The organism is Leucobacter fengyongliangi, from assembly GCF_050971685.1.
Lineage (GTDB): Bacteria > Actinomycetota > Actinomycetes > Actinomycetales > Microbacteriaceae > Leucobacter.
Window position 1 is genome coordinate 169,622 of the sequence record NZ_JBPCEU010000001.1, and the last position, 56,224, is coordinate 225,845.

At 64.1% G+C, this 56,224-nt stretch carries 54 protein-coding genes and 2 tRNA genes (1 of these 56 only partly in view); 24 read left to right on the forward strand and 32 right to left on the reverse strand.

Annotation, left to right across the window (positions count from 1 at the left end; genetic code table 11):
* The first annotated feature begins 179 nt into the window (after nt 1-179).
* The 11 genes from dnaA (at nt 180) to ACR0R4_RS00815 (ending at nt 11,977) form a co-directional block, all read left to right on the forward strand.
* Nucleotides 180-1,556, forward strand: coding sequence for a chromosomal replication initiator protein DnaA (gene dnaA / locus ACR0R4_RS00765; protein ID WP_433645416.1), 1,377 nt, complete (start codon nt 180-182; stop codon nt 1,554-1,556).
* Nucleotides 1,557-1,968: 412 nt separating this feature from the next.
* Nucleotides 1,969-3,111 carry a DNA polymerase III subunit beta gene (gene dnaN, locus ACR0R4_RS00770; RefSeq protein WP_433645418.1) on the forward strand — a complete coding sequence of 381 codons (1,143 nt, stop codon included), beginning with the start codon at nt 1,969-1,971 and terminating at the stop codon, nt 3,109-3,111.
* A 9-nt stretch (nt 3,112-3,120) separates the two neighbouring features.
* Nucleotides 3,121-4,350, forward strand: a complete 1,230-nt coding sequence (recF, locus tag ACR0R4_RS00775) for a DNA replication/repair protein RecF (protein WP_433645419.1) — start codon at nt 3,121-3,123, stop codon at nt 4,348-4,350.
* Nucleotides 4,334-4,822 carry a DciA family protein gene (locus tag ACR0R4_RS00780; RefSeq protein WP_433645420.1) on the forward strand — a complete coding sequence of 163 codons (489 nt, stop codon included), beginning with the start codon at nt 4,334-4,336 and terminating at the stop codon, nt 4,820-4,822. Before recF ends, ACR0R4_RS00780 begins: the two co-directional genes overlap by 17 nt.
* A gap of 255 nt (nt 4,823-5,077) precedes the next feature.
* Nucleotides 5,078-7,072, forward strand: coding sequence for a DNA topoisomerase (ATP-hydrolyzing) subunit B (gene gyrB / locus ACR0R4_RS00785; protein ID WP_433645421.1), 1,995 nt, complete (start codon nt 5,078-5,080; stop codon nt 7,070-7,072).
* 22 nt (nt 7,073-7,094) lie between these two features.
* Nucleotides 7,095-9,653 carry a DNA gyrase subunit A gene (gene gyrA / locus ACR0R4_RS00790; RefSeq protein WP_433645637.1) on the forward strand — a complete coding sequence of 853 codons (2,559 nt, stop codon included), beginning with the start codon at nt 7,095-7,097 and terminating at the stop codon, nt 9,651-9,653.
* On the forward strand, nt 9,646-10,053 hold the full coding sequence (locus tag ACR0R4_RS00795; RefSeq protein WP_433645422.1) for a DUF3566 domain-containing protein: 408 nt from the start codon (nt 9,646-9,648) through the stop codon (nt 10,051-10,053). The genes gyrA and ACR0R4_RS00795 overlap by 8 nt, the downstream gene beginning before the upstream one ends.
* Nucleotides 10,054-10,150: 97 nt before the next feature.
* Nucleotides 10,151-10,224, forward strand: a tRNA-Ile gene (locus tag ACR0R4_RS00800).
* A 32-nt stretch (nt 10,225-10,256) separates the two neighbouring features.
* A tRNA-Ala gene (locus ACR0R4_RS00805) sits at nt 10,257-10,329 on the forward strand.
* A gap of 98 nt (nt 10,330-10,427) precedes the next feature.
* Nucleotides 10,428-11,459: an alpha/beta hydrolase gene (locus tag ACR0R4_RS00810; RefSeq protein WP_433645423.1), complete on the forward strand. Its 1,032-nt coding sequence runs from the start codon at nt 10,428-10,430 to the stop codon at nt 11,457-11,459.
* A gap of 41 nt (nt 11,460-11,500) precedes the next feature.
* Nucleotides 11,501-11,977, forward strand: coding sequence for an NUDIX hydrolase (locus ACR0R4_RS00815; protein WP_433645424.1), 477 nt, complete (start codon nt 11,501-11,503; stop codon nt 11,975-11,977).
* A 95-nt stretch (nt 11,978-12,072) separates the two neighbouring features.
* Here the strand turns inward: ACR0R4_RS00815 and ACR0R4_RS00820 are convergent, their stop codons facing one another.
* Entirely contained in the window at nt 12,073-12,576 is a 504-nt protein-coding gene (locus tag ACR0R4_RS00820) for a DNA/RNA helicase (protein ID WP_433645425.1), read from the reverse strand.
* A 153-nt stretch (nt 12,577-12,729) separates the two neighbouring features.
* On the opposite strand from ACR0R4_RS00820, the gene ACR0R4_RS00825 reads away from it, so the two are divergent.
* A complete protein-coding gene (locus ACR0R4_RS00825; RefSeq protein WP_433645426.1) occupies nt 12,730-13,239 on the forward strand; it encodes a peptidylprolyl isomerase in 510 nt (169 codons plus the stop codon).
* A gap of 229 nt (nt 13,240-13,468) precedes the next feature.
* The gene (locus ACR0R4_RS00830) at nt 13,469-14,173 is read left to right on the forward strand and encodes a rhomboid family intramembrane serine protease (RefSeq protein ID WP_433645427.1); all 705 of its coding nucleotides are present in this window, start codon (nt 13,469-13,471) and stop codon (nt 14,171-14,173) included.
* 68 nt (nt 14,174-14,241) lie between these two features.
* Here the strand turns inward: ACR0R4_RS00830 and ACR0R4_RS00835 are convergent, their stop codons facing one another.
* Nucleotides 14,242-14,517 carry a cell division protein CrgA gene (locus ACR0R4_RS00835; protein ID WP_433645428.1) on the reverse strand — a complete coding sequence of 92 codons (276 nt, stop codon included), beginning with the start codon at nt 14,515-14,517 and terminating at the stop codon, nt 14,242-14,244.
* Between the two features lie 60 nt (nt 14,518-14,577).
* Here ACR0R4_RS00835 and ACR0R4_RS00840 point away from each other — a divergent pair, with 60 nt between their 5' ends.
* Both ACR0R4_RS00840 and ACR0R4_RS00845 read left to right on the forward strand, forming a co-directional pair.
* Nucleotides 14,578-15,375 carry a class E sortase gene (locus ACR0R4_RS00840; protein WP_433645429.1) on the forward strand — a complete coding sequence of 266 codons (798 nt, stop codon included), beginning with the start codon at nt 14,578-14,580 and terminating at the stop codon, nt 15,373-15,375.
* A 154-nt stretch (nt 15,376-15,529) separates the two neighbouring features.
* Nucleotides 15,530-16,177: an anthranilate synthase component II gene (locus ACR0R4_RS00845; RefSeq protein ID WP_433645430.1), complete on the forward strand. Its 648-nt coding sequence runs from the start codon at nt 15,530-15,532 to the stop codon at nt 16,175-16,177.
* Here ACR0R4_RS00845 and pknB read toward each other — a convergent pair.
* From pknB to ACR0R4_RS00880, 7 genes are all read right to left on the reverse strand, one after another.
* Nucleotides 16,174-17,871, reverse strand: a complete 1,698-nt coding sequence (gene pknB / locus ACR0R4_RS00850; protein WP_433645431.1) for a Stk1 family PASTA domain-containing Ser/Thr kinase — start codon at nt 17,869-17,871, stop codon at nt 16,174-16,176. The two genes, ACR0R4_RS00845 and pknB, sit on opposite strands and share 4 nt — an antisense overlap.
* A 90-nt stretch (nt 17,872-17,961) precedes the next feature.
* Nucleotides 17,962-19,698 (reverse strand): serine/threonine-protein kinase, encoded by a 1,737-nt coding sequence (locus ACR0R4_RS00855; protein WP_433645432.1) that lies wholly within the window; start codon nt 19,696-19,698, stop codon nt 17,962-17,964.
* The gene (locus tag ACR0R4_RS00860; protein ID WP_433645433.1) at nt 19,695-21,176 is read right to left on the reverse strand and encodes a peptidoglycan D,D-transpeptidase FtsI family protein; all 1,482 of its coding nucleotides are present in this window, start codon (nt 21,174-21,176) and stop codon (nt 19,695-19,697) included. Before ACR0R4_RS00860 ends, ACR0R4_RS00855 begins: the two co-directional genes overlap by 4 nt.
* Entirely contained in the window at nt 21,173-22,561 is a 1,389-nt protein-coding gene (locus ACR0R4_RS00865) for an FtsW/RodA/SpoVE family cell cycle protein (protein ID WP_433645434.1), read from the reverse strand. Before ACR0R4_RS00865 ends, ACR0R4_RS00860 begins: the two co-directional genes overlap by 4 nt.
* The gene (locus tag ACR0R4_RS00870) at nt 22,558-23,847 is read right to left on the reverse strand and encodes a PP2C family protein-serine/threonine phosphatase (protein ID WP_433645435.1); all 1,290 of its coding nucleotides are present in this window, start codon (nt 23,845-23,847) and stop codon (nt 22,558-22,560) included. The genes ACR0R4_RS00865 and ACR0R4_RS00870 overlap by 4 nt, the downstream gene beginning before the upstream one ends.
* A gap of 2 nt (nt 23,848-23,849) precedes the next feature.
* The gene (locus ACR0R4_RS00875; protein WP_433645436.1) at nt 23,850-24,404 is read right to left on the reverse strand and encodes an FHA domain-containing protein FhaB/FipA; all 555 of its coding nucleotides are present in this window, start codon (nt 24,402-24,404) and stop codon (nt 23,850-23,852) included.
* Complete coding sequence (locus tag ACR0R4_RS00880) at nt 24,401-25,195, reverse strand: FHA domain-containing protein (RefSeq protein WP_433645437.1); 795 nt, start codon at nt 25,193-25,195, stop codon at nt 24,401-24,403. Before ACR0R4_RS00880 ends, ACR0R4_RS00875 begins: the two co-directional genes overlap by 4 nt.
* Before the next feature lie 186 nt (nt 25,196-25,381).
* Here ACR0R4_RS00880 and ACR0R4_RS00885 point away from each other — a divergent pair, with 186 nt between their 5' ends.
* Together ACR0R4_RS00885 and ACR0R4_RS00890 are read left to right on the forward strand one after the other, a co-directional pair.
* Nucleotides 25,382-26,215, forward strand: coding sequence for an alpha/beta fold hydrolase (locus ACR0R4_RS00885; protein WP_433645438.1), 834 nt, complete (start codon nt 25,382-25,384; stop codon nt 26,213-26,215).
* Complete coding sequence (locus ACR0R4_RS00890; RefSeq protein ID WP_433645439.1) at nt 26,215-27,648, forward strand: sensor domain-containing protein; 1,434 nt, start codon at nt 26,215-26,217, stop codon at nt 27,646-27,648. Before ACR0R4_RS00885 ends, ACR0R4_RS00890 begins: the two co-directional genes overlap by 1 nt.
* Here ACR0R4_RS00890 and ACR0R4_RS00895 read toward each other — a convergent pair.
* The 3 genes from ACR0R4_RS00895 to ACR0R4_RS00905 all read right to left on the reverse strand — a co-directional run bounded on the left by ACR0R4_RS00895 (nt 27,645) and on the right by ACR0R4_RS00905 (nt 31,120).
* On the reverse strand, nt 27,645-28,106 hold the full coding sequence (locus ACR0R4_RS00895) for a DUF3817 domain-containing protein (RefSeq protein ID WP_433645440.1): 462 nt from the start codon (nt 28,104-28,106) through the stop codon (nt 27,645-27,647). The two genes, ACR0R4_RS00890 and ACR0R4_RS00895, sit on opposite strands and share 4 nt — an antisense overlap.
* Before the next feature lie 126 nt (nt 28,107-28,232).
* Complete coding sequence (locus ACR0R4_RS00900; RefSeq protein WP_433645441.1) at nt 28,233-29,084, reverse strand: SDR family NAD(P)-dependent oxidoreductase; 852 nt, start codon at nt 29,082-29,084, stop codon at nt 28,233-28,235.
* Nucleotides 29,081-31,120, reverse strand: coding sequence for a diguanylate cyclase domain-containing protein (locus ACR0R4_RS00905; RefSeq protein ID WP_433645442.1), 2,040 nt, complete (start codon nt 31,118-31,120; stop codon nt 29,081-29,083). The genes ACR0R4_RS00900 and ACR0R4_RS00905 overlap by 4 nt, the downstream gene beginning before the upstream one ends.
* A gap of 198 nt (nt 31,121-31,318) precedes the next feature.
* Here ACR0R4_RS00905 and ACR0R4_RS00910 point away from each other — a divergent pair, with 198 nt between their 5' ends.
* Nucleotides 31,319-32,899, forward strand: coding sequence for a sigma-70 family RNA polymerase sigma factor (locus ACR0R4_RS00910; protein WP_433645443.1), 1,581 nt, complete (start codon nt 31,319-31,321; stop codon nt 32,897-32,899).
* Nucleotides 32,900-33,147: 248 nt separating this feature from the next.
* Nucleotides 33,148-34,062 (forward strand): UbiA family prenyltransferase, encoded by a 915-nt coding sequence (locus tag ACR0R4_RS00915; RefSeq protein WP_433645444.1) that lies wholly within the window; start codon nt 33,148-33,150, stop codon nt 34,060-34,062.
* Here ACR0R4_RS00915 and ACR0R4_RS00920 read toward each other — a convergent pair.
* The 3 genes from ACR0R4_RS00920 to ACR0R4_RS00930 are packed head-to-tail and all read right to left on the reverse strand — an operon-like array spanning nt 34,040 to nt 37,208.
* Nucleotides 34,040-35,344: an FAD-dependent oxidoreductase gene (locus ACR0R4_RS00920; protein ID WP_433645445.1), complete on the reverse strand. Its 1,305-nt coding sequence runs from the start codon at nt 35,342-35,344 to the stop codon at nt 34,040-34,042. The genes ACR0R4_RS00915 and ACR0R4_RS00920 overlap by 23 nt on opposite strands.
* Entirely contained in the window at nt 35,341-36,108 is a 768-nt protein-coding gene (locus tag ACR0R4_RS00925) for a methyltransferase domain-containing protein (protein ID WP_433645446.1), read from the reverse strand. Before ACR0R4_RS00925 ends, ACR0R4_RS00920 begins: the two co-directional genes overlap by 4 nt.
* Entirely contained in the window at nt 36,105-37,208 is a 1,104-nt protein-coding gene (locus ACR0R4_RS00930; RefSeq protein ID WP_433645447.1) for a type III polyketide synthase, read from the reverse strand. Before ACR0R4_RS00930 ends, ACR0R4_RS00925 begins: the two co-directional genes overlap by 4 nt.
* A 33-nt stretch (nt 37,209-37,241) precedes the next feature.
* Between ACR0R4_RS00930 and ACR0R4_RS00935 the strand changes: the two genes are divergently transcribed.
* Nucleotides 37,242-38,756 (forward strand): SDR family NAD(P)-dependent oxidoreductase, encoded by a 1,515-nt coding sequence (locus ACR0R4_RS00935; RefSeq protein WP_433645448.1) that lies wholly within the window; start codon nt 37,242-37,244, stop codon nt 38,754-38,756.
* Nucleotides 38,757-38,804: 48 nt separating this feature from the next.
* On the opposite strand, the gene ACR0R4_RS00940 is transcribed toward ACR0R4_RS00935, so the two are convergent.
* The 5 genes from ACR0R4_RS00940 to ACR0R4_RS00960 form a co-directional block, all read right to left on the reverse strand.
* Nucleotides 38,805-39,944 (reverse strand): N(5)-(carboxyethyl)ornithine synthase, encoded by a 1,140-nt coding sequence (locus ACR0R4_RS00940; protein ID WP_433645450.1) that lies wholly within the window; start codon nt 39,942-39,944, stop codon nt 38,805-38,807.
* Nucleotides 39,945-40,078: 134 nt separating this feature from the next.
* Nucleotides 40,079-41,239 carry an acyl-CoA dehydrogenase family protein gene (locus ACR0R4_RS00945; protein ID WP_433645451.1) on the reverse strand — a complete coding sequence of 387 codons (1,161 nt, stop codon included), beginning with the start codon at nt 41,237-41,239 and terminating at the stop codon, nt 40,079-40,081.
* Nucleotides 41,236-42,072 (reverse strand): ABC transporter permease, encoded by an 837-nt coding sequence (locus tag ACR0R4_RS00950; protein ID WP_433645452.1) that lies wholly within the window; start codon nt 42,070-42,072, stop codon nt 41,236-41,238. Before ACR0R4_RS00950 ends, ACR0R4_RS00945 begins: the two co-directional genes overlap by 4 nt.
* Nucleotides 42,069-44,042 carry an ABC transporter substrate-binding protein gene (locus ACR0R4_RS00955; RefSeq protein ID WP_433645453.1) on the reverse strand — a complete coding sequence of 658 codons (1,974 nt, stop codon included), beginning with the start codon at nt 44,040-44,042 and terminating at the stop codon, nt 42,069-42,071. Before ACR0R4_RS00955 ends, ACR0R4_RS00950 begins: the two co-directional genes overlap by 4 nt.
* A gap of 116 nt (nt 44,043-44,158) precedes the next feature.
* A complete protein-coding gene (locus ACR0R4_RS00960) occupies nt 44,159-44,728 on the reverse strand; it encodes a TetR/AcrR family transcriptional regulator (RefSeq protein WP_433645454.1) in 570 nt (189 codons plus the stop codon).
* 124 nt (nt 44,729-44,852) lie between these two features.
* On the opposite strand from ACR0R4_RS00960, the gene ACR0R4_RS00965 reads away from it, so the two are divergent.
* Together ACR0R4_RS00965 and tatA are read left to right on the forward strand one after the other, a co-directional pair.
* A complete protein-coding gene (locus ACR0R4_RS00965; protein WP_433645455.1) occupies nt 44,853-45,374 on the forward strand; it encodes a DUF4242 domain-containing protein in 522 nt (173 codons plus the stop codon).
* Between the two features lie 124 nt (nt 45,375-45,498).
* Entirely contained in the window at nt 45,499-45,705 is a 207-nt protein-coding gene (tatA, locus tag ACR0R4_RS00970) for a twin-arginine translocase TatA/TatE family subunit (protein ID WP_433645456.1), read from the forward strand.
* Here tatA and ACR0R4_RS00975 read toward each other — a convergent pair.
* From ACR0R4_RS00975 to ACR0R4_RS01005, 7 genes are all read right to left on the reverse strand, one after another.
* The gene (locus ACR0R4_RS00975) at nt 45,702-45,923 is read right to left on the reverse strand and encodes a ferredoxin (protein WP_433645457.1); all 222 of its coding nucleotides are present in this window, start codon (nt 45,921-45,923) and stop codon (nt 45,702-45,704) included. The genes tatA and ACR0R4_RS00975 overlap by 4 nt on opposite strands.
* Before the next feature lie 8 nt (nt 45,924-45,931).
* Nucleotides 45,932-47,125, reverse strand: a complete 1,194-nt coding sequence (locus ACR0R4_RS00980) for an NADH-ubiquinone oxidoreductase-F iron-sulfur binding region domain-containing protein (protein ID WP_433645458.1) — start codon at nt 47,123-47,125, stop codon at nt 45,932-45,934.
* A 2-nt stretch (nt 47,126-47,127) separates the two neighbouring features.
* Complete coding sequence (locus ACR0R4_RS00985) at nt 47,128-47,682, reverse strand: ferric reductase-like transmembrane domain-containing protein (protein WP_433645459.1); 555 nt, start codon at nt 47,680-47,682, stop codon at nt 47,128-47,130.
* The gene (locus ACR0R4_RS00990) at nt 47,675-48,574 is read right to left on the reverse strand and encodes an FAD:protein FMN transferase (protein ID WP_433645460.1); all 900 of its coding nucleotides are present in this window, start codon (nt 48,572-48,574) and stop codon (nt 47,675-47,677) included. Before ACR0R4_RS00990 ends, ACR0R4_RS00985 begins: the two co-directional genes overlap by 8 nt.
* 1 nt (nt 48,575) lies before the next feature.
* Nucleotides 48,576-49,016 (reverse strand): hypothetical protein, encoded by a 441-nt coding sequence (locus ACR0R4_RS00995; RefSeq protein ID WP_433645461.1) that lies wholly within the window; start codon nt 49,014-49,016, stop codon nt 48,576-48,578.
* A 107-nt stretch (nt 49,017-49,123) separates the two neighbouring features.
* Nucleotides 49,124-50,311, reverse strand: a complete 1,188-nt coding sequence (locus ACR0R4_RS01000) for a sensor histidine kinase (RefSeq protein WP_433645462.1) — start codon at nt 50,309-50,311, stop codon at nt 49,124-49,126.
* Entirely contained in the window at nt 50,308-50,991 is a 684-nt protein-coding gene (locus ACR0R4_RS01005; protein ID WP_433645463.1) for a response regulator transcription factor, read from the reverse strand. Before ACR0R4_RS01005 ends, ACR0R4_RS01000 begins: the two co-directional genes overlap by 4 nt.
* Nucleotides 50,992-51,057: 66 nt before the next feature.
* On the opposite strand from ACR0R4_RS01005, the gene lipB reads away from it, so the two are divergent.
* Together lipB and lipA are read left to right on the forward strand one after the other, a co-directional pair.
* The gene (gene lipB, locus ACR0R4_RS01010; RefSeq protein ID WP_433645464.1) at nt 51,058-51,705 is read left to right on the forward strand and encodes a lipoyl(octanoyl) transferase LipB; all 648 of its coding nucleotides are present in this window, start codon (nt 51,058-51,060) and stop codon (nt 51,703-51,705) included.
* On the forward strand, nt 51,702-52,691 hold the full coding sequence (gene lipA, locus ACR0R4_RS01015; protein ID WP_433645465.1) for a lipoyl synthase: 990 nt from the start codon (nt 51,702-51,704) through the stop codon (nt 52,689-52,691). Before lipB ends, lipA begins: the two co-directional genes overlap by 4 nt.
* Nucleotides 52,692-52,702: 11 nt before the next feature.
* Here lipA and ACR0R4_RS01020 read toward each other — a convergent pair whose 3' ends face one another.
* The 5 genes from ACR0R4_RS01020 to ACR0R4_RS01040 all read right to left on the reverse strand — a co-directional run.
* Nucleotides 52,703-53,251 (reverse strand): MogA/MoaB family molybdenum cofactor biosynthesis protein, encoded by a 549-nt coding sequence (locus ACR0R4_RS01020; RefSeq protein WP_433645466.1) that lies wholly within the window; start codon nt 53,249-53,251, stop codon nt 52,703-52,705.
* Nucleotides 53,248-53,730 (reverse strand): cyclic pyranopterin monophosphate synthase MoaC, encoded by a 483-nt coding sequence (gene moaC, locus ACR0R4_RS01025; protein ID WP_433645467.1) that lies wholly within the window; start codon nt 53,728-53,730, stop codon nt 53,248-53,250. The genes ACR0R4_RS01020 and moaC overlap by 4 nt, the downstream gene beginning before the upstream one ends.
* On the reverse strand, nt 53,723-55,000 hold the full coding sequence (locus ACR0R4_RS01030; RefSeq protein WP_433645468.1) for a molybdopterin molybdotransferase MoeA: 1,278 nt from the start codon (nt 54,998-55,000) through the stop codon (nt 53,723-53,725). The genes moaC and ACR0R4_RS01030 overlap by 8 nt, the downstream gene beginning before the upstream one ends.
* Nucleotides 55,001-55,002: 2 nt before the next feature.
* Nucleotides 55,003-55,254 carry a MoaD/ThiS family protein gene (locus tag ACR0R4_RS01035; RefSeq protein WP_433645469.1) on the reverse strand — a complete coding sequence of 84 codons (252 nt, stop codon included), beginning with the start codon at nt 55,252-55,254 and terminating at the stop codon, nt 55,003-55,005.
* Nucleotides 55,255-55,344: 90 nt separating this feature from the next.
* Nucleotides 55,345-56,224: the 3' portion of a type II toxin-antitoxin system HipA family toxin gene (locus ACR0R4_RS01040; RefSeq protein ID WP_433645470.1), read on the reverse strand. The gene runs 425 nt beyond the window's last position; only the last 880 of its 1,305 coding nucleotides appear in the window; the start codon falls outside the window, past its right edge; it ends in the stop codon at nt 55,345-55,347.

Below are 56,224 nucleotides of genomic sequence, written 5' to 3' on the forward strand. Positions count from 1 at the left end.
TGACTAACGTGGGCGCAGGTGTCAATAGCGAACCGTTTCCCGCATGATTACGCCTTTTTACCCCGTCACCCTGTGGATGGAATTGGGGAATCTACTGTTGGTTAGTCGGAAGAATTTCGGAAGTACACGTGACTGAAGATGACGTACAACGCGTCTGGGCGCAAATCACCCATGCGGTAATGAGCGACCCACAGGTGGGCCCTGCTGTCGGCGCACAACTTGCGCTCGCGGTGCCCCGCGGCATCAGCGCAGGCACCCTATTTCTCGCGGTTCAGCATGAATTCACTCTCAAGCTCCTCGAGAATCGGTTACGTCCCTCGATCATGCAGGCGGTCTCCGCTATCTCAGATGCAGCTGAGATTGAAAGTTTCGTCGTTATCGTTGACATCGATGCACAGCCGGCTATCGACCCCGAGCCGGAAGAAAGCCCTGCTTGGCAGAATCACCTCACGGTTCCCCCGTCTGTCGAACATGTGCGTCCGGTGGAGGAACCGCGCCCTCGCCATGGGCAACATGATCTGGCTGATAGTCGACTCAACGAGAAGTACCGTTTTGATTCGTTTGTGATCGGGCAATCGAATCGCTTTGCCCACGCTGCCGCCGTCGCCGTTGCGGAGGCGCCCGCCCGGGCATATAACCCGTTGTTTATCTACGGCGATTCTGGCCTTGGAAAAACCCACCTTCTTCACGCAATTGGTCACTACGCGAGGGAACTTTTTCCCGAAATTCGGGTTCGGTATGTGAGCTCCGAAGATTTTACGAACGATTTCATCAATTCGATTGCAAATAACCAGGGTGCGGCCTTCCACGCGCGATATCGCAGCGTAGATATCCTTCTGGTCGATGACATTCAGTTTCTTGAGGGAAAAGCCGAGACCCAGGAAGCCTTCTTTCATACGTTCAACACCCTTCACGATCACAGCAAGCAAGTTGTCATTACGAGTGATGTGCCGCCGAAGCAGCTTCGCGGCTTCGAGGATCGCATGCGATCCAGATTTGAGTGGGGTTTGCTCACCGATATTCAGGTGCCCGATCTCGAGACGCGTATTGCGATCCTCCGAAAGAAGGCGAAGCGAGAGAATCTCGAGATCGATCACGACATTCTGGAGTTCATTGCCTCAAAGTTCACATCGAACATTCGCGAACTTGAGGGAACCCTCATTCGAGTGACGGCTTTTGCCAGTCTGAACCAACAACGTGTTGATATGCCCCTGGTCCAGACAGTGCTGAAGGATCTCATCACCTTAGATGAGGACAATGAGGTACAGCCGACCGACATCATCAGCCACACTGCTGAATACTTTGATCTTGCCCTCGACGAGCTATACGGCCCATCCCGGGCCCAGCAAATAGCCACTGCCCGACAAATCGCGATGTATCTGTGCAGAGAACTTACTCCGCTCTCTCTTCCTAAGATCGGCCAGCTCTTCGGAGGGCGAGATCACACCACCGTGATGTACGCGCACCGGAAGATCACACAGCTTATTGCCGAACGACGATCCATCTTTAACCAGGTGACCGAACTGACTACCCGCATCAAACAGGCATCTCGATAGGTCCATCCACCTCACAGTTATCCACAAGGGGGAAAGAAGTTGTGAATAATTGGGGACAACTTTCGGTAATCTGTGCGGAAGTCGATCACCACTGTGGAAAGTCGTTTCCCCTCTGACTCCCGCAGGATTGCGCGGATCACACGCTATCCACCCTCTCCGTACAACTCACACGCCTGTAGTTCCCAGTCGCCTGCGACGATCGGGCGAGTTATCCACAGTTTCCACAGTCCCTATTACTATTAACTATCTATTCATCATTCATTGGGCGTTCCATCACGTTGTGGATAGCCCCCGCCAGGTGCCCGCTAGGACCTTTCACTGACTACGCGAGCCAGGAGTGTGCAAAGATTGTCGGGCGACCCTCGATGCTCGAGGATCTGGTTGCAGACTCAGAACTGTGCAAGGAGCTGGCATGCGTTTCACCGTCAATCGTGACGTGTTTAGTGAGGCCGTTTCATTTGCCGTCAAGCTACTTCCCCAGAGGCCGACACAGCCTCTGCTCAGCGGTGTGCTGCTGGAGGCCTCGAGCGATGAAATTACCCTGTCAGCGTTCGATTATGAGACCTCTGCTCGAACGACGGTCATTGCCGACACAGGTGAACCTGGACGCGCACTCGTTTCCGGCCGACTTCTCGGCGAAATCGCACAGCGGCTGCCGCACTCGGATGTTGAGATCTCGCTGATTGACACAAGAATCCAGGTCCGTTGCGGGGCCTCCTCGTTCAGTCTGCCCGCAATGCCCGTAGAAGAATATCCCCAGGTACCGAGAGTTGACTCGGTTTCGGGTTCAGTTCCGGCCGACGTCTTTGCCGAGGCAATCGCTCAGGTTTCCCTCGCCGCATCGAAAGACGATGTCACCCCGGTAATCACCGGCGTTCAGTTCGAGATTGCCGAAAATGCACTCACCCTCACCGCAACCGATCGCTATCGTGTCGCTACACGGCGGATCGATTGGCAGCCTCTCGGCGGAGACCCAACGCTCACCGCACTTGTGCCGGCCAAGGTCGTCATCGAGGTTGGGAAGATGTTCGGCGGCGACGGCACAGTCGAGGTCGCTATTGTGAAGGACTCGGACCGTGAGTTAGTTGCCTTCACCGGAGGCAACAAGACGGTGACCTCGCTCTTGATCAAAGGAAACTATCCTCCCGTCGGGCGTCTGTTTCCCGAAAGTATTGAGAACTATGCGGTTGTCAATACAGCCGAGCTCGTTGAGGCGGTCGGACGCGTGGGCTTGGTGCTCGAGCGAGAAGCGGCGCTTCGGTTTTCCTTCGTCGAGGGGCAAGTGACACTCGAAGCCGCAGGAACAGAGACGGCTCAAGCGGTCGAGACTGTGGACGCTCATCTTGTTGGTGATGAGATGGTGGTTTCGCTGAAGCCTCAGTTCCTGCTCGATGGGCTGCGCTCAACCCATGCCGAATTTGCTCGAATTGGCTTCACGCGCACAGACAACGCAAGTAAGCCGGGTCCGGTACTTATCACGAGCCAGCGAAGTAAAGACGAACTCGACGAGCAGAGCTTCCGCTACCTCCTGCAGCCCAACCTTCTCCTCCGTTAGGAGTTCAAGATGCGGGTGACGCATCTCTCGTTGAGTGACTTTCGCAACTATCGATCAGCCGAGGTGGGCTTCGCGCCCGGAGTCAATCTGATTGTCGGTGAGAACGGCCAAGGGAAGACAAATCTGGTTGAGGCGATCGCGTATTTCTCGTCGTTGAGTTCCCATCGCGTCAGTAGCGACAGTGCCCTGATCAGAGCCGGAGCGGATTCCGCGGTTGCTCGGATGCGAATCGCAGTCTTGGAGCGAGAGGCGCTCCTGGAGATTCAACTGAATCGCGGCCAACCGAATCGGGCGCAAGTTAATCGTAATCCTAGTAAGCCTCGGGAGCTGACCCGTTGGTTTTCCGCCGTCGTTTTCGCGCCCGAGGATCTCAGTTTGGTGCGGGGAGAGCCAGCGATTCGAAGGAAGTTTCTCGATGAGGCACTCGTGGCGCGTCATCCGCGACTCGCTGGCATTCTCGCGGATTATGATCGCGTAGTGAAACAACGGAGCTCACTCCTGAAATCGGCCAGACTGACCGGCAAGAAGGATGCCGTAGCCGAGACTCTCGGCGTTTGGGACGACCAGCTGATTGAGCTGGGTTCTCGAATCATGCATGCCAGGCAGCAGCTGGTGCACGAGTTGCTCCCCCATTTAGTGTCTAGCTATCAGGCGCTGGTGCTGTCGGATCATTCGCCTCACCTTGTATTGGTGGAGTCTGCTGGACAGGTGAAAACGAGCGGTAGTGTTTCACGTGAAACATCCCAGACTCCGCCTGAACCACCAGTGCGGGATGATCTCTATGTTTCACGTGAAACAATTGCCCAGCAGTTCGCCGAGGCGCTCGCGGGAGTTCATCGATTCGAACTAGAGCGGGGCGTCACATTAATCGGCCCGCATCGAGACGATCTCCATCTCGCACTCAATGGCCTGCCAGTCCGTGGGTACGCAAGCCATGGTGAGTCTTGGTCGTTTGCGCTCTCGATGCGCCTGGCACTCGCCGCACTACTTCGCGCAGAATCTCCAGTCGGAGATCCGGTAATTGTTCTTGACGATGTCTTTGCGGAATTAGATGCTCACCGAAGGTCGCGACTGATGAACGCCGTAGGAGACTTTGAGCAGGTCTTAGTGACAGCCGCGGTTGAGGGGGACCTCCCGACTGGCACTACCGGACGGAGAATACACATTGCGTCAGGGCAAGTGACCGACGTTGTGGAGGGAGAACTCGGGGAGGGGAAATCCGGTGGGCGGCAGCACTGACACAGGGTTCGCGAGCAATGCATACCTTAGGGCGAAGGCCCACTGGAAGGGCCTACCGCTCAGGAAAAGGGTTGGCTCTGGGAATGTAGTTTCGGGAAGCGTCCCGTTCGGACGAGGACGGGACCCGCAACCTTTGGGTCAGATACTTACCGGCACCGCGCAGGATCTCGGATGGAAACTTGAACTCGAGCAAGCCCGTCTTATTGCTGAATGGCCGGTCCTCATTGGCGAGTCGACCGCCGAACACACCGAGATCACTGAATTGAGAGACGGAACGTTGGTGGTGCAGTGCGACTCCACGGCGTGGGCCACGGAACTCCGGAGACTTCGAGGCGAAATTCTCACCCGAGTCCTGGACGAATACCCAAACGCGGAAATACGAGAGATCAAGTTCTTGGCACCCGGCGCGCCGAGCTGGAGACATGGAAGACGTACGGTCTCCGGACGGGGTCCGCGAGACACCTATGGCTAGGGGGAGAAGAGTGCTACTTTATGGAGCAATTCTTCCGTTCTGATTCACACGAATTTTTCTCGAACAGGGCTTCTGGGAAGGGGAAAGCGGAACGGAACCACTCGCACCCGAGAACCCGGGGTTGATCCCGTGCGAAGAACGGCCCTGAATCGCCCCGAAAGGCCCGTCTCGCGACTGCGCATTGATAGGCTAGTGTCCGAAAGTACCCGGCGCGAAATACCACCCTGAAACGCGGGTAGAGGGAACCATCACAGTATGACTTCAGAACAGGCCACGGCCGAACAAGAATACGGTGCCGGAGATATCCAGGTACTTGAAGGTCTCGAAGCGGTGCGCAAGCGCCCCGGAATGTACATCGGATCGACAGGCCCGCGCGGACTGCACCACCTGGTATACGAGATCGTGGACAACTCGGTGGATGAGGCACTGGCTGGCCACTGTGACACAATTCACGTCACGATTCTCGAAGATGGTGGAGTGAGGGTTGTTGACAACGGGCGAGGCATTCCCGTTGATATGCATCCGACCGAGGGTCGGTCCACTGTCGAGGTCGTTCTCACGGTGCTCCACGCTGGGGGAAAGTTCGGCGGAAGCGGCTATGCCGTCTCTGGGGGACTCCACGGCGTGGGCTCTTCTGTGGTGAACGCTCTTTCTTCTCGATTTGAGGTACAGGTTCGACGTCAAGGTTTCACGTGGAACATGTCATTCACAGATAGTGTTCCCAATGCTCCACTCGCTAAGGGCGAGGCGAATGATCAGAGCGGAACCACAATCACATTCTGGCCAAGCGCCGAGATATTCGAAACTGTCGAATTTGACTACACCACGCTCCGGACCCGCTTTCAGCAGATGGCGTTCCTTAATAAGGGGCTGCGGATCACGCTCACCGACCTGCGCCCGCAAGAGCCGACCGAGAACGAGCACGGTGAATTGATCGTTCCCGAGGCTCCTCGAGACGAATTTCAGTATGAACGTGGCATCGAAGATTACGTTCGACACCTCAATGCCGCCAAGCGAGCTGACCTTGTGCACGAAGAGATCATCTCTTTCGAATCAGAAGACACAGTGCGTCGGATTTCCGCAGAAGTCGCGATGCAGTGGACAACGTCCTACACAGAGAGCGTTCACACCTACGCAAACACCATCAATACGCACGAAGGTGGCACCCATGAGGAGGGTTTTCGCGCAGCGCTGACCACACTGGTCAATCGCTATGCGCGAGAGAAGAACTTCTTGCGAGACAAGGATGAGAATCTCTCCGGTGAGGATGTGCGCGAGGGCCTCACAGCAGTACTTTCGGTGAAACTTGGTGAACCGCAGTTCGAGGGGCAGACGAAGACAAAGCTCGGCAACACTGAGGCGAAAGCTTTCGTTCAGAAAGTCGTAGGCGACCAACTCGGGGACTGGTTTGAGCGTAACCCCGGTGCTGCGAAGGACATCATCCGAAAGTCGATTCAGGCTGCGACTGCACGGCTCGCCGCACGAAAGGCCAGAGAAACGGCCCGGCGCAAGGGTTTGCTTGAGTCTGGGGGAATGCCGGGGAAGCTCTCGGACTGTGCAAGCAAGGATCCTACGCTTTCCGAAATCTTCATTGTTGAGGGCGATTCCGCCGGGGGCTCCGCAAAGACCGGACGCAACCCGGAGACGCAGGCGATATTGCCGCTTCGCGGAAAGATCCTGAACGTTGAGAAGGCGCGACTAGACCGGGCACTTGGTAACGCCGAAGTCCAGGCAATGATTACCGCATTCGGTGCGGGTATCGGGGAAGACTTTGATCCGGGCAAGGCCAGATATCACAAGATCGTCTTGATGGCCGATGCAGATGTCGACGGTCAACACATCACGACACTGCTGCTCACGCTGTTGTTCCGGTACATGAGGCCGCTGATTGATATGGGGTACGTCTATTTGGCCCAGCCACCGCTCTATCGCATCAAGTGGACAAATGCGGAGCACGAGTATGTTTTCAGTGATTCGGAACGTGACGCGAGACTCTCTTTCGGGGCCGAGGCGGGAAAGCGACTCGGGAAAGAGAGCGGCGTGCAGCGTTACAAGGGTCTCGGTGAAATGAATTATGAGGAGTTGTGGGAGACCACAATGAACCCAGAGACACGAACACTGCTGCAAGTCACCATGGACGACGCAGCAGCGGCAGATGAAATCTTCTCCACGCTCATGGGAGAAGACGTGGAATCACGCCGGAACTTCATCCAACAGAACGCGAAGGACGTGCGCTTCCTTGACATCTGAGAACCAGACTCCAGAACGCGAGATCCCAGAGACGAGTGCCGAAGAGGCTCAGCGAATCCACGGCAGAATCGACCAGGTCGATCTTCAGCTGGAAATGCAGCGATCGTACCTCGATTATGCAATGAGCGTCATCGTCGGGCGTGCTCTTCCCGACGTGCGAGACGGCCTCAAGCCCGTGCACCGTCGTGTGATTTACACCATGTATGACGGCGGTTACCGGCCCGACAAGGCGTTCTCGAAGTGCACGCGCGTCATTGGCGATGTCATGGGTCAGTTCCATCCACACGGCGACACCGCCGTGTATGACTCGCTTGTCAGGCTGGTACAGCCGTGGGCGATGCGCTATCCGCTGGCGCTCGGGCAGGGCAACTTTGGGTCACCAGGCAATGATGGGGCGGCTGCCCACCGATACACAGAAACGAAGATGTCTCCGCTCGCCATGGAGATGGTGCGCGACATCGACGAAGACACTGTCGATTTTCAGGACAATTACGATGGTCGCACGCGTGAACCGACCGTCCTCACCGCTCGCTTTCCGAATCTTCTGGTGAACGGCTCGGTTGGCATCGCGGTCGGCATGGCGACAAATATCCCACCACACAACCTCCGTGAGGTCGCAGACGCGGCGAAGTGGCACCTGGAGCATCCTGAGGCAACTCGGGAGGAACTCCTTGAGGCGCTCATGGAACGTGTAAAGGGACCTGATTTTCCCACTGGTGCGCAGATTCTGGGAAGCAAAGGGATCCGGGAAGCGTATCAAACCGGACGTGGTTCGATCACCATGCGTGCCGTGGTGAGCATTGAGGAGTTGCGTGGGCGCAATTGCCTCGTTGTGACAGAACTGCCGTACCAAGTCAACCCGGACAACCTGGCGGTGAAGATCGCTGACTTGGTGAAAGACGGGAAGATACAGGGCATCGCCGACATTCGAGACGAATCGAGTGGACGTACCGGCCAGCGCTTGGTAATCGTGCTGAAGCGGGATGCAATCGCAAAGGTGGTGCTGAACAATCTCTACAAGCACACGCAGCTGCAGGAAAACTTTGGCGCAAACATGCTCGCGATTGTCGACGGAGTGCCCCGTACTCTCGCGTTCGACGGCTTCATTACTGCGTGGGCGAGGCATCAGGTCGAGGTCATCGTGCGCCGGACCGAGTTCCGGCTGCGCAAGGCCGAAGCCGAAGCTCACATCCAGCGCGGCTACCTGAAGGCCCTGGATGCCCTCGATGAGGTGATCGCACTGATTCGTCGATCCTCAACAGTCGAAGCTGCCCGCGAGGGTTTGATGGAACTGCTGGGTGTCGACCAGATACAGGCTGACGCGATTCTCGGACTGCAGCTGCGACGACTCGCCGCACTGGAGAGGCAGAAGATTCTCGATCTTGCCGCCAAGCTTGAGCTTCAAATCGCCGAATTCCAGGGAATTCTTGCCTCCTCGTCCGCGCAGCGGCAGATTGTGGTTGAAGAGCTCGATGAACTGGTGCACAAGTTCGGAGACGATCGCCGAACCACCATTTTGCACGGCTTCGATGGCGACATGTCGATGGAAGACCTTATCCCCGAGGAGGAGATGGTGGTCACCATCACTCGAGGTGGGTATGTGAAGCGCACGCGAATCGACAATTACCGGTCACAGCATCGCGGAGGGAAGGGTGTCAAGGGCGCGCAACTTCGCGCCGATGACATAGTCGAACACTTCTTTGTCACCACGACCCACCATTGGCTCTTGTTCTTCACCAACACCGGGCGAGTGTATCGGGCGAAGACCTACGAGATTCCAGAGGGAGGTCGTGACGCAAAGGGTCAACACCTCGCGAACTTGCTCGCGCTCGGACCTGACGAACTTGTCACTCAAGTACTCGCATTGCGGAGCTTTGATGACGGGGGATACCTGGTACTCGCCACCCGCGATGGTCTCGTGAAGAAGACCGCACTGACGGAGTACGATACCAATCGCACGGGTGGAATCATTGCTATCAAGCTCAGAGAGGGCGATGAGCTCGTCTCGGCGCTGATCGCAACCGCTGACGATGACGTTCTCCTGATCTCCCGACAGGGAATGTCGGTACGTTTTACCGCTTCAGATCAGGCGCTTCGACCCATGGGGCGTTCGACGAGCGGAGTTCGCGGGATGAACTTCCGTGAGGGAGATGCGCTTCTCACCGCCTCAACAATTACCGAGGGTGGCTACGTATTTGTGGTGACCGAGGGCGGCTATGCGAAACGCACGGCGGTTGACGAGTATCGGGTACAGCAGCGGGGTGGCTACGGCATTAAGGTGGCCAAGCTCGATGAAAACCGAGGTGATCTCGTCGGTGGGTTTATCGTTGATGAGAGCGACGAAGTGCTCGTCGTACTCGCGACCGGCAAGGTGGTTCGTTCGAATGTCGCAGAGGTGCCGGCGAAGGGGCGGAACACAATGGGGGTCGTGTTTGCGCGATTCCCAGAGGGTGACCGTATCATTGGCATCGCGCGTAATGCGGAGCGTGGCCTCGACGAGGCTCCGGTCGAAGACGCTGAAACACCTGCCGAAGCGGCAATTACTGGGCCGGAAGAACCTAAGGAAGACGTGAATGAGTAACACTGTCGCCGACAAGCTGGCCAAGAAGACGAGAAAGAAGGCACCGGCGAAGCAGGTTCGCCTGAAGCTCGTGTACGTCGACTTCTGGTCTGCAGTGAAGTTCTCTTTTCTCGTGTCGTTGAGCCTCGCAATCGTGGGCGTCGTCGCCATCATTCTGGTCTACACGGTGCTCGTCTCCACCGGGGTGTTGAGCCAACTCGACTCACTCTTCATGGACATCGTGGGTGATCAAAACAGTCTGCTTGCGTTCTTTGGGTTTGCGCAGGTATTTGGTTTCGCGATCGTCGTCGGGATCTTGAATGTCATTGTTGGCACGGCGCTCGGTGCCGTCGCTTCGGTGATTTACAACCTCTTGGTCCGTGTCATCGGCGGCTTTCAACTCGGATTTACGAGCAATTAGGTGTCGTCCTCGCGCAAATTTCGTGTGCGAGGATACGTCCAAGGAGTGCCCGATTTCAGATTTCCGCTGGTTTCCGGTAGAGTCAGTTCTTGGTCACGGGGCTATAGCTCAGGCGGTTAGAGCGCTTCACTGATAATGAAGAGGTCCCAGGTTCAAGTCCTGGTAGCCCCACCGATGTTGTCGTGAGATAGCATTGAACCCGCGGGTCCTTAGCTCAGTTGGTAGAGCGCCTGCTTTGCAAGCAGGATGTCGGGAGTTCGATTCTCCCAGGATCCACAACACGGAAGCCCACCAGATTATCTGGTGGGCTTCTTCCATTTTGTATAACGACCAGGCGCCTCCGAAGGCGGCATCAGGTTCTCTAGACTGGCTGCATGAGCGGATGGCGCGCAGATGTACTGGGTGAGGGTTTCGAATTCTTGCGACTTGATCTCGGTGAGGACGCTGAAGGCCCCGTGGAGGCGACACTCGTCCGATCCATCCCTCGACCACGGAACTTCTGGGAGCGGGCACTGAGGGCTCCCCAGCCACTGAGTGACGTTGACGTGCTCTATGTGCACGGTTGGTCTGACTATTTCTTCCAGCGCGGCCTGGCTGAATTCTGGACAGCCCGGGGAGCGAGATTCTTCGCGCTTGACCTGAGGAAATGCGGACGTAGCCTGCGTGAGGGCCAGACGCCTGGCTACGTGGAAGACCTCGCTGACTACGACCTGGAGATTGCGCTCGCCCTCGAGGAAATGGGGCACCGGCTGGCACCCGACGCTCGGAGCACGTCCGACCGTCGGCTGGTGCTTCTCGGCCACTCCACGGGGGGGCTCACACTGAGTCTGTGGGCGGATCGGCACCGTGGGATTGCCGACGCACTGATCCTGAACAGCCCGTGGCTGGAACTTCAGCTCAGTGGCGCGGTGCGAAAGGCGGTGACCCCGGTGATGAACTTCCGTGCTTCGTTGAATCCGAGGGAGCTCGCCTTGCCACAGCTCGATTTGGGGTTCTACAAGCGCGCACAGCGCATGGTCGCGGATCCGCGTGAGCAGGCCGATGTAAACCCACTGTGGCGGCCCGAGATCTCTCTCCCGGTCTTGGTCGGATGGTTCCGCGCCATCCTCGATGGTCATGCGCGAGTCGCTGCAGGCCTCCAGATCGATGTTCCAGTGTGTGTGTTGCTGTCTGCACGATCCCAGTTCGGGATGACCTGGCGGGACGAGATGTTGCGTTCGGACACTGTGCTTGATGTTGACCTCATTGCGCGTGCAGCTGTGAAGCTTGGCGATTCGGTGACCATCGAGCGCCTGGACGGCGCGCTTCACGATGTGTTTCTGTCGGAACCGCTCGCCAGGCGGGAGGCCTACGCCCGACTGTCGCGATGGGTGATCGGCTGGAGCGCGGCCTACGCCCCATCCTGAGTGCGGCGCAACAGTGGACCCTGGCAGGCTAGGCTCGGGGTATGGATCTACGGGTGGCCGCCTACGCAGTGGTGGAGAGGCGCGGGAGAATCCTGCTCACCCACTGGCGTCGCGGACACTTACATGGGTGGACTCTCCCGGGCGGCGGGATCGACCCCGGCGAGGATCCAAGAGACGCGGTCGTGCGCGAAGTGCTCGAAGAAACCGGTCTCGAAGCTCGCGTGGGGAAGCTCCTGGGTGTCGACTCGCGGGTGATGGTGCGTGAAGAAGTACCCGAGGGTACCGCGCCCGAGCTTCACACCATTCGGATCGTCTATCGCGCCTCGGTAAAGGAAGGTCCACTCCGCCACGAGATCGATGGATCTTCTGACGAGGCGCGATGGGTAGCCATACGCGAGATTCGCTCGTTGCGGACCCTATCGCTCGTGCAAACAGGGATTCGTATGGCGGGGATAGATCAACGCGGCCGCGCGAAGACGGGCGGACAACGACGAACCGCCAAGAACCCACCCAAGTAGTCACACTGATTCGCGTGCCTCAAGCACGCAAGGTCGTCAACACACAAATGCGGGGGCGACCACAGCCACCCCCGCATTGCACCTCGAACTGCGAGCTACAGTTCACCCTCCGGGGCAACCCAGAGCTCATCATCGCTTCGGAATGCTTGCCACAGTGCGTAGCCAACTCCTGCAGCCGCGACGACCCCAAGACCGAGTGCGATCACGCCGCCAACTCGACGATTCTTTGAGGGCTTTAGCAATCCACGTTGCTCACCAAAGGTGCGGAGCTGCCCAGCCGCGTCAGGGTTCTCCATCTGCTCAAGTGTGCGGATGGTGTTCGCCAAAGCCGTGGCCACGATGGGTGCCGCGACCCGCCGTACGCGGTCTGCTGCACGGTGGGCAGCGACCACCCCACGGTCAATGGTGGGGCGAACGCCTTCGATGGCATCGTTAACTCGGGGAGTTACATATTCGCCTCCGAGGTTCTTCGCCTGACGTCCGGCCTCCTGGAGTACGGATCCTGCGTGACCAAGAACAATGCGCTGTTGATCAAGCAATTCCTCGGCTTGGGAACGCAGACGCTTGAGTTCGCGACGACGCTTACGTGAGAGTGACATGGAAACCTCCGTTGCCTGTGCGGGCTTTCTATCAAAACTACACTGACAGCGACCGAGATGGGCGGCCCAGTGTGTGGAATTCACAGGGGAAAGCTAGCGAACAGCCGATGAACCGTGCCTCACCGTCAGTGGGGAGCACGTAAACTTGCATCCATGACTGTACACACCGCTGTTGCGACCATCCATACTAACCACGGCGACATCGTGCTGAACCTCTTTGGCGATCATGCCCCCAAGACGGTGAAGAACTTTGTTGAGCTGGCCCAAAAAGGCTTCTATGACGGGGTGATCTTCCACCGCATCATCGAGGACTTCATGATTCAGGGTGGTGACCCCACCGGCACGGGCACCGGCGGGCCGGGGTACGTGTTTGACGACGAGATCCACCCAGAGCTCGCCTTCACCCAGAAGTACCAGCTCGCGATGGCGAACGCCGGTAAGCGACCCGACCTCACAGGCCGTCTTGCCGGGACGAACGGTTCGCAGTTCTTCATCACCACGACCGCCCCCGGTTGGCTGACTGGCAAGCACACCATCTTCGGCGAGGTTGCCGATGATGCCTCGAAGGCTGTGGTTGACGCGATCGCCGCAGTGCCCGTTGGCCCGATGGATCGCCCGAACGAAGATGTCGTGATGACCGGCGTTGAGATTACCGAGGTCTAAGCAGGTGTCGAGAGATGCATCCGGGCCGCAGTTCGGCGAACGGGCCGAGTTCGGCCCGGATGACATCTGCTTCAGGCACCCTGATCGACACAGCTTCACCCTGTGCCAGCGATGCGGGCGCACGATATGCCCCGATTGTCAGCACGTTTCTGCAGTCGGCGTGCTCTGCACCGATTGCGTGAAGCAAACCCGGCCCAGTGTCGCGCAACGAGCGCAGCGATCAACGCGCGTGACGGCGCGGAAGTTGGCCGCACCCGGCACTCCGGTCATCACTTACAGCATTATGGTGCTGTGTGGTCTCGTGTTCGCAGCACAGGTGCTGAGTGCGAATTTTGGCGACAATGAAGTCACCCGCACGCTGTGGTACGCACCGCTTTACTCAATGCCGCAACTCTTCGAGCCGTGGAGGATGCTCACGGCGATGTTCACGCACTCCACGGGGTTCGTGTTTCACATACTTTTCAACATGCTCGCGCTTTGGCTATTTGGTCGGAACCTCGAGCAGATGATCGGTCGGGGCGCGTTCCTCCTGTTGTATCTCTTTTCTGGCCTCGGTGGATCACTCGGGGTCATGCTCTGGGCGTATGTCGACGTGCAATCGCTGCAGGTCGCGACGGTCGGTGCCTCGGGCGCGATCTTCGGCCTCCTGGCTGCGACGCTCGTCGCCTATAAGGCCGCCCGCGTGAACGTGACATCTCTTGCCGTGTTGATCGCCATCAACTTCGCGATCGGCCTACTTCCGGGTGCCTCAATATCATGGCAGGCGCATCTCGGTGGGATGATCGTCGGGGCACTGACGATGTGGGTATTGCTCTCAACTCGCGGCCCGAGACGCAAGGGCACCCGGGTGGCCTCGCTGCTCGCCGTTGCGGCCGTGCTCTGCGTGTTGTCGGGGCTGTTCCTGGTGGTGCCGCCGATCACAGTCGGCTGGTAGTTATCCACAGATCTATCCCCACCTGGGGAGAATTACACCCGTGTGATTCCCCTGGAGGAGTCAGCAGACTACTTCCACCATGGAGTCATGAGGAAGCCGACCAGCACCAGTCCAAAACCGACAAAGATATTCGCCTGTCCGAAAGCGGGAATCGGCAACTGCACGGTTGAGCTCGTGATGTAGTAGAGCACGATCCACACGAGACCCAGCAACATGAAGCCAAACATCACCGGCTTGAACCACACCGGGTTTGGAATGTCACTGGAGTTCACCGATGCCTGGTCGGAGCGGTTCTCTACCGCCTTCGACTTACGCTTATTCACATTTTTACCCGCAGCTGCCATACGGACGAGTCTACCTGGAGCTTCTCCCCGCCTCACAGCCGGGAGAAATAGAATGTGGGCATGTCCCACGCATCCGAGCACCGCGACGCCGCACACGACGGCGGGGCGAGTCGAGTGCGGCGCCGTCGTGGCAGACTCAGCCCGTTGACCGTTATTGGGGAGATTCTCTTTGTCAGCGGGCTTGCCGTAGCCGGATACCTGGTGTGGCAACCCTGGCAAACTGGCGTCGTGGTCACAGAGAAGCAGGCTGAACTCTCGGCGATTGACTCTGCTGCCTGGGCAGCTGCCGCAGACGAACAACCCACCGCGTGGACCGGCGAGACGGCGGTGACGGAAAGGGTTGCCCCAGCCGAGGTCTTCGGTGTGCTGTACGTGCCCGCGTTTGGTGCAAGTTACGCGAATCGTATGGCAGAGACAACCGACTGGTGGACGGTGCTGAACCTCGACGAAAAGGGGATCGGGCGCTACGAGACAACCCAGATGCCGGGCGAGCCAGGAAACTTCGCGGTTGCCGGCCATCGGTCAGGGCCACTGATCAATTCCTTCAAAGAGATCATGAATCTCCGGGTCGGTGATCCACTGTATGTTCAGACCGCTCAGGGTTGGTATACCTACACATTCCGGTCATTCGAGTATGTGTGGCCAAACGAGGTCGACGTGCTGAACCCGTTCCCAAGGTTGACTGGTACTCCCGGTGTGGATCAGATCCTGACACTCACCACCTGCCATCCCAAGGATGCGGGGGATGCCGAGCGTGCGATTGCGTATGCGGTGCTCGAGAGCTTTCAGCCACTGAGTGTCGGCCCTCCCGCCGAACTTAGTGCGGTGAATCCGAATCTCGGAGGGATGGTGAGCTGATGTTTTCACTGATTTGGAGATTTTTCCCGGGCCCTGCGTGGATCAGATTGATAGTGATTCTCGCGGTGCTCGCTGCAGTGGTCTACACTTTGATCGCTTTCGTGTACCCCTACGTTGCGACCCTTCTGGTGACTCAAGAAACGACGGTGGAGTGATGACTCGGATTCTGGTAATCGACAACTACGACAGCTTTGTTTACACGCTCAACGGGTACCTGCAGCAACTCGGTGCTGAGACCCAGGTGATTCGAAACGATGATGTGAGTATCGGTGAGCTTGAGAAGCTGGTGGCAGAGGTTGACGGGGTGCTCATATCCCCGGGGCCAGGAACCCCGGCAGACGCGGGTATCTCCATTCCCATGGTTGACATTGCCCTCCGCACCGGCGTGCCTGTGTTGGGTGTGTGCCTCGGGCACCAGGCCATCGCCGAGGCTCTAGGCGCTACGGTCACCCATGCCGACGAACTGATGCACGGAAAGGTTTCTCATGTGCATCACACGGGGGATTCCTTCTTCGACGGGGTTGCGTCCGATTTTGCGGCGACGCGCTACCACTCACTCGCGGTGGTGCGGGGCACCGTGCCCCAAGATCTTGTGGTCACAGCGGAAACACAGGGGGGGATCGTGATGGCACTCCGTCATCGCGAGTTGCCCATCTACGGCGTGCAGTACCATCCTGAGTCGGTACTCACCGAGGGCGGGTATCAGCAACTCGCAAACTGGCTCGGGGTGTGCGGCGCGGTCAACGCCGCTCAGATTGCCGCGACGCTGTCACCGCTCCTCAGCACCAGCTCGAACGACTAGCCCGAGCAGTATTGAATCTCAATTGCAGAGCCCTGCGGTTGCTGCCCAACGATTGACTGCTGCACCACCGGCACTCCGGCCTGCTGCAGGCAGCCTGGGTTTGGCTTCACGCTGGTGACCAGGTTCAGCCCCTCAAGCATTGCGGTCGCGGCCTGAATCGACTGTCCAGTGACATCGGGCACGATGACCATTCCGCTGGAAACCGTCACGTCAACGGCTCGACCGCGTGGAAGCGCGCTTCCGGGTTCGGGGCTCACCGCGAGGACACGGTCGCCCGGCTGGTCCGAGTTGTCTTGGGTGGTCACCATACCCACGGTCAGACCGAGCCCCTCGAGGGCAGCGGTGTAGTCGGCGAGACTCATTCCGCCGATCTCGGGCACTTCGGGCGACTCCGGGCCGGTGGAAATGTAGACCCGGATGGTCGTGTTCGTCGTCACACGCTCCCCAGCGGCGGGATCGGTGCGGATCACGTGATCCGCGGGGATCTCCTCGTCGGGGAGTTCCGTCGGCACCGGAACCAGGCCCAGTTCCATCAGCGCGTCAAACGCAGCGTCTCGATCGACGCTGATGAGTTCGGGAACCTCACGTGTGTTACTCGGGGTAAAGGTCTTCGGGGCAAGCGCAGCTAACCAGAACACCACGGCGGCGACGACAGCGACAACAGTCAGGATGGCCACCCAGACCCACATCACCGGGGGCCGACTCTGTGACCGGGCGGTGCTGCCGCCCTCGGAGAGGCGTCGCAGCGCCAGGTCGGATTCCGAAGTCTCCTCACCACCGGTGAAGAGCACCGGAGCTTGCTCGTCTCCCGATCCCAGCCGTGGCATGATCCCGTCTCGGGCGAGGCGAAGTGCGTCTCTGAACTCGGAGGCGGTTTGAAAGCGCCGAGCGCGGTCCTTCGCCAGGGAGTGGAGAATCACCCGATCAAGCTCGGGCGAGACCTGCGGATCGCGTTCGCTCGGAGTCTGGGGCCGTTCACTAACGTGTTGGTAGGCGACCGCTACCGCGGTTTCACCGCGGAAGGGCACGTCACCGGTAAGCAGCTCGTAAAGGAGAATCCCTGTGGAGTAGAGATCGGTTCGCGTATCGACCGTCTCGCCCTTCGCTTGTTCGGGAGAGAAATAGGCCGCGGTGCCGAGAATGGCGGTGGTCTGCTGGACCGTCGAAGACGTTTCGGAGACCGCGCGCGCGATCCCGAAATCCATCACCTTCACCTGACCGGTTCGGGTGATCATGATGTTCGCAGGCTTGATGTCGCGGTGCACGATGCCGGCCCGGTGAGAATACTCCAACGCGGTGAGTACCGACTCGACGACTCTGCATGCCTCAGTCGGCGACAGCCGATCCACTGATGTCAGTTCACGCAGGTTCTGGCCGTCAATGAACTCCATAACGATGAAGGGGAGTCGCTGTGGCCCATCGGATGTCTGAATCAAATCGTCACCCGCGTCGAGCACACGGACCACGCTCGGGTGCGCCAGGCGCGAGGCCGACTGTGCCTCTTGCCGAAAGCGCAGCCGAAACGCCTCATCGCCCGCGAGGTTCGCGCGCATGATCTTGATCGCAACCTGTCGACCGAGTTTGGTGTCAGTGCCGCGGTACACCGTTGCCATTCCACCCTGGCCGATGAACTCGCCGATGGCGTACCGGCCCGCGAGTATGCGCTGCTGGCTGGCCTGAGGGGTCTCAGTCATCGGTCACCTCTCTCGCGATCGTCGCACTGGCTTCTAGTTTAGGGCGGGTGGGTTGTGGCTGAGCACGCGTGGGGCCAGAGGCCTTGGTGCCTATTCGGCTGGTGCTGGGTCGGGGGCAGGGGTGGCAGCAGTGACCACCATCGTGACCGGATCCGACGCTGGCGAGGTGCGGGTGACGGAAGAACCGTTTCCACATGTCACCGTGTAGGTGACGCTCATCTGACCGTCGGGCTGTGGCGGCGGAATCTTGTTTGCGGTCACCGTCACGCTGGGGCTCGGCACCGATCCCGGAGCCGTTCCGTCTCCGGTGACCGTCACGTTGTATGCCTGGATGGTGAGTCCGGTCGGGCATGCGGGCACATCCCAGCTGACGGTCGCCGTGCCGCCGGATTCCACGGTCTGACTGCTGGTGCGCGGGGCCGCGGGCTTCGCGACATCGCCGAAGGGCACCGTGAAGGTCAGCATGATGGGCTGGTCGAGCTTGACGCGGGCCCCCGTGGGATTGACGTCGGTGACGATGTTGACCTGGTCGTCGGGACCCGGGCTTCCGGGCTGAGAACTGACGTTGATGAATCCCAGACCCCGCAGGTAACCGATCGCTTCCTCGACGTTCGTGCCGACGATGGCGGAAGCCTCGACCGCGGCAGTCTCTGCGGCGGTCGTCGTGGGCTTCTTCGTGGTGGTCGGTGTTGTGGTTTGCGTGGTGGTGGGCTCGTCATTGCCAGAATTGTTCGCCGAGAAAAGCGCGAACGCGGTTCCCGCGCCAATGAGCACGAGGAGGATGAGCAAAGTGATCAGCGGCCAGGTCCAGGGGCTTCGCTTCTTCTGCGGATCCGTGTCGTCCACATTCCCATCAAGCGGCTGGGCGACTCCCGCTCCACCGGGTAGCACGGTGGTCTGCGGGAGGGCGGTGGTCGCCGCGTCGGAGAGGCCCTGCTGCGACATGACGACGGTTGCCGCCGCTGCCGCACCCGCCACGGCGGGCACGTAACTGGCGGCAAGTGCCAGATTGCCGCGATGAAGTGCGGTCGCTGCCTGCGCGAGCTTCGCTGCGGTCTGTGGACGCTCGTCAGGATCCTTCGCGAGACAGGCCAGCACCAGCCGCTGTACCGGAGCCGGAACGTCGGCGGGAAGGGCAGGAGGCGCATCGTTGATCTGTGCCATGGCAATCGCCACTTGTGACTCGCCGGTGAAGGGGCGCTTGCCCGCGAGGCACTCGTAGGCGACGATTCCGAGTGAATACAAATCGGTCGACGGGGTTGCCGTGTGCCCGCTTGCCTGCTCGGGCGCGAGGTACTGCACGGTGCCCATGACCTGCCCCGTGGCGGTAAGTGGCACTTGATCGGCGATCCGCGCGATGCCGAAGTCGGTGATCTTGACGCGACCCTCGGGGGTGATGAGCAGGTTTCCCGGCTTGATGTCTCGGTGCACGAGCCCGGCATCGTGGGCGGCCTGCAGTGCGGTCGCGGTCTGCGCGACGATGCCGAGGACGCGATCGGCCGGCAATCGGCCCTCGCGCTCGATGATCGTCGAAAGAGGCTCGCCCGGCACCAGTTCCATCACAATGTATGCGGAGCCCTGCTCCTCACCGTAGTCAAAGACGTTTGCGATGCCCTCGTGGTTGACGAGCGCGGCATGGCGCGCTTCCGCGCGAAAGCGCTCGAGGAACCCTGGATCTCCCATGTATTCGTCTTTGAGGATCTTGATGGCGACGGTGCGACCGATAATGCTGTCGGTCGCTTTCCAGACCTCGCCCATTCCCCCGATGGCGATCCTCGAGCTCAGCTCGTAGCGCCCGCCGAACGTTACTCCTGCCACTGGTCTCATTGGCTTAACACCGCTTCCATCACTTGTTTTCCGACTGTAGTGGGCAGATCGTATGAACTCCCCAAGAAACTCTGGGCGGCCCCGCCGCCATTCTCGATTACCACGGCAATTGCCACCTTCGGGTTGTCAACCGGGGCGAAACCGGTGTACCAGAGGGTGAAGGGTCGATCCACGCCGCTCGCATCGAGGCCGTTCTCGGCGGTGCCGGTCTTGCCCGCAACTCGCACGCCCGGGATCGCCGCAACGTGACCGGTGCCATCGGGGTCGCCCACCACGCGTTCCATCATTGAGGTGAGCGCCGCCGCCGTTTCCTCAGAAATCGGAGTGCTGAGCTGCTCGGGCTCGAACTGCTTTTCAACCCTGAGGTCGGGCGTAATGACCCGGTCGACCAGATACGGCTTCATCACCACGCCCTCGTTGGCGATGCCCGCAGACACCATGGCCATCTGCAGTGGGGTGGATCGCACATCGAGCTGGCCGATTGACGCGAGCGCGACCTGCGCGCTGTCGAGGGGCGCAGGCGAGGTGCTCGGCGTCACAATGAGAGGGATGGACAGCTCCTGGTCGAAGCCAAACTCGCGTGCCATCTTCGGTACCGCGTCACGATCCATGCTCATCGCGAGCTCGGCGAACGGGATATTGCACGAGAAGATCATTGCCTGTGTGAGGCTCACGGTGTCGCCAGGCCCGCACGTGGTTCGCGAGGCGTTCTGCATGATCGCGCTCGACTGTGGCAGAGGCAGGGTCGCCGGGTTGTCGAACGTGCTCTCCGGGGTCGCGGTACCGTTTTCGATTGCGGCAGCCGCGGTGAGCAGCTTGTAGGTGGATCCCGGGTGGTACAGATCGCCGCCTATTGCACGATTGAGCAGTGGCTGGGTCTCATCGGCCTCGAGCTGACGATAGTTGGTGATGATCTCGGCGTCGTTGTTGGTCGAGAGGAGGTTCGGATCGAAGCTGGGTGTCGACACCATCGCCAGCACACGACCGGTGGCGGGTTCGATCGCCACTACGGCTCCCTCGTACCCGGCCATGGCATCCGCAGCGACCTGTTGCACCAGGGGGTCGAGAGTGGTCTCAATCGAGCTGCCCTGCGGTTTTACCCCGGTCACGGTGCGCACGATACGCGTGAAGAACTGGGCGCTACCGAGGCCCGAGAGTTCTTGGTTCATCGCCTGCTCAAGCCCGGTCATGCCCTGGGTATGTGAGTAATAACCGGTGACCGGAGCGAACAGGGGCCCGTTCGTATATTGCCTGATGAAGCGATAGTCGTCTTGCGTGGCGGTGGAAAACGCGATGGGATCGCCGCCAACCAGGATCGAGCCTCGTTCAACCTTGTACGTATTCTTCAGCGTGCGGCCGTTGAGTTCGTTCGCGCGCAGCTCGTCGGCAGAGACGAACTGAATCATGGTTACGGCGAAGAACAGCACGATGAACATACCAAACACGGTGCGGGTGAGATTCTTCAATTGCTTGTTCATGCGCGAATCACCAGCTTCGGTCGGTTGCGTACCGAGTTCGAGAGTCGCAGCAACAGGGCGATGATGATCCAGTTAGAAACCAGCGACGAGCCGCCCGCCGCGAGAAATGGCGCGGTGAGACCGGTAAGTGGAATGACGCGGGTGACACCGCCCACCACGATGAAGATCTGTAGCGCGAGCGTAAAGCCCAGGCCCGCGGCGAGGAGCTTGCCGAAATCATCCTGCCCGGCAAAGCCAATGCGCAGGGCGCGACCGACCAAGACGAGGTAGGCCCCAAGAATCACGAACAGCCCCACCAGGCCGAGTTCTTCGCCGAGGCTCGGGATGATGTAATCGCTCTGCGCGAGCGGGGTATCGCCCGGATAGCCCTGCCCGAGGCCAGTGCCGGTCATGCCACCGTTTGCCATGCCGAAGAGCCCTTGCACCAGCTGGAAGCTCGCCCCCAACGGGTCGGAGAACGGATCGAGCCAGTTCGCAAAGCGGTTGCCGACATAGTCGAGGACCTGGCTCGCGAGGATGCCGCCGGCGAGGAAGAGGCCAACACCGAGCACGATCCACCCGACGCGGCCCGTGGCGACGTACAGCATCGAGAGGAACAGCCCAAAATAAAGAAGCGAGGTGCCGAGGTCGCGTTGGAAGACGAGCACCGACATGGCGATGAGCCAAAACGCAACGAGCGGCCCGAGATCTCGCCCCCGGGGGAAGCGAATGCCAGCGAACTTCTTTCCCACCATCGAGAGCGCATCGCGATTGCGCACGAGGTAGCCTGCAAAAAAGATCGCCAACAAGATCTTCGCGATCTCACCCGGCTGAAAAGAGAATGCGCCAATGAAGATCCAGACGCGGGCGCCGTTGATCTCGCGACCGATCAGCGGCAGCATCGGTAGGAGCAGCAAGACGACCGCCGCGAGACCCGTGAGATAGGTGTATCGGAACAGCACCAGGTGGTTACGGATGAGCGCAACCACGGCGATGGCGACGAGGATCGCGATGGTCGACCAGACGAGCTGCCTGATCGAGACGGCATCCCAGCCCACCAGGTCTTTGGACAGGTCAATTCGATAGATCTGCGCGATCCCGATGGTGTTGAGCAGCGTTGCCACCGGCACGATGAGCGGGTCAGCATCGGGAGCGACCCGCCGAACCACCACGTGCAGCGCCAGCACGGAGAGCACAAATGCCACACCCCCGAGGAGCAGCGTGGTTGAGACCTCGCCGAGCACGGTGAGATCCACAATGATCACCGCACCGACGCCAATCACTAGCGCGAACAGGGTAAGTGAGAGCTCGAGACCGCGCAATAGGCGAGGCTGTCGAAGCGCGGTGATGCGCTGCAACACCGTCTCGCTCGTGCGAGTGTTCTCGTATCCCTGTGACTTGCTCACGGTTCCACCCCCAGACGCAGCACGATCTCGCGCGCTTCCGCGAGGGAGCCCGCACTCAACGTTCGCTCGACCTGGCGCTGCTCAAGCCCGCCCAGCGAATCGAGCGGGATCCCGGTGTCTTCCGCCTCGGAACTCAGGGAAAGCGTGCCGATACCTTGCTGCACTCCGCGGTAGATGATCACGGTGTCGCCGTCGGTGCCGACGTAGTAGAGACTCTGAGTCCACTGGTAGCCGAGCGTCAGCGATCCGGCGATCACCGCGATGAGCGCGAGCAGCCCGATGGCCCAGATCGCGCGCCGCCTTCGATTACGTCGCTTTGTCTCGGCGATCAGCTCGGCCAGGTACTCATCGATGCGAGGCTCAAAGTGGCTCTCGGCGGCCGGGGTTGAGCGTCGGATCATGCGCCGGCGCGAGAGCAGTCGGGTGCGACTCGTACTGACTTCCTCGTCGGCTGTCTCGGTGGCTGCGGATCCGGCGAACCGGGGGCCAGGCATTTCGGCGGCGGTAAGTGGGGCGGCCATGGTCTCGACGAGCACCACGGTGACGTTGTCGGGGGCCCCGTGCGCAAGCGCCTTGTCGATGAGCTGATCCACTGCGCCTTGGAGCGACGGGCGTCGCAGCAGAATCTTTTCCATGTCGATGTCTTCGACATAGCCACACAGCCCATCGGAGCACAGCAGCCACACGTCGTCGGGCCTTGTCTGCAGCACGGCCGTGTCGATCTTCGGTGAACTGTCGACGTCGCCGAGCACGCGCATGAGTACAGAGCGGCGCGGGTGCGTCTTCGCCTCGTCTTCGGTGATTTGCCCGCTGTCGACCAGGTGCTGCACGAACGTGTGATCTTGTGTCACCTGCGTGAACTTGCCATCTCGCAGCAGGTACAGGCGAGTGTCGCCGATGTGTGCCAGCGATAGGTGATCACCGACGGTCATAAACCCGGTGAACGTGGTGCCCATGCCCGAGAGCTCGGGGCGTTCGCCCACGGTCGAACGCAGCATGCGATTCGCGCGCAACAGCTGATCTGCCAGCTGATCACTTGCGGCTTGCGCTTGCGCCGCGGTGGGGGCAACGGGCTCACCATTCAGGTCGAGCTGACCCGTTTCGGTGTTGGCGTCAAGCTTGGCGATCGCGCGGGTCGTGAGCGCCGACGCGACATCGCCACCCGCGTGCCCACCCATACCGTCGGCAACGAGAAACAAACGATCGCCGGCAAACGCCGAATCCTGGTTGTTCGATCGCACCATTCCCACGTGGGAACCAATGGCGCTCGCGTACCCGACGGTCACTCTTAGGGCCTCAACTCAAACGTGGTGGTGCCGATGGTGATCGGGGTGAACACGGGCACGGTCACGGTGCCCGTGACGCGGGTGCCATTCAGTTTCGTGCCGTTGGTGGAATCGAGGTCGGTGAGCAGCCACTGATCACCGTGTCGCGCGAGCCGGGCGTGATAGGTCGAGGTGTATTCGTCAACAATGACAAGGGTTGAATCGGTGCTGCGACCGATGGTGATCATCTCGTCATCGAGCGGGATCGCGGTGCCAGCGGCGACACCCGAGGTGATGACGAGGGTCGCGGCACGTGAAGTAGCACCGGCTGGGGGGAGTGCGCCGCCGCTCGGAGTGATGACGGGGGGCGAGGCCGGCTGGGTGCTTCCCACCGGGACGGGAACGGGATCCGGGGCGGCCTGGCTTTCAGTGGATCGCCGAGTTGAAGCGTCGTTCGGCAGCTTCCGCACGGGTGCCCCGAAGAGGTCGCTGCGTAGGGCATAGACGATCGAGAAGATGAACAGCCACAGCAGCAGCAGGAAGCCGATGCGGAGGATCAAGAGGGTGAGTTCGCTCACAATCCCCTCCAGAAATCTTGTTCGATCCCGGTTTGGCCAGGTCGCGCGCCGCCGGAGCCGCTGCGTTCCGAAGCTTGCGGTGGGCTGGCCTGCCGAGCGCCGGAGCGCGCGGGAACAAGCAGGAAACGCAGCGTGGTCTGCCCGATGGTAATGACGGTGTCGGGGTTCAATGCTGCTTCGCGGAACCGTTGCCCGTTGATTTTCGAGCCGTTGGTCGAGCCGAGATCGCGCGCGATGCCCGACTGGCCATCCCAGATGAGTTGCAGGTGCTGACGCGATGCTGCGGTGTCGGTGATGCGGATCCCCGCGTCGCTCCCACGACCCACCACGGTGGTACCGCGGTGCAACTCGTGCTGAATACCGTCGACCTCGATCATGGGCGTCCAGGCGACCCGCCCCTCGACCTGAGTGGCGTCGATCTGCAGCACGCCAGTTGTGAGCGAGGTGTCAACCCGGAGTTCAACGTCGGCCTCGCCGAGGAGCTGGTAGCCCTGACGCTTCGCGTGCTTGTTGACCACCCCGATGAGTTCACGCTCCAGGGTGCCCCCCAGGCTCTTCAGCCTCGACGCGTCGGCGGCAGACAGGCGCACGACGAAGCGGTTGGGGGCGAGGACGCGGTCGCGATCCACGATGACGGAGCCAATCTCAAGCTCGCGCTTGAGTCCGGACGCGATCTCTACCGGCTGCACTCCGGAACGAAAGGTACGGGCGAAGGCACCGTTCACGGCCCGCTCCAGCCCACGTTCGACGCTGTCAAGAATGCCCATGGTGTTCGCCCCCTCCTGGTGCATCGAATTCGTCTGTCTTCGCCGGTGCCGAACCGAATGCAGGCACGTGAGCACCCGCCGACAGGTTTCAGCGTGTGGGCCCATGCTACCTGTACAGCCTTTGCGCGCGCCGAAACCCAGGCCGGTCAGGTTACCGATCAGGGTAGACGCGGCGACCGTGGCGTCTGGGAAGCGTGGCAGACTGTGGGCATGAGCGTGGGGGATGCAGCGGGTCGCGGCGGATTGACGGCAGGCCAGGTTTTGGCGCGGAACGCGGTCTCTGTTCTCGGGGCCGAGCACGGTTCCGTCGTGGTGTTTGGTCACGGCTACGGAACAGATCAGACGGTCTGGCGCGGCATCGTGGAACGATTAGCGGGGGAGCACCGGGTGGTGCTGTTCGACTATGTGGGCTCAGGCCGTTCTGATCTTGCCGCCTACGACGAACAACGCTATGACTCACTGCATGGTTACGCGGAGGACCTCATCGAGGTGCTTGATGCGGTCGGCGTCTCGCGGGTGTTGTTTGTCGGGCACTCGGTGAGCGGCATGATTGGGGCGCTCGCCTCGATCCGCCGCCCGGACCTGTTTCGCAGGCTGCTGATGGTGTGCCCCTCGCCACGATACATCGACGATGGAGACTACCGCGGCGGCTTCAGTCGGGCGGATGTGACCGGCCTGCTCGACGCGATCGACGCGAACCAGTTGGCCTGGGCAACATCGCTCGCGCCGATCGTCACCGCGCGACCCGATCGACCTGAGATCACCGAGAGGGTGCGCGAGCAATTTGCGGCAACCCCGCCTCGCATCGCCACCCACTTCGCGCGCGTCACCTTTCTGAGCGACACCAGGCACAGGCTGAGCGAGATCCCGGTTCCATGCGTGGTGTTGCAGTCCCAGGGCGACATTATTGCCCCGCCGCACATTGGTGCGTACCTGCGTGATCACATTCCCGATTGCACCCTCGTCACGTTAGACGCATCGGGGCATTTCGTGCACCTCGCCGAACCTGAGCTCATTGAAACGCATATTCGAGCCGCGCTGTGATGCAAGAGCGCCGCAGTCTCTTCGAACACGCACCGGTTGCCCTGTGCGCCGTGAACCTCAACGGTGAGATTCTCTCTCACAACCCGATTCTTACGCAGTGGTTGGGGTTGTCGGGTGCACGTCAGCCGCAGACAGTGGTCGGGCGCAACCTCGTTGAGTGGCTGACCCCCGCCGGGAGGCTGCTCTATGAAACGCGGTTGATGCCGGCGTTGCTCGAACGTGGATCGGTACGCGAGGTGGTGATCGAGGTGAGAGGTCGGGAGGGGCAGCCAACCTCGGTGATCTTGAACGCGAACCTGGTGGAGGATTCTGCGCACGGACGACGGGTCTACGTGGCACTCATCGACGCTGCAGCACGTCTAGCATTTGAGCGTGAACTGGTGGAAGCCAGGCGCGCGGCCGATGTCGTCCGCACGCAATTGAGCCTGCTGCAGGAGGCAACGAGCCAGCTGGCCGTGGCGGAGGGCCTCGACGACCTGGGTCGAACCCTCACCGACGTGGCCGGGCGGGCAGTCCAGGCAGCGTGGACCCTGGTGCGGGTCGCAGAGGCGGATGGGCCAACGGAGGGCGAGACCGAGCAATCCTGGGGCAGTCGCCCCGGGAACAACCCCCACTTCGGCACGATTGAGTACCCGACTGCAATGGTGGTCTGTCGCACGGTGGATGAGATCCGCTCGCAGATCCCCGAAGCCGCGGACGCGCTGCTTGCCGCCGGAGTTGAGGCGTTGATCATCACGCCGATCCTGCGGGCCAGGGACGGCCAGTCGGTGGTGCTCGGGGCGATCCACTCGTGGTTTCGACGCAGTCGCAGTCTCGAAGCGGACGTGCTCGAGACTCTACATGCCCTCGCCGTGCAGGCCGAACGTGTCATCGAGCACCTGCAGCTGCAGGACCGGGTGCGGCACCGCGCCCTGCATGACGCGTTAACCGGGCTTCCGAACCGGATGCTGTTTGAGGAACGACTGGAATCGATGCTTGCAGGCTCGCGTCGAGCAAGGTCGACGTGCGCCGTATTGTTCATAGACCTCGACGGGTTCAAACCCATCAATGATCAGTTCGGTCATCGGGTTGGCGACGAGGTGTTGATCTCGGTGGCGGATCGCTTCCGCGAGACATGTCGGGCCGGCGAGACCGTTGCCAGGCTGGGGGGTGATGAGTTTGTGGTCGCAGTGACGCATATCGATGCGCGCGACGTCGGCGCGTTTGCGACGCGGATCCGAGATTCCATCCGCAGGCCGTTGGAGGGGGAGGCCGCGGGCGCGCAGCTGTCTGCCAGCATCGGAGCGGTGATCTGGGAGCCAGCCGGAATGCGCCCGACGCCGAGCCCGGGTCAACTCGTTGCTGCTGCAGATGCGGCGATGTACGAAGCGAAACATAGCGGAAAGGACCGAATCGTGGAACGAGTCTGGTCTCCCGCGCTCAGTGAGAACTAGCGCTTGACGGGTGGGCCCAGGATCAGCAGCACCACGTAGAGCAGCACGACTGCCGCGAGCATCGCCACTCCGGTGAGAACCGGGTGGGTGATGAGGAAGCGAAACGCCCGGTCGTGCCAGCGCGCGTCGCGCGCGTCGGCGGTCGGTGTCGTGCGCCACTCCCCGGCGAGACGGCCGGACCTGTTCACCCAGATCTCGGTGGGGATGGTCGCGTATGGAATGATCGCGCTGAAGAGCGCGACGAGGGTCACGCCGATGCCCCAGCGCTGATTCTTGGCGACAAGGATCGCCGTTGCGCCGTAAGACAGGAAGACGAAGCCGTGGATGCTGCCGCCGATTGCGACAGCGGGTTCCCAGCCGGTAACGGCGCGAGTGATCAGCCCAGCAATGAGGAGGGTCCACGAGACGGCCTCTGCGAACGCGAGGGTGCGGAACAGGGCGCGTGGGGTCTGAAACATGAAGCTGAGTCTATTCAGTCGAACGCGTGCGATTCTGTGGTGATGCCGACTGCGAGTGGGGGGCCCTGGTGCTTACAAATCCCAAGTACAAGGGCGCTCCCGCGATGCCCAGGCCTCACGGGTGAGCTAGTCGAGGCCCTTCTCGTCTTGGATCGCGTTGCCGCCATCGACCACCAGTACCTGTCCGGTCACGTATGAGGCACCTGGTGAAGCAAGGAACTCGATGACTGCGGCGACCTCGTCGGGGGTGCCTGATCGGCCCATCGGCGTGGCATCGCCCATGCGATTCTCGTGCTCGGTTGCGGATCCGGTGCGGATCCACCCCGGCGCAACCGCGTTCGCTGTGGTGCCCGACGCGGCCAGATCAACGGCGAGCGACCGGGTGAGACCCACGAGCCCAGCCTTTGCCGCGTGATATCCGACATCGCCGCGGTATGCGAGGATCGGGCCGGACACCGAAGAGACCGTGACAATGCGCCCGTGTTCGGCTGCGGTCAGGTAGGGGAGTGCCTGCCGAGTCACCAGGTAGGCGGTGGTGAGGTTTCGAGTGAGGGCCTGCTCCCAGCCGGCGCGATCGACCCCGGCCAGGCTGGCGGGCGACTGCGGATCCGAGACCGAAGTCATGCCAGCGTTGTTTACCAGCACATCGATTCTGCCGAATGCCTCGATGGCCGCAGCCACAATTCGTTCGGCTCCCGTATCTTCGGTGAGGTCAGCAATCACCGGCACGGCGTGCACCGTTTGCGGATTGTCGCCGAGATCAAGCGCCCGGGCCGTGAGCTCGGCTGCGCGATCGCGGATCCGCTCGCTGGTCGCGCCGACGACCACCCGGTATCCGGCAGCGATGAGGCGGAGCGCGGTCGCGAATCCGATGCCGTCTGCGGCACCCGCCCCCGTCACAAGGGCAACTCGGTCACTCGGGGTGCGTACCTGATGCGTGGGCCGAAGGCTCATCTTGGAGGACAAATCAGTGCTCATGTGGCGAGCGTAGCGGTCTCTCCCGTTTCTAGCTCTTTGGTCTCTCGCTTTGCCCGATACATGGCGCTGTCTGCAGCCCGGAGCACATCCTCGAAACTCTCATGCGGGGCCGCCATCGCGACACCCGCAGAGACGCCAACGTATAGGGGTGATTCGTGCACATCGATGGGCTCCGCCAGGGCCTTGACCAGGCGTAGCGAAATGGACTGGGCGGCCTGCTGATCCACATCGTGACACAGTACGACAAACTCGTCACCCGCCAGTCGAACCGCGATGTCGTTGTCTCGCGAGGCCCGCTCGAGTCGCCGCCCGAGTTCGACGAGCACCACGTCGCCCACGTCGTGCCCGTGCCGGTCATTGATCCCCTTGAAATCATCAATGTCAAGGAAAATGGCGGCAACGCCGTCACGGTGAGAATCAAAAAACTTATCGGTGTGCTCGTCGAGATACCGGCGATTCGGAAGCCCGGTGAGGGCATCAACGAGGGCCAACTCGGCGAGCTTTGCGTTCTCGCGCGCGGTGAGAGCCGCCTTGATATCAGCGCCGAGCGCGAAGGCCTCTTCTGCGGTGACACCCCACGGCAGTGATCGACCGGTGACGCTCTCACGCCACAGTGAAAAAGAGTTCCTGGGGGAGAGTGCGGATGCTCGATTGGTGCTGGTCTGATCTCCGAGCCAGTGCACCTCGCGGGCAAAGTCACCGCGAAACAGCACGATGCAGTCGCCGGGTTCGATGAGCGGAATGACGATCAGCCCAGCCGCGCCCGGGACCAGTTCTGCGAGCTCCGGATAGTCGAACGAGAGAGCATCTGTCACGAGGGGCTTGCCGTCATGCTGCGCGAGGAACTGAGTAATACGCTCCACCGGGGGCACCGGACCAACAACGTACATCTCGTTCGCAAAGAGAATGCACGCGGCCTCGCAGGGGATGAGGTCGCGAATCGTCGCCCTCGCCTGCTCGAATACGCTGCGCAGGTTTTGCGAACCATAGAACGGCGCGACGAACTCCGATCGTTTTCGCTTTGACTCCAGCTGACGTTGCAAGCGGCTGATCTCCCGGCTGGAAGCGAGCTTCTCTGCGACGAGTCGTGCGAGCACCTCCAGCAAGCGGCGGATTTGCAGGGGAACCCGTTTCGGGCCGCGATGTGCACAGGTGAACATTCCGATAAGCCTGCCGTCGCTCACGAGGCTCAGAGAGAGGGTCGCAACCTGACCCATGTTGCGCATGAAATGCAGATGGTGTTCTGAGGCCCGCCGCAGCTCCGAAGCGCCGAGATCCATCGGGTGGTCGGCCCCGGGGAGATAGTGGATTGCCACACCCGGGTCTTCAGTGTCGACGATGGTTCGAGACAGCTTGTTGACATAGAGCGCGCGTGCTTGCGCAGGAACGTCGGAGGCGGGGAAATGCAACCCCAAATAGGGTTCCATGCCGGGTTCGTGCTCATCGGCCAAGACCTGACCGTGACCGTCACGAAAGAAGCGGTAACACAGCACCCGGTCAAATCCGGTGAGCATCCTGATTTCCTGTGCGGCTGACTGCAACAGCTGCGCGGGGTCTGCGACCTCACCAATGCGGTGGATCGCATCCATTACCGCGGAGATCGAAAAGTCGGCAGACTCAAGGAACGGCTCAAACTCGATGAGGAGCGGCTCGGTTTTCCGGTGCACGATCACCTCATAGTGCGCATCTGTGAGGGTGATGCGTTGGGAGCAAGTTCCCTCTTGATGGCCGTGCACCACAGCGGCCAATTCGGCGTGAGCCTGCTCGAGGGGAGTACCGAGCCAGTGCGCCAGGTCAGCGCTCGCGTGGGTGACGATGCCCTGATCCACACCCAACAGCGAGCCGTGCGACTGGATCCGGTCGATGAGGTGGATCGGCTCAACCGAGCACTCGCGAAGGCGAAGCTCTTCGTCTTCGGGGAGGTGATGCAGGCTGGCGCTGGTGTTGACGGGTTGTTCAGTCACCCAGTCGCGAGCGGTGATCGAAGGGGAATCGCCGGACGCCCGACCTGCGGACACCCCCCGATTTCCGTGCATCTTGCAATCTTATTGCGGGTTCTGCGCGGCGCGGAGGAAACACTGGTCAATTGTGGCTTCGCGCCAAGGCGGTACCGATTCACGGCCCAAATGTGCGTGAAGTTGTTGACCGCGCACAGGAGGCGCATTGGGATAAGGGCGTCGCGGTTGAGCGGGCGTGCTCGCAGCGACAATCCAATTGGGAAGCGGAGGGGCGAGATGTTGGATGTGGATGGGCCGGTTGAGCGCAGCGATGCTGAGCTCGTCGACGCGCTGCGGCGTGGCGAGGAGGCGGCGCTTGTCGAGCTGTGGCGACGTCACCACAGCGCCACCGTGCGCATCTCGGCCCGGCTCGTGGGGAACGCGGATGCGGAGGATCTGGCGCAGGAGGCGTTCTTGGCGATGCATCGAGCCGTTCAGCGGGGCGGGGGACCGACGATCGGGGTGCGGGCGTACCTGTACACGATCGCGAGAAACATCGGCGTGAGATCGTTGCGACGCCACGCACCAGTTGCGGCGAGCGTGCCCATCGATGAGCTCGACGGCTTTCTCGGCGAAGACCCCTTCGAACGGCATGCGGAGCACGCCGTGATCTTCGATGCGTTCCGCGGCCTTCCGCCCCGCTGGCAGGAAGCGCTGTGGTATTTCGAGGTCGAGGGAATGGGTGCCGCCGAAGTCGCGGACCTGCTCGGGCTTACCGCTGGCGGTGCCTCGCAGCTTGCCTTTCGGGCGCGTGAAGGCCTACGGCAGGCTTGGATCGAGGGCCACGTCGAGCGGATCAGCGCGCGCGAGGAGTGCGCCTGGGTGCTCGGCCGCATGGGTGCCTACGTGCGAGATCGCGCGACCCGACCCGTCGAGCGGCGCATTGAGGAGCACCTGTCGATCTGTGATGACTGCGCCCGGATGGCGAACGAAGCCCGACACGCAGGCCTTGCCCTCGGCTCGATCCTCCTCGTCGGTCTCTTCGGGGCGACCGCGCTCGGAAGCGGAGGGGGTGATCCTGGCGGGGCGCAGGGGCAGGCGCAGGGACTGGCGCCGCTGCAAGCTCAGCCGCATGCCCACGTGACCCCAGCCCTGGTCTCTGCGGGGTACCGCCCCTGGCTCAAGTGGACGGCACTCGCCGCGACTGCTGCAGCAACCGCGGCACTGCTTATGGGCACACTCGTTCAAGGCGCGCCCACCACGGTTGTTTCTCCGACTGGGGCGACTGAGCAGGTGAAGTTTGCGCCAGTCCCGCGTGATCCACAGCCCGTCAAACCGAGCAACGAAATTTCAGCGGATCAGCCTTCCCCGTCTGGGCAGGAAAGGTCCGAGGTTGAGAACGCCAGCGCGCCCCTGGGATCGGGCGCCACACCGGCGACGCCTTCCGGCTCCGTGCCGTTGTCGCCACCTGTGCCAGCCGTGACGCCTGATCCGCCGGTCGCGATGCCTGTGCCGCTGGCAGCTTCCACGGCTCCTGTTGCTCTTCCAGTGGATCCGGAACCCGTGCCGGCCTTCCCGCCTGCCGCGCCGGGGTGGGTGCCGGAGCGATCCACCTGGGCAGGCACCGCACCGTTCGCGAAGTACTCCATCACCGTCACCGGTTACATGGGCTGGCAGGTGAGGGCCGTGATCGACGGGGTCGAGGTTGCCCGAGAGGTTATCGGCTCGCGGCAGCACTCACTCTCGCCGCTCACGTTCGTGCCCGAGAAGCAGCAACAACTCGACGATGTCGTGGTGACGTTTGAGTACGTGTCGGGATCCACCGGTGGCGGGATTCCGTTGCGGCTTCGACTCTCGGAGCTGGTACCGAGCCAATGATGCTGCCCGCGCAACAAAAACTTTCCGCGACCGCGTAATGCTAAGCGTTCAACGTGACTCTCTATAAGTACATCCCGCATCTGGGGTGCACGCACGATGTGCGGTGATCCACAAGTTCGGCCCCGGTCAGGAGACCCCTACCCCCCCCCACTCCTGAACGGGGCCGAACTGCGTGCGCGCGGTGTTGGGGCGGCATTCGCTTCGTCGGCACTGGGCTCGTTCCGTGCTCTTCCCCTAGCATCAAAGGCATGCGCACTGTGGCCACGCTGTGGCGATCGACCCATCCGGGCCCCACGCTCGTGGTGAGCGCGATCGTGTGCGGCATGGGCGTTTCGGTGGGACTCGATGCGCTGCGGCTCACCGCGCTGACGATCTCGGTGTTTCTCGGCCAGGTGTCGATCGGACTGTCAAACGATGTGATCGACGCTCCGCGCGATCGGGCAGTGGGGAGGGACGACAAGCCACTCGCGGGCCCGGGTGCCCCGGTGCGCCTGGCGGGGTGGATCGCGGCCAGCGCGTTCGTGCTCGCTCTTGCTCTCTCCGCCGTGCTTGCCTGGCAGGTGGCGCTTGCACACCTCGTGTTTCTGGTAGCGGCGTGGGCCTACAACCTCGGGCTCAAATCCACCCCGTGGTCGGCGGTGTGCTTCGTGGTGGGATTCGGCGCGCTGCCCTCGCTCGCGCCGCTCAGCCTGCCAGACCCCACGCTCCCCCCGCTCTGGGCCACGGCCGCCGGGGCGGCGTTCGGCATCGCGATCCACTTCTCGAACGTGTTGCCAGACCTCGAGGACGATCGGGTGACCGGGGTGCGCGGGTTGCCGCACCGCATGGGGCGCATCGCGTCGGCGGTCGTCGCGCCCGCGGCGCTGGTGGGAGGCGCGGGCATCGTTGCGGTGTCGGTCACGCTGTCGACACCGATCGCGGCGACCGGTGCGAGCCCAGACTCGATGTCGGGCGCGGATTCGGGGGTGTTGCCGGGGGGTGCCCAGGCGCCCGTGCTTGCCCTCCTGCCGTGGCTCGGGTTCGCTGCGGTGACCGTGGTCGCGGTGGCGGCGCTCTGGGTGTCTCTGCGCGGGCGAGCGACGCGACTGACGTTTCGCATGGTGATGCTCGCCGCGCTGCTCCTCGTCGCGCAACTGCTCGTTACCGGGGGCCTCGCGGGGTAGTCGCTGCGTCTCGGTCGAACCCCATCGCGTACGCGCGTGCGGCGACTCGCTCGAGGGGGCTCCCCAGCACCCCGCCCAACAGTCGGGTAGATGCCGAGTGCGCGAACGCTGAGCGGGGCCTTCCGAGGGAGGTGTTCAGGTGCGCCAGGCGCGCGGCGGTGCGTGCGGACGCGAGGCGGGTGCGCTCCCAGCGGTCGAGCTCGCGGGTGGTCGCACCGCCGCTCAGGCACCGGGACAGCACCGGGGCAAGTGTTGCCGCATCGAGCAACCCGAGATTCATGCCCTGCCCGCCGATCGGGCTCACCTCGTGCGCGGTATCGCCGATCGCGAGGATGCGGCCCGCTCGCATGCGCCGCAGGAGCACGCGTCGGATCCCAAACGACGAGGCGTGACTGACCAAACTCGCGAGACCCTCGTCGCCGGTGCGGCTCGCTACCGTGCTGCGGAGGCGCCCGGTCAGGTCGTCAGCGCCACCGTCCGGGCCAGCCGCAGCAAGCGCGGCATGGCCGGGGGAGGAGCGCTTCTGGCGGGCCAGGGCAATGCCCGCGGCAGCGATACCGGCATCCCACGCGACGAGCCGGCGGCCGCCGTGCGGCAACGGAAATGACTCGAGCACGCCTGCCTGATCGAGGTGGATCACCGCGGTGTCTGCGGGCTGCGCCGTTGCACCGGCGACGTCGGCCATGAGGTACCGGTCCGGATACTCGGTCGCGGCGACACGCATCAGCCCGCTCACGAGGCCGCGCCCGGAGGCCCCCGCGGCGACCACGACCGCGCGCGCCGTGAGCTCGCCAGTGGCGGCGGTGTCAGGGGGTGGGGCGGCTGGGGTGGAGCCGGCGAGCGAGACCGCTGCGGCAGGGGTGTGGGTGACGACGACGCGATCCCCCTCCTCCGCGAGCGAGACGACAACTCTGCCGCGCAGTGGATCGGGGCCGCCCGTGGCGACCGCAGCCTCCGTCACGGCCTGTGGCACCGTCGCCACGAAGGGGAAGCGGGTGCGAAGCCGATTGAACCTCACCTCGCCGAGTGTGCGCTCGCCCGAGCGCGCGATGCCGCGGGTGACGCGGGTGGCCTCAGAGAGGATCCGCTCGGTCGCGCCGGAGGCTTCGAGTGCGGCGAGCACGGGTGCGTGTACCCCGATCGCGCGGGTGCCCGGCCAGGGATCGGCCCGGCGTTCGAGGAGGCCCACGCTGATGCCGTGGCGTTGCAACTCGCTCGCGACGAGCAGCCCGGTCGGACCCGCGCCCACCACGATCACGTCGAAATCGCAGCGGGTGCTCACGGCCGTGCCTCACCGGAAAAGCGGACTCCGCGGGTGCGTACCGAGTCAGAGCCTGAGCGTGCCTCGGGCCCCGCAGACGCCGCGCGCACCGCGAGGAGGCGGAACGCCGAGGGCTGCTGCGCGATCCACCCGGATGGCAACCGCGAGGCGAGCTCGTCGCGGGTGAAGCTGCGGCGGATGCTGCGCAGGCCGTCGACCCGCAGAAACGAGCCGGGCGCGAGGGGTGTGACCCCGACCGCGTAGGCGGCGTAGGCGAGGCGGCCGCGCGCGATGTCGGAATGCACGCACAGCCCGTCGGTCAGTGCCTCGGAATCCGCGAACAGGTCATTAAGCTGCGGTGCGCTGAGGTGATGCAAGAGGTGATTCGAGATCACGAAATCAAAGCGCGCGCCCTCGGCGACCAGCTCGCGGCTCAGCGCGGTGCGGAAGCTTACGCCTTCGGAGATCGGCGCGGCGCGGGCGACCGCGAGGGCCCGATCGTCGGGATCGATGCCCACGCCGCTGAGCTCGAATCGGTCGCGGCGGGCGAGCCGCACGAGGCGCCGCAAGACATCGCCTGCGCCGCATCCGATGTCGAGGAGCCGGGCGGGCCCGCGCGCGCGCGCGAGTGCGGGTCGGAGCTGCGTGCGGTACACGGAATCCCATCCGGACACGAGGCGATTCACGATGCGAAAGCGTTGCAGCGTGCGGCGCAGGCGCACCGGGTCGCAGTCGGGATCGTCCATGAGCTCGGCGAGCTGGGTATCGCGAGCGGCGAGCGTCATTGGGTTTTCCGCAGGGTGAATCGTGCCGTCTCGACGGTGAGGCCGGGGCTAAACGCGAGGCCGGCCACGCGGGCCCCGTCGCCCAGCAGATCGGAGGCCAGGATCCGCTGCAGGATGAAGAGGACCGTCGCGCTCGACATGTTGCCGAATTCGCGCAGTACCGCGCGTGAGTCATCCAACGCCACGTCGGGAAGATCGAGACCCGTGTGCACGCGATCGAGCACGCTGCGGCCGCCCGGATGCACGGCCCAGGTGTCGATGGAACTCAGCGGGCCTGCGCCGTCGCCCAGCATCGAGCGCACCACCCCCGCGATCTCACGCCCGATGATGCGGGGAACCTCGGAGGTGAGGCGCATCTCGAAGCCCTGGTCTCCGATGGTCCAATCCATGTCACCCTCGCCCTCTGCGGTGATCGCGGTGCCGAACTCGCCGAGTTCCAGCACCGGAAAATCGCCGCGCGCAGGGCTCGCCGAGACTATTGCGGCAGCGGCACCGTCGGCGAACACTGCCGAGGCGACGATCTGTTCGGGGTCGCGCGAGGCGCGAATGTGCAGCGAGCAGATCTCGGCGCACGCCACCAGCACCACCGCGCCGGGGTTTGCGGCGCAGATGTTGGCCGCGGTGCGGAGGGCGGGGAATGCCGCGGCGCAGCCCATGAAGCCGATGTGGACCCGCTGCGCGGTCGGCGGTATGCCGAGGTCTTGCACGAGACGGAAGTCGGGGCCGGGCGCGAAGAACCCGGTGCAGGAGGCGGTGACCACGTGCGTCACCTCGGCGGCTCGTATCCTCGCTCGCTCCAGAGCGTCGCGTGCGGCGGCGGCGAACAGTGCGGGTGCCTCGCTGCGGTAGACGGCGTTGCGCTCCCCGGTCGTCGGCACGCGCAGGTGGCCCGACTCGTCGACGAAGGGCCCCGCGCCCCCGGTGAGTTCACCGATCACGGTGCACCGGCTGTCGATCGCGGAGTGGTCGAACGCCGCCCCGATGAGGCGGGCCGCGAGGCGATCCACCCCCGGCTGCGCGATGAAGAAGTCGCGCGTCTCAGCCTGCGACAGCCGATGCGGCGGGGTCGCGGTGCCAATCGAGTGGATCAGGGTGCCCATGCCTCAACATAACGCTGGCGTAGAATCGGCACAATGACCCAGGCCTCAGAACGTGATGAGCATCTCGGTGAATCGGTCGACCCCGCCGAGCTCGACATCACCCTGCGGGTGCTCGCCTCGATCCACCAGCTGCCAGAGGAACACCCCGACTTTCGGGCCGTGCGCCGGGCCACCGCCTCGATGTTCAAAGAGGTGAAGCGCGTGCGCCGGCGCGAGATTCGCGATGCCGTCGCGGCCGCGGACAAGGCGGTCATCGCCGCGACCGCGACCGGGGCGGCCGACCGCATCGACGACGAGACCCGCGGCATCGAACTCTCGACGTCGAGCGATGCGCCGATCGCGGGCGAGCTCATCAAGCCGCGCAACTGCTACATCTGCAAGCAGCCGTACACCCTGGTTGACGCGTTTTACCACCAACTCTGCCCCGAGTGCGCGCGGTTCAGCCACGGCAAGCGCAACGCCCGCACCGACCTCACCGGCAAGCGCGCACTGCTCACCGGGGGCCGCGCGAAGATCGGCATGCACATCGCGTTGCGTCTGCTGCGCGACGGCGCGCACACCACGATTACCACCCGCTTTCCCCGCGATGCCGCACGGCGGTTCGCCTCACTTCCCGACTCAACCGAGTGGCTGCACCGGCTGCGCATCGTCGGCATCGACCTGCGCGATCCGTCGCAGGTGATCGCGCTCGCTGATTCGGTCGCCGCGCACGGCACGCTCGACATACTCATCAACAACGCCGCACAGACCGTGCGCAGGTCGCCCGGCTCTTACTCGCTGCTCGCAGATGCCGAGCTGCAGCCGCTCCCCGACGGGCCGTTGCCCGAGATCGAGACGTTCGGGCACACGGCCGACCAGCACCCGCAGGCGCTACAGGCCTCCGTCGAGGCGCACCCGCTGCTCTCGGTCACGGCCCTCGCGGGCACCGTCGCCGCCGGGCGCACACCAAATCTGACGGCCGAGAACCTCGCCGAGATGGCGATGACGGCCGGGTCCGCTTCCCTCGAAAAGCACGCCGACGGCACAGCGATCGACGCGGGCGGCCTCGTGCCCGACGTGAATCACGTGAATAGCTGGGTGCAGAACGTGGAGGATGTCGATCCACTCGAGATGCTCGAGGTGCAGCTGTGCAACACGACGGCGCCGTTCCTGCTGATCAGCCGACTGCGCGCGGCGCTGGCGGCCTCGCCCGCCCCGCGCACCTACATCGTCAACGTGTCGGCAATGGAGGGCCAGTTCGCTCGCCGCTACAAGGGGCCCGGGCACCCGCACACCAACATGGCGAAGGCCGCGCTGAACATGCTGACGCGCACGAGCGCCGGCGAGATGTTCGAGACCGATGGCATTCTCATGACGGCGGTCGATACCGGGTGGATCACCGACGAACGGCCCCACTTCACCAAGGTGCGTCTCGCGGAGGAGGGGTTTCACGCCCCGCTGGACCTGGTGGATGGCGCGGCCCGCGTGTACGACCCGATCGTGCGCGGTGAGGCGGGCGAAGACCTGTTCGGCCATTTCTTGAAGGACTACCAGCCCAGCCCCTGGTGAGACCCCGGGCCCTGATGTGGCCGGGGCCGCGACCTGGTCGGTGGCCGGTTAGCGCCGCGGGTAGGGGTACTCGGCCTCGCGATTCTGGAAGGCGAGAACCGCGGGGTTTCGCACGATACCGTCTTGAATCTCGATGGCCTTTCGGAGGGTCTCGTTGTCATTCCAGGCAGCGGGCCCCGCGATCATGGGCTCGAGGTATGACAGCAGTGCGTCGCTGATCTCCCAAGTAGCCGAGTTCCAGAGTAACGAGGGGGTGTGATCCACCGCGTAGTAGTGCACTCGATTGCCGACCTCAAACATTGGCTCATCGAAGGTCGTGGGCTTGGCCCAGCTGAAGCCCATGCCCGCGTCGCACGATACGTCGACGATCAGCGATCCAGGCCGAAACGCGTCGAGCTCGTCGGTGGTGAGGTAGACGATGGGGTTCTCGGGATCTTGCAGCGTGCAGTTCACCACGATGTCGCTCTCGGCGAGATACGGGGCGAGGTGCACGCGACCCTCGTCTTCGATGGTGACGTAGCTATCGCCGCTGCCTTCTTCGTGGTCGATCTGCACCATCTGGGCCGAGGGGATCGGTGAAGCGACCGCTGAAATGTTGCGCATGGTGAGCACGCGCACATCGTGGATCCCGTGGGCGTTCAGCGCGGTCACCGCACCGCGGGCCGTGGCGCCGAACCCGATGACGGCAGCGGTAAGGCGCCTGCCGTAGTCGCCCGTGGATCCCATGAGCTGCAGGCTGTGGATCACCGAGGCGTACCCCGCGAGCTCGTTGTTCTTGTGAAACACGTGGAGGCCGAAGCTGCCGTCGCTGTTCCAGTGGTTCATCGCCTCGAATGCGATGAGGGTGAGCTTCTTGTCGATCGCGAGCTGGGCGATCTCAGCGTCTTGCACGCAGTGCGGCCAGCCCCACACGGTCTGGCCGTCGCGCAGCCCGGCGAGATCGGCGGGCTGCATCTTGGGTGCCAAAATCACGTCACAGTGCTCGATCAATTCGGCGCGGCTGAGGATGCCGCCCACGTGTGGCGCGAGATCGTCGTCGCTGACGTCGAACTTGTCGCCGTATCCGGCCTCGAGGAAGAGCGAGGAGGCGACCTGCGGCTCGATCCGCTGAAAATGCCCGGGATGTATGGGGAGTCTGTATTCGTTTTCTAGCGATGAATGGCCGAAAATTCCTATGGTCAACTTCACGTGCGCACCTGCAACTTGTTGTGTGAGGGGACGGGCCGAGATCGTGCAGGCCTGTCCTCCCCGAGGTCGAGCCTAAATTGACCCGGTGTCTCGAACACTACGGCATCGCGTGGCGAGTCTCATCAGGCTCGGCCTCAAATCGAATAGGTTTCGGCGGGAAAGACCCCGAGCTGTTCGAGCTCTTGCAGCAGCTGGATCTCACTCGGCGACTGCACGGGCAGGAAGCTGGCCTCGCGCAGGCGTCGGTTCGTGGCGCTCGTCGTGACGTAACCGCGGCCGCCGACGAGCGTGGACTCGTGCCGCGCGGCGGCGTGCGCGAGCCGGGCACTCTCATATCGGAGCAGCGTGATCTCTTGCGGGGTCGCCAGCTGCAGATCGGCGGCAACCTTGTGCAGCGTCTCGGTCAGCTGCGCGTGCTGCGCGACCAGCCGCGCGTGGTGGGCGGCGAGGATGCCACCGGGGCCGGCGAGGAAACCCGCGGCCTCGGTCAGGCAGCGGCCCGCGATCCCGAGGCAAAAGGCGGACTGGAGCGTGAGGTGCGTGCTGCGGCGTGCGCGAGCCGCGTCGAGGGAGGTGGCCACGACGCGGCTCAGATCCACCCGGAGGTCATCGAATTCGAGCATGGCCGACCGGGTCGCCCCCAGCGCGAGGAGGTCGTTCACCGGTGCCGTCTTCAGCCCAGCCTCACCGACCGTTGCGCAGAGGATGACGCGTGCGCCCGCATCCTCCTCGGCGGCTTCGGCGTCTCGCCCGGTGCCGATACTCGAGGTGCCATCCGCGCGGGCCGCGACCACCCGGGCGGGGAAGACGATCACGGTGCCGGGGGCGATGTTTGAGGCCCACGCGATACGCCCGGTCACCCGGTATCCGTCACCATCGGGCACGGCACGCGTGGGAATGGAACCCATGCCCGCGAGCTCCTGCATCGCGGTGGCCATGGCGATCGACCCAGCCCGCTCGCCGGAAAGCAGCTCCTCGAGGAGATCGTCGAAGCCGCCCGCGGCCCTGAGGTACTCGACCACCATGCGGTGCGCCCAGAGCGAGAATGCGGAGCTGAGGCACTCCGCCGCGACCGCTTCCAGCAGCCTGACGTACGTGCCGAGCGCGAGAAGCTCCGCGTCCATGTCGAGACGCAGCGCGCCGAGCGCGCCGAAGCGCTGCAGCCCGGCCTCTGCGGGTGCGCCCGTGCGGTCGGTCTCGGCTGCGGTGGCTGCGGCGATCCCAGCGGCCTCGCGGATGAGCGCGTCGACTCCAAACTCGCTCATGCCGCCCGCGCTCGCCTGGCCCAGCATCACGCGCCCTGCTTCCCGGTGCGCGAGCGCACAATTCGGTGGATCCCTCGGAAGATGCGGTCGAGCAGGAAGCCGAGGAGGCCGATGGCCAGCATGGTCGCGGCGAGGGCTGCGTAATCGACGTTGTCGCGGGCGTTCAACACGGCATACCCGAGGCCGTTCGTGACGCCGAGCATCTCGGCCGGCACGAGCACGACCCAGGAGATGCCGAGCGCTACCCGCACCGCTCCCGTAATTGGTGCCGCGAGCGCGGGGATCGCGGTCGTACGAACGGTCTCCCACCGCGTGGCACCAAGAGAGCGAGCGACGCGTGCGAACCCGGGGTCGAGGGCGCGCACGCCCGCGGCGACACCCAGCACGATCGGCCAGACCGCAGCCAGGGCGATGAGCGCGATGACCGCCGCGGATCCGGTTCCGAGCAGAACAAGCGCGAGGGGCGCCCACGCCAGGGGGGAGGTCATGCGGAGCAGCTGCACGAGTGGATCCGTCGCCTCCTCCACGAGTGCACGTGAGCCGAACAGCACGCCCAGGGGAACGCCGATCATCACACCGATGCCAAGCCCGGCGAGCAGCCGATAGAGCGACACGGCGATCGCATCGAGGAAGGCCGGATCTGCGAGCAGCTGCGCGAGCCCAAGCACGGTGGATCGGGGCCCCATCTTCGAGACCACCGGGTTGGCGGCGAACACGACCTCGGCGATCACCCACCACAGCACCACCGCCGCAAGGATGACGAGGAGGCGCACACCGACGCGAACGAGCGGCGAGGGCGCGGGATTCGTGACCGTTCGCTTTGCTGAGGTGGAAACGGGAGAAGGGGAGGTCAGCACGCTCACGGTTGCACCAGTTCTTTCCGGGTCGGGGAAGCGCCAAAGACCGAGAGGCCGCCTGCCGCTTCGATTGCGCGAGAGTTGATAGCGGTGCTCACGAGATCCTCGTGCACCTTGGCAGGATCGAGCTTCGCGAGCCACTCGGTATTGGCATCGACGGTGGTGAGCCTGAGCTCCGTGACCAGCCGTTCCGTGTAGCTCGGGTACGCGTAGGGCTGGAATCCGATGCGCGGCTGATTCCACTCGGTGTGCTCGACGGCTCCTGAGGACGCGTAGGCTTCGTGCGAATCACGGTGCTCGACGAGTACCTTGGCAATTGCTGCGGGGGGCTGCGGGAGGTACCCGCCAGCACTGAGTCGATCAGCTGCGGCCGCGCGATCCGCCAGAATCAGGCTCTGCGCCGCGACGACCGCGTCGGCGACCCGCTGTGCCAGCTCGGGCCGCTCGGCCACCAGGTCTTCGCGCACCACGGTCACGCAGCAGGCGTGCTCCTTCCACACGTCGCCGGTAAAGCGGAGGATCTTCCCGATGCCCTGCGCCTCGGCCACCGCGCAGAAGGGCTCGGCGACGATGTACCCCGAGATGGCTCCGTTACCGAGGGCGGTCGGCATGTCGGCGGGGGCGAGCACGACGAGCTGCACGGTGCCGGCCTCGACGCTCGGCGGCGTGTTGATGACCGCGGTGAGACCTGCGGCGCGCAGCATCTGCTGCAACACCACATTGTGGATCGAGAACCAGCCGGGCACCGCAACGGAACTCCCCGCGAGTGCGGCCACATCGCCGATCTCATGCCGCACTGCGAGCGCCGAACCGTTCACGTGGTTCCACGCGAGCACCTTGATCGGCACTTCGGCGTCATAGCGCAGCTGCATCGCGAGGGGCATCAGCAGGTGCGCCACGTCGATGCTGCCGCCCTGCAGCGCCTCGACCAATGTGGCCCAGCTGCGGAAGAGGGTGGGGGTGGGGGTGTCGATCCCGCGCTCGGAAAACGCGCCCGAGTCGTGCGCGATGAGCAGCGGCGCCGCGTCGGTGATGGGCAGGTAGCCGATGCGCAGTTCCGCGCGCTCGATCTCCGCAGCCTCTGTGGCCTCGGGCACCGGCTGCTGCGCGTTCGCGGCGGACCGCACGAGCGCGCTCGCCGCGATGGGGAGGGCGATCAGGGCACCGGCGGCGGCGACCGAGATGAATTCGCGCCGGCTGCGTGCGCGGGGGGATCTGACCGGTGTCACCTCGTCGACATCTTCCAGCTGGGTGAAGCTTTGCAGCAATTCGGATTCGAGCGCGACGGGGTCGGTGCCTACGGCATCGAACACCTCGAGCGCACCGCCGCGCTTCAGCACCGCGATGCGGTCGCCGAGTCGCACCGCTTCCGACAGGTCATGGGTCACGAGCACCGTGCTGAGGCCGAGCCGGCGGTGCACCTCCCGCAGCCACTGCTGTGTGTCGGCGCGCGTTACCGGGTCGAGCGCCGACAGCGGCTCGTCGAGCAAGAGGAGCGTGGGAGCCGCCGCCACAGCGCGCGCGATCGCCACGCGCTGTGCCTGCCCGCCCGAGAGTTCTTCGGGCATCCGGTCGGCGAGTTCGCCGATGCCCAGCTCGTGGAGCAACCGGTGCACCCGCTCGTCGGCATCGTGCGCGTGCCCGATCCCGCTGCCGCCATTCGCGCGAAACTCGAGGCCCAGGCGCACGTTTTCCTCGGCAGTGCGCCAGGGCAGCAGCCGCGGCTCCTGAAACACGAGCCGCGCTGAGCCCCCGGTGTCTTCCGGGCGACGCACGCTTCCGCTGGTGGGCTGGATCAGGCCCGCGAGGAGTCCGAGCAACGTCGACTTCCCCGCGCCCGACGGGCCAACGATGGTGAGGAGCTCACCCGGCAACACCTCAAGGCTGAGCTCGGGGAGGAGGACGGTGGTGCCGCGCGTGACGCGCGCGCGGGTCAGGGAAGCGACCGGCTGTGGGTGGTGTGTTGGCTGCGACAAGCGGGGCTCCTGAATGCACGGGCGAGGTGAGTACCGGGCCGAGCGTAGCAAGAGATCAGACCGGTCTGTTCACCGAATGAAACATTACGTTACATAATGCCACCCAGTTACTGGAGTTATGCAAATTTCGCGTGAGTCGCTTCGATGAGGTCGCGTGCCATGTCGCGGGCGAGGACGATGGGTGCCACCGTGCGCGACACTTTCGCACCGAGCAAGCAGCCGTCGTAGAGAATCTGGATCTGATCGGCAAGTGACTCACCTGAGCCACGCTCTCCGATCGCATTGAGCCATTGCTCCCGCACCCAGTCACGGTGGCGGCGCACCGCCGCTGCGATCGGGAGCTCTGGGTCGGGAAACTCGTTCAAGGCGTTCGCGTAGATGCAACCGGTGAAATTTCCCACCACGGATGCTTTCTCGGCAAGGTCGAAGGATGCGAGCACGTGATCCATACCCGGGTAGAGCTTCGCGGTGTGTGCCCGATAGGACTGGCGGTCAGCGGCGTCGCGTCGCTCCAGGTAGGCGACGATGAGAGCTTCCTTGGAGCCGAACGCCTGGTACAGGGTGGCTTTCGCGACCCCCGCTTCGGAGAGGATGCGGTCGATTCCAATGCTGCGAATACCCTCTCTCGCGAAGAGGGTGCTCGCGGTGTCGAGGAGGCGATCGGGGGCCGGGGTCAGCGTGCGCACCCCCTCATGTTACGACGTGCAACGTGGCTCGGTTGTTTGTGGCGGAAATGGGAGACGCATCGGGTAGCCTGTGCAAAACAGACAGATCTGTCTGATGAGAGTGCGTGTGAAAGGAATCGAGAACATGGGACTATTTCTTGTCGAGGCTGAGCTTGCTGTCGAGAGCCGTGATGAGGTGGATGCGCTCATCCAGCACATTGCGTCGCATTACCGCAGCTCTGGCGGCGACCTGGTCGAGGCGCAGGTGCCGGCAACCCTCTCCCGCGCATTCCTGATTCTCGAGGGCGACGATTGTGCGGGTGTTGCGCTAGACAACCTGGAACTGGACGGCGTGGAGAGCATTAGCCCGGCTGTACCCGTGCGGTTGATCGGCGCGACCGTCGACGAGGTGCGCGCCCAGGGCGCTGGCGCAGGATACCTCGTGGAGTGGGATATTCCCGAGGAGATCACGATGGAAAAATACCTCGCGTCAAAGCAGGCGAAGACGCCGCTGTACGACACTCTCGATGATGTCGCGTTTCTCCGCACATATGTGCGCGAAGACACGCAGAAGTGCCTGTGCTTCTACGATGCCGATTCCGAGGCGGCCGTGCGCAACGCGCGCGAGGTGGTGTCCACCCCAATCAGTCGACTGCACGCGCTCTGACCGTGCCGGGGGTCGGGTTTGCAGGAGTAGAATCCGATGTGCTTCGCCAGACGCACACCGGCCGAGCAGTTCGTGCCCACGCTGCACTTCTGACAGCGGGGCCTTTTCTGGAGGGGAGAGCGCCGTGATTGGCAATCTCAGCGGAATTCACCTGGTCGCGATTCTGGTCATTGTTCTGCTCCTGTTCGGCGCGCCCAAGCTTCCCGCTCTGGCCAGAAGCCTCGGCCAGTCGATGCGGATCTTGAAGCAGGAGGTCAGCACTCAGGACGAGCCGACCGACCCGGCCGCGGCTCCGAGCGAGAAGCGCGACGAGGGCTCTCCGACTCCCTAGTTGGGGCCAAGCAGCGTCAGCGCGAGTCGGGGGCACAGCGCCACGGCATCGCGCACCGCGGCAAGTTCACTCTCGGCAAGCGGAACGTTGGTGCGCTCCGCAGCCGGTCGCCCCTGCGCGAGGGGGAAGCCGTCCTCGTCTGCGATGAGCGTGGGCGCGAGCAGCTCGATACACGCCCCGCGGGCCTGGCACCTGGTCCAGTCGATGTGTAATCTCATGTGGCCGGTCATGCTGCGCGCACCAGGGTGCAGGTGCCGGCGGCGTGAGCCGCTGACTCGGCAGCAAAGACGCGGGCCGCGGATCGCGCGAGCCGCACCGTGCCATCCGGATGGTGGCACGCCCCGCGGCCCGCGATCGTGTCGCCCCGCCGCTCAATCCGTTCGGCTGCGGCCATGTCGCCGCGCGCCAGCGCGTGCACATCGTGACTGAGCCGCGGCAGCCCGGCTGTGCACGGGCCGCACTGACGCGCCGACTGCGCCGCGAGGTACTCAACGATCGAGGCGGTGACCTGGAGTGGGCAGGCAGTGCCCTGCAGCGCGAGGATCACGCCGGCGCCGGAGCTGAGCCCCCCGTCGCCGCGTCCGGTCGTGAGTGGCAACGCGATGTCCGCAGGCCCGATCCACTGCCCGTGATACCCGCCGACGAGCACGGCCGAGGTGGCCTGTGGATCGAGTCCGCCGGCCTCCAGTACGTCGCGCACGGTGCTGCCTCCCGGGAGTTCGAGCACCGCGCGCGGGCCGGCCTCGGTGGCGAGGGTGAAGAGGCGCGTGCCGGGATCCGCTGCGATACCGGCCTGTCGAAACCAGGCACTTCCGAACCGGGCGATGAGGCCGATGTGCGCCATGGTTTCGGCGTTGAACAGCAGCACCGGACCGCGGGGCCGTGCAGCGCTGGTGAGGCGGTAGCGGTGGTCTGAGGGTACGGCGCGATCGCCGTGCACGCGGGCGACGACCGCGCTCGCCTCGCCGGCCACGAAGGCATCGACCTGTGCGCGCACCCGAAACCGCTTGCGGTCGGGCCGCTGGCCAAGTGCCCGCTCGGCGGCCTCAACGCTGCGGGGGTGGGTAACCAGCGTCAGTTGGGCGCGGGGGGCGAGTGCGTCGCCGAGGGCCCGCAGACCGTCGAACACGAGGTGAGGGGTGTCGCGCAGCAGCGCCGAGTCCTTCGAACTCAGCGGTTCGCCCTCGGATGCGTTCGCCACAATCATCCGGGGAGCTTTCTCCAGTGCGGCGATCTTCCGCCCGGCGGGAAACCCCGCGCCACCGCGGCCCGTGAGGCCGGAATGCTCGACCTCGCGAACGAGGTCGATGCCGGGGGGCAGCTCGCCCCACACCCGTAGGTGTGCCCGATAGTCGCTCCCGGTGGGTGATGCCAGGAGCCGAGCCGCTGCGGCTGTCTGCGTGTGCAGGGTGACGTGCATGACTACCTCCGCTGGTCCAGGGTTGCGGCAACCGTGCGCCGACTGGCGGCGATGCGGTACCCCACCGCTGCGAGCACGGTGGCGAGTGCGGCGACACTCAGGCCGAGGTACCACGCGCTTCCGGCATCGGTGCCGCTGCCCAGGCCGTGCGCGAGCGCCAAGGCCCAGAGCGGATAAACGGCCCAGTGGATCGCGCGAAACACGATGGCCGGGAGGCGGTGGCGGGCGAGGCTCGTGATGATCACCGCGACGAGCAGGTCGGCGGCGACTGTGCCGAGGCCCCGCCACAGGGGGTCGGCGGCAGCGAGGAAGGGGACGAAGAAGTCGATCACGCGCACCTGCGCGTACGGGTCGCCCAGCAGGGTAAGGATGTGAATTCCGAGAAACACCGTCGCCAGGAGCGAGACGTCGCGATGCACAACGCTGACGGCGAAGCGTGGCAACCCCGGCAGTGGCCTGCCGCGCCAGGTGAGGATGCCGAGCACGATCGTGCCGGTGAAGAGCAGGAGCGACACGATGCCACTCGCGCGGCTGATGGCCCACAGCACCTCAGACATGTGCGTGCTCCTTGACGCTCGGCCACCGCTGGGTGCGCACGACGTCGCCACTCGAGGTGACGAGACGCGCCGGGATCTGCCGCGCTTCCAGCCAGCTCGGCCCGGTTGAGCCGAGCACGATCGCGGCGGTTGCGGCGCTATTGGCATGCGCGCAGCTCCCGGCGATGCAGGTGGCCGCGCCCCAGGTATCTGCGGCCGGATGTCCGCTTCGCGGGTCGAGGATGTGCGAGGTCGCGGCACCGCCGGCCGGCAAGCGGCGGTGCCGCGTGCTCGAGGTCGCGATCGCGGCCCCTCCGGTCAGTGCAACCCGCTCGAGCGGATCTTGCGGCATGTCTTGCACGGTGATCACCCAGCCACCCGAAGGGCCCTGGGGGGTCGTCGCAATGTCGCCGCCGAGGGAAACGAGCGCGCCCGCGCGGATGCCGCTCTCAAGAGCTCGTTCGATAATGAGGTCGCTCGTGGTGGCCTTGCCCGTGGATCCAAAGTCGAAGCGCACCCCCGCGGGTGCGGTGAGCGTGCGCCCGTTGAGCGCCACGTCGCGCCAGGTGGCGCGAGACGCGACGCTCAGGGGAGTGGGGACGCTCCCCGCGGCGACCCAGCCGTGTTGGTGCAGGAGCGTGCCGAGGGTTGGATCGACGAGGCCGTCTGTGAGGCGCGCGCCGTCAAGGGCATCGCCGAGGATGCGCGCCAAGACCTCCGAGACCTGCGCCCCGGATGCGAGGTGGGTTGCGAGCGCCGCAATCTCGGAGTCAGTGCGAAACCTGCTGCACGCTCGATCCACATCGTCGATGGTCTGTTCGGCGATGCTGCGGAGCCACGGGAGGTCGGCCGGATCCACCACTGCCACTTCGGCGACCGTGGACCAGACCGGCCAACTGGCGGAGGCGGTCATGTTAGGAACCAGCGGTTGTGGCCTGTGAGACGGCGGTGCTGGAGGGTGCGACCGGGGCCGCGCTGCCACCGAGGTTCCAACTCGCGGACGAGGCCGGGGCCTGGGTCGTGCTGCTCGCGCCGCTGGTCGCGCGACCTTCGTACTCGTCATCGCCGTTGTCATCATCGGAGTCTGATTCGTCGCCCCAGCCGTGGTCGTCGTCGTCCCAACCATCGTCACTGATGCTCTGGCTTAAGTGAACCCCGACGACCGCGGCAGCGTCATCTCCTGCGGGGCTGCTGCTGGCAGTGGTGGCCGCGCTCGCCGTATTCTCCGTGCTCGAGGCCTGGGTGGTCGCCACCCACAGGGCTGCCGCGCCGATTCCAGTTCCGGCGAGGGTTGCCGCAACCAGGGTGCCGGTCAGTGCGCGTGCCCGTCGAAATCCATCTTCTCGAATGGTCATTGCAAGTCCTCTCGTCGTCACCGAAATGCCGGTACTTCAAGAGTGAGGCAGAATTCTTCCAGGATTCTTTGACGGATCGACGGAGCGACGGGCCGAATGCCAAAGGGTCAGGCACCCGGCAGGGTGACCTCGATCACCCCTCCGGCGAGATCCTCCCGGACGCGCACGGATCCACCGAAGCGGTGCACGATTTCGGCGACGAGGGCGAGCCCGAGACCATAGTGGTGGCTGGTGTCGGCCCCCGTGCGGTGCGAGGCGAAGCGCCCGAACACGTCGGTGCCCGGCGGAAATCCGTCGCCGTCGTCGGCCACCTGCAGGGTCACCGTGCTTCGCCCGGTCGTCACCGTAAGCGTCACACGCGTGCGCGCGTGGTCGATGGCATTTGCCAGGAGCGCTGTGAGGATCTGGCGCACACCTTGAGGGGTGGCCTGTGCGCGCGGGGCGGAATCTGCGTGAATCTCGAGACCGATTCCAGACCGCTCGGCGTGGGCCTGTGCGGCCGACATCGCGTCACGGGCAAGTAGCTCAACGTCGACCGGCTCGGCCGTGACCGGGCGATCGTCGGCGGCGGCGAGCAGATCTTCCAGGAGCCGCGTGAGCGACTGCGTGTCACGTTCGATCGCCCCGACCTCCGTGGCAATCGCAGCAGGGTCTGCCTCGGGCGTGAGCTTGCGACGCAGCAACTGCACGCGCGTGCTGAGCAGGGTGAGCGGGGTGCGCAGCTCGTGGCTCGCGTCGGCGACGAACCTCCGCTGCTTCTGCAGGGCGACGGAGAGCGGCCGCATCGCCCGGCGGGCGAGGAAATAGGCGCCGAGCGCCGCGGCCAGGGCCCCAACGGCACCGCCCGCGGCGAGGGCCCCGGTGATGCGATCCCGCTCCTCAGCCCGCTCGTGTTGGTCGACGGCCGCCTGGACGACGACGTCTTCGTCGCGTTCCGTGAGTACCAGATACTGGTGATCCTCGTGCTGGACCTTTGACGTGACTCGCTTCTCGCCCTGCATCACGAGTTCGAGCGCGGCGAGGTCGGGGAGCCCCTCGGGGAGGTCGTGCGTGGTGCGGATCACGCCGTCGGAGACGACGGCGACCGGCCCGCCGGGAGTGAATTCGGCGGGGAGTGGGCCGTCGAGCGCGGACTCAAGCTGCTGCTCGACGGACTCGCGAAGGCTCGCGTCGATGGATGTGTAGACGACCAAACCGACGATTGCGAGGATCACGGCAATAACGACGCCGAATTGCACCGCGAGGCGCCGGGCAGCTCGGGCGACGAGGGCGGCGTCCCTCCCGGCGCCGTTCATAGTGGGCCCAGGCGGTAGCCGATGCCCCGCACGGTGGCGATGGCATCGCGGCCCAATTTGCGCCGCAGGTAGTGCACATAGGTGTCGACGACCCCGAGTTCCGTTGCCTCAGGGAAGTTGGCGTGCAGCAGAGCCGAGCGTTCGAAGACGCGACTCGGCGAGCGAGCGAGCATCTCAAGCAGGTCGCTCTCGCGTTCGGAGAGAGGAATGCGAGTTCCGCCCGGAGTCATTACCTCGTGCGCGTCAACCATCAACTGGTTGCCCTCTGGGAGTGGCAGCGCTCGGGCCGTCTCCCGATGTCTGCGCAGGAGGGCCCGCACCCGTGCCAGTAACTCGGCGATGTCGAAGGGCTTCGCGAGGTAATCCTCCGCTCCCGAGTCCAGGCCTTCGACCCGATCGGCCGCATTGCCCAGGGCAGAGAGGATGAGCACGGGAGTGTCGATTCCGGAGCGCCGGATTCTCGCGAGCAGGTCGAGGCCGTCGAGTGCGGGGAGCCCCCGATCAAGCACCAACGCGTCGAACGGCTGTGTCAGGACCAGGTGCAGCCCCGCCTGCCCATCCCCCGCCGAGGAGACCGAGTAGCCCTCGCCCTCGAAGATCTCGATGAGCATGCCTCGCAGGTCGCGGTCATCCTCGACGACGAGCACCCGGGGGCCCTCGGCAGTTGCGGCCTCTGACATACCGTCATGCTACGCCCCGAGTGGCTGAGAAACTGGGTGCCTCAATCCCGACCTATACTGGTCCACATGCTCGACTACGTCGTCACGGGGCTAAGCGCCAACTCCGTGCCGTATAGCGAAGGCTTGTCCTTGCAGCGCGCCGTCCATCAGGCGGTGGTCTCCGGTGAACGTCCGGACACCGTCATCCTCCTTGAGCACGAGCCGGTCTTCACCGCCGGCAAGCGCACCGCTCCCGACGAGCGTCCGACCGACGGCACGCCCGTCGTCGACGTTGATCGCGGTGGCAAGATCACCTGGCACGGGCCGGGCCAGCTCGTGGGGTACCCGATCCTGCGCCTGGCTGATCCGATCGACGTCGTCGCCTACATCAGACAGCTTGAGAGCGTGCTCATTGATGTGGTGCGCGAGTTCGGCATCGCGGGTCAGCGCGTCGACGGTCGCTCCGGTGTGTGGATCGTGGCCGGCGGCGTGGAAGAGAAGATCGCCGCAATCGGGATCCGCGTCGCTGAGGGCGTCACGATGCACGGCTTCGCCCTCAACTGCTCGAACTCGCTGGATCCCTACGAGAAGATCGTGGCCTGCGGCATCCGCGATGCCAGCGTCACGACCATGTCGCGCGTTGCCGGGCGCACGATCACGACCGCCGACGTGCTCGAAACCGTGCAGGCGCGACTCAACACCGAGTTCGCAAGGGAAGAGATGGTCACGGCATGAGCGCGAGCCCCGACGGCCGACGCATGCTGCGCCTGGAAGTGCGGAACGCCGAGACTCCCATCGAACGCAAACCCGAGTGGATCAAGACCCGCGCGAAGATGGGCCCCGAGTTTCGCGAACTGCAGCAACTGGTGAAGTCTGAAGACCTGCACACCGTGTGCCAAGAAGCGGGCTGCCCCAACATCTACGAGTGCTGGGAGGATCGTGAGGCGACCTTCCTCATCGGCGGATCGCAGTGCACACGTCGTTGCGATTTTTGTCAGATCGACACGGGGAAACCGGCAGACTATGACATTGATGAGCCGCGTCGGGTCGCCGAGTCGGTCGCACGCATGCAGCTGCGGTACTCGACCGTGACGGGAGTTGCGCGCGACGACCTGCCGGATGAGGGAGCGTGGCTCTACGCCGAAACGATTCGCGAGATCCACCGTCAATCGCCGGGCACCGGCGTCGAGATTTTGGTGCCCGACTTTTCGGGCAAGCCCGAACTGCTCGGTGAGGTGTTCTCGGCGAGGCCGCAGGTCTTCGCGCACAACGTCGAAACTGTGCCGCGCATTTTCAAGCGGATTCGCCCGGCTTTCCGCTACGAGCGCTCGCTCGACGTGATCACGCAGGGGCGCAGCGCCGGGCTGATCACGAAATCGAACCTGATTCTCGGCATGGGCGAGGAGCGGGAAGAAGTCACGCAGGCGCTGCGCGACCTGCACGAGGCGGGTACCGACATCGTGACGATCACGCAGTATTTGCGGCCGAGTCCGCGCCACCTTCCGGTTGCGCGCTGGGTGCGGCCGGAAGAATTCGTGGAGATCAAGGACGAGGCAGAGGAGATTGGCTTCCTCGGCGTGCTCGCCGGTCCACTGGTGCGCTCGTCGTACCGAGCTGGTCGGCTCTGGGCGCAGTCGATGCGCAAGAAGGGGCTCGAGCTGCCCGCAGAGCTGTCACACCTCGCCGACGAGTCGCTGGGATTCGCGCAGGCGGTCGGTTGAGCCCGCGCGAATTACTGGCGGTCGGGGTGGGTCTTCGGGTGCCCGTGGCGCTGTGCGAGCAGGTGGTCGAGCACCTCAGTGAGGAGGTCGAGTCCATCTCGCACCCCACCGGGGGAGCCAGGCAGCGTCATGATGAACGTTGCCCCAGCGAAGCCTGCGACACCGCGGGTGAGGGCGGCGGTCGGGGTCTTCGCGGCCCCGCGCCTGCGCAACTCTTCGATGAGCCCGGGCACCTGCAAATCGAGCAGCGGGTTGATCATCTCGGGCGTGCGATCGCTGGGCGATACTCCGGTGCCGCCGGTGATGAGGATCACGGCGGGCTGCGATACGGCTGAACCGGCCGGACCGGCTGACTCGACTGATCCGGAAGGCTCGATCGGCACGAGTGCTGCCCGCGCGGCCTCCCTGACCGGTTCCCCGTCTGCCACGACGACCGGGCCCGTTACCGCGAACCCGCGGCCCTGAAGCCAGCGGCAGATTTCCGGACCGGTGGTGTCGGTCGCGACACCGGCCGCCGCGCTGGTCGAGGCGACGATGACGTGCGCCACCCGGGCGGTCACGAAATTTCCCAGTCGCCGCTCTTGCCACCGGACTTGGCCAGGACGCGGATGCCGCCGATCTCGGCGTGCCGATCCACTGCTTTGATCATGTCGTACACCGTGAGCGCCGCAACGCTCGCGGCGGTGAGGGCTTCCATCTCGACCCCGGTGACGCCGCGGGTCTTCACGGTCGCGGTGATGCGCAGGTGATGCTCGTCGCGCGCAAAATCGACGGTCACTCGCGAGAGCGGCAGCGGGTGGCACAGGGGAATGAGGTCGGGGGTGCGCTTGGCCGCCATGATGCCTGCGATGCGCGCCGTGCCGAGGGCCTCACCCTTGGGGAGATCGCCGGAGATCAACCGCTCAAGCACGTCGGGCTGAGTTGTTACGAGCGCCTCGGCGGTTGCCGTGCGCGTTGTCTCTGCCTTGTCGGTCACATCGACCATGTGTGCGCTGCCGTCGGCGCGCAGGTGGGTGAGCGAGGCGGGGGTGTCAGACACTGAGTCTCCAGACTTCGATGGGGGTATCGGCAGGCAGATGGCTGACACCCAACGGGATGTGGGCGAGCACCTCAGCCTCGGCAAGATCTGCGAGCAGGTGGGAGCCCGGGGCTCCGAGGTGTACCCGGCCGTCGGCATCGAGGCGGCCGCGTCGCACCTGATGCTTGTGCGCGGGCGAGTCGATGGCGTGCGCGAGTCGGAGGTGCGTGATCGGTAAGGAGGCCGGCTGCCCCGCGTATCGGCGCAGGTGCGGCAAAAGAAAGAGCTCGAGCGAGAGCGCCGAACTCACCGGATTGCCCGGAAAGCACAGCACGGGAACCTGCGCGCCGTCGAGCGACAGCGTGCCCCATCCCTGCGGCCCGCCCGGTTGCACGGCGATGCTCGCGAACGTCACCCCGAGTGGATCGAGCGCCTCCCGCACTACCTCGAAGGCGCCTGCGCTGATACCGCCCGACGTCACCACCAGGTCGTGCTCAGCGGCGTGCTTCCGCAGCACAGCCCGCAGGCGTCGCGGCTCGTCGGGAACGCGCTCGGTGGTGACCAGAGCCCCCACCTCGCGCAGCGCCGCGGCGAGTAACGGTGTGCTGGCATCGGTGATGCGGCCGGGGGCGAGCGGCTTGCCGGGTGGGGTGAGCTCGTCGCCCGTGGTGATGAGCAACACGCGAGGCCGGGGGCGCACCGGCACGGCCGCAATGCCAGCGGCAGCGAGCAGGCCGATGCGGGCCGGGGTGATCCGCCAGCCCGCTCGCAGCACGATCGACCCCGCTCGCAGGTCTTCGCCCCGGCGACGGATGAACTGCCCCGCTGGTGGTGGGGCGGCGAATCTCACACTGGCTGCTCGCTCGCCAGCGACGCCCAGCGCGAAGAAGCGGGGCGGATCCGCCTGCTCGATCGGGATTACCGCGTCGGCTCCGATCGGGATCGGTGCCCCCGTCATGACGGGCACGGCGAAGCCCGGCGGGTGAGCTGCTGGTGGGTCGCCCGCCGCGGTGACCGCGCCGACGAACAGGCGGGTGGATCCCGCAGCTCCCTCCTGGTTCCGGACGCTCTCGGGGCGATGCGCGAAATCCTCAGTGCGCACCGCGTACCCGTCCATTTGGGAGTTCTCGAACGGGGGCAGGTCGATCGCCGCGGTCAGGTCTGCGGCACTCACCCGACCCACCAGGAACGGGTCGTCGATCGGGAGCGGCTCGGAACGCGTGTCGAGCCCTGCAAGCATCGGTTCGAGCAGCGCGTCAACGTCGCGCTGGTGCTCGGCGAGCGTGCGCACGCTCAGCCGCCAGCAAACGCGGGGAGCACGTCGATCATGCTGCCGGTGAGCGGGGTGGTGCTGTCTCGCTGCACCCTGCCATCGACGAGAAACGACCCGGATTGCAGCACGCGATCCATGGGGCGGCCATAGCGCTCGATCAGTTCGTCGCGGAGTTTGCCCACCGTGCTTCCCGCGGGAAGCTCCCACGTTTCGGCCTCGCACAGCGCGGCATCGGCAGCAGCAGCAAAGTAGCGAACAGTGAAGTGAGGCATGTAATGAGTGTACTGACGGTCGTCGGCGGTCTTGCCGAGGCAGTGGTCGCCGCGGCGGGACTGGGCGCTGGGACTGCCAGGTGCCGCCGGTCAGTCGATAATCACAGGGCCTGGGCTCATCCGTGACGCAGCATTGCGCGCGTGCTCGCGTTGGTCATCGGGAAACGCGATAGCCATCTGGTCGATCTCCTGATCGGAAATTCCGGCGGCGCGAGCCACGTCGGGCCAGCCCTCAACGGCTTCGACCACCTCGGATAGTGCACGGTCCGCTTCGGCGCTTGTGAGCGCGTAGGTGCCCGCTGTCTCTATGAGGTTGCGGATGTCGCGATTGCGGGGGTCGTCACTGGGCGAAATGGGCCTTGAGCTGACAGTGCTGCTCATCGACGGGTTGATGTCGAACGCAGGGCTGAGGGCCCAGACATTTCCGGTGCGCAAGAAGCCGTGGTTATTCCAGTGGTCGTCGTTGTTGGAAATGAGCACATTCAGGGCCACCCGCTTGAACAGATCCTTGAGCTGCGCGAGATCACCACCCGTGACCTGGTCGGTGACATCTGCAAAATCCTGGTACGTCACAACGCCACGTTCTCGGTCTCCGATGCCCATCGCGGTTCTTGCCGACATGTAGCCGATGCGCTCACCCTGTGGTCCACGGTCGAAACGGTGCAGCGCGAGGCTCGACTTCCCGTCCGTGGTTCTCAAAAGGTCCCCACGTTGGACGTTGATGCCCGCCTTCCGCGCTAACGTGATGGCGACATACTCCCAGGCTTCACCATCACGGCGGCGATCACGCTCTGAGGGGAGTTTGATCAGCCGAAGCGCCCCGCCGATACGCACACTCACTTTGGGACGCGCACCACCGGCCGACGTGCCGGGCGCCCCCAGGAGCTCAATGTCTTCGGGTGTGGCCTCGTGGGCTTCAAGACGGGCAGCGGCCTCAGCGTAAGCATCCAGTCCGTGGACGCCGAGGTCT

Bases quoted from the DNA above. Each gene is read 5' to 3' on its own strand.
- dnaA (WP_433645416.1), top strand. From the start codon at position 180: ATGAGCGACCCACAGGTGGGCCCTGCTGTCGGCGCACAACTTGCGCTC.
- dnaN (WP_433645418.1), top strand. From the start codon at position 1,969: ATGCGTTTCACCGTCAATCGTGACGTGTTTAGTGAGGCCGTTTCATTT.
- recF (WP_433645419.1), top strand. From the start codon at position 3,121: ATGCGGGTGACGCATCTCTCGTTGAGTGACTTTCGCAACTATCGATCA.
- gyrB (WP_433645421.1), top strand. From the start codon at position 5,078: ATGACTTCAGAACAGGCCACGGCCGAACAAGAATACGGTGCCGGAGAT.
- ACR0R4_RS00795 (WP_433645422.1), top strand. From the start codon at position 9,646: ATGAGTAACACTGTCGCCGACAAGCTGGCCAAGAAGACGAGAAAGAAG.
- ACR0R4_RS00810 (WP_433645423.1), top strand. From the start codon at position 10,428: ATGAGCGGATGGCGCGCAGATGTACTGGGTGAGGGTTTCGAATTCTTG.
- ACR0R4_RS00815 (WP_433645424.1), top strand. From the start codon at position 11,501: ATGGATCTACGGGTGGCCGCCTACGCAGTGGTGGAGAGGCGCGGGAGA.
- ACR0R4_RS00820 (WP_433645425.1), bottom strand. From the start codon at position 12,576: ATGTCACTCTCACGTAAGCGTCGTCGCGAACTCAAGCGTCTGCGTTCC.
- ACR0R4_RS00825 (WP_433645426.1), top strand. From the start codon at position 12,730: ATGACTGTACACACCGCTGTTGCGACCATCCATACTAACCACGGCGAC.
- ACR0R4_RS00835 (WP_433645428.1), bottom strand. From the start codon at position 14,517: ATGGCAGCTGCGGGTAAAAATGTGAATAAGCGTAAGTCGAAGGCGGTA.
- ACR0R4_RS00840 (WP_433645429.1), top strand. From the start codon at position 14,578: ATGTCCCACGCATCCGAGCACCGCGACGCCGCACACGACGGCGGGGCG.
- ACR0R4_RS00845 (WP_433645430.1), top strand. From the start codon at position 15,530: ATGACTCGGATTCTGGTAATCGACAACTACGACAGCTTTGTTTACACG.
- pknB (WP_433645431.1), bottom strand. From the start codon at position 17,871: ATGACTGAGACCCCTCAGGCCAGCCAGCAGCGCATACTCGCGGGCCGG.
- ACR0R4_RS00855 (WP_433645432.1), bottom strand. From the start codon at position 19,698: ATGAGACCAGTGGCAGGAGTAACGTTCGGCGGGCGCTACGAGCTGAGC.
- ACR0R4_RS00860 (WP_433645433.1), bottom strand. From the start codon at position 21,176: ATGAACAAGCAATTGAAGAATCTCACCCGCACCGTGTTTGGTATGTTC.
- ACR0R4_RS00880 (WP_433645437.1), bottom strand. From the start codon at position 25,195: ATGCACCAGGAGGGGGCGAACACCATGGGCATTCTTGACAGCGTCGAA.
- ACR0R4_RS00885 (WP_433645438.1), top strand. From the start codon at position 25,382: ATGAGCGTGGGGGATGCAGCGGGTCGCGGCGGATTGACGGCAGGCCAG.
- ACR0R4_RS00890 (WP_433645439.1), top strand. From the start codon at position 26,215: ATGCAAGAGCGCCGCAGTCTCTTCGAACACGCACCGGTTGCCCTGTGC.
- ACR0R4_RS00895 (WP_433645440.1), bottom strand. From the start codon at position 28,106: ATGTTTCAGACCCCACGCGCCCTGTTCCGCACCCTCGCGTTCGCAGAG.
- ACR0R4_RS00900 (WP_433645441.1), bottom strand. From the start codon at position 29,084: ATGAGCACTGATTTGTCCTCCAAGATGAGCCTTCGGCCCACGCATCAG.
- ACR0R4_RS00905 (WP_433645442.1), bottom strand. From the start codon at position 31,120: ATGCACGGAAATCGGGGGGTGTCCGCAGGTCGGGCGTCCGGCGATTCC.
- ACR0R4_RS00910 (WP_433645443.1), top strand. From the start codon at position 31,319: ATGTTGGATGTGGATGGGCCGGTTGAGCGCAGCGATGCTGAGCTCGTC.
- ACR0R4_RS00915 (WP_433645444.1), top strand. From the start codon at position 33,148: ATGCGCACTGTGGCCACGCTGTGGCGATCGACCCATCCGGGCCCCACG.
- ACR0R4_RS00925 (WP_433645446.1), bottom strand. From the start codon at position 36,108: ATGACGCTCGCCGCTCGCGATACCCAGCTCGCCGAGCTCATGGACGAT.
- ACR0R4_RS00930 (WP_433645447.1), bottom strand. From the start codon at position 37,208: ATGGGCACCCTGATCCACTCGATTGGCACCGCGACCCCGCCGCATCGG.
- ACR0R4_RS00935 (WP_433645448.1), top strand. From the start codon at position 37,242: ATGACCCAGGCCTCAGAACGTGATGAGCATCTCGGTGAATCGGTCGAC.
- ACR0R4_RS00965 (WP_433645455.1), top strand. From the start codon at position 44,853: ATGGGACTATTTCTTGTCGAGGCTGAGCTTGCTGTCGAGAGCCGTGAT.
- ACR0R4_RS00975 (WP_433645457.1), bottom strand. From the start codon at position 45,923: ATGAGATTACACATCGACTGGACCAGGTGCCAGGCCCGCGGGGCGTGT.
- ACR0R4_RS00980 (WP_433645458.1), bottom strand. From the start codon at position 47,125: ATGCACGTCACCCTGCACACGCAGACAGCCGCAGCGGCTCGGCTCCTG.
- ACR0R4_RS00985 (WP_433645459.1), bottom strand. From the start codon at position 47,682: ATGTCTGAGGTGCTGTGGGCCATCAGCCGCGCGAGTGGCATCGTGTCG.
- ACR0R4_RS00990 (WP_433645460.1), bottom strand. From the start codon at position 48,574: ATGACCGCCTCCGCCAGTTGGCCGGTCTGGTCCACGGTCGCCGAAGTG.
- ACR0R4_RS00995 (WP_433645461.1), bottom strand. From the start codon at position 49,016: ATGACCATTCGAGAAGATGGATTTCGACGGGCACGCGCACTGACCGGC.
- ACR0R4_RS01000 (WP_433645462.1), bottom strand. From the start codon at position 50,311: ATGAACGGCGCCGGGAGGGACGCCGCCCTCGTCGCCCGAGCTGCCCGG.
- ACR0R4_RS01005 (WP_433645463.1), bottom strand. From the start codon at position 50,991: ATGTCAGAGGCCGCAACTGCCGAGGGCCCCCGGGTGCTCGTCGTCGAG.
- lipB (WP_433645464.1), top strand. From the start codon at position 51,058: ATGCTCGACTACGTCGTCACGGGGCTAAGCGCCAACTCCGTGCCGTAT.
- lipA (WP_433645465.1), top strand. From the start codon at position 51,702: ATGAGCGCGAGCCCCGACGGCCGACGCATGCTGCGCCTGGAAGTGCGG.
- ACR0R4_RS01035 (WP_433645469.1), bottom strand. From the start codon at position 55,254: ATGCCTCACTTCACTGTTCGCTACTTTGCTGCTGCTGCCGATGCCGCG.